This window comes from Bacteroidales bacterium, from assembly GCA_013314715.1.
In the GTDB taxonomy this organism is placed as follows: domain Bacteria; phylum Bacteroidota; class Bacteroidia; order Bacteroidales; family GWA2-32-17; genus Ch61.
In genome coordinates, this window is record JABUFC010000017.1 from 1 (window position 1) to 57,357 (window position 57,357).

Annotated in this window: 42 protein-coding genes and 1 tRNA gene; 18 read left to right on the forward strand and 25 right to left on the reverse strand. The window is 31.7% G+C overall.

All coding sequences use genetic code 11. The features are described from left to right. Window positions 1–185: 185 nt before the first annotated feature. The 8 genes from HPY79_05430 to HPY79_05465 form a co-directional block, all read right to left on the reverse strand. Entirely contained in the window at window positions 186–2,831 is a 2,646-nt protein-coding gene (locus HPY79_05430; protein ID NSW45236.1) for an AAA family ATPase, read from the reverse strand. Between the two features lie 144 nt (window positions 2,832–2,975). Further along, window positions 2,976–5,240: a DEAD/DEAH box helicase gene (locus HPY79_05435; protein ID NSW45237.1), complete on the reverse strand. Its 2,265-nt coding sequence runs from the start codon at window positions 5,238–5,240 to the stop codon at window positions 2,976–2,978. Beyond that, complete coding sequence (locus HPY79_05440; GenBank protein NSW45238.1) at window positions 5,231–6,292, reverse strand: ribonuclease H-like domain-containing protein; 1,062 nt, start codon at window positions 6,290–6,292, stop codon at window positions 5,231–5,233. Before HPY79_05440 ends, HPY79_05435 begins: the two co-directional genes overlap by 10 nt. A gap of 269 nt (window positions 6,293–6,561) precedes the next feature. Continuing rightward, on the reverse strand, window positions 6,562–7,062 hold the full coding sequence (locus HPY79_05445) for a hypothetical protein (GenBank protein NSW45239.1): 501 nt from the start codon (window positions 7,060–7,062) through the stop codon (window positions 6,562–6,564). A gap of 101 nt (window positions 7,063–7,163) precedes the next feature. After that, a complete protein-coding gene (locus HPY79_05450; protein ID NSW45240.1) occupies window positions 7,164–8,399 on the reverse strand; it encodes a CinA family nicotinamide mononucleotide deamidase-related protein in 1,236 nt (411 codons plus the stop codon). Continuing rightward, entirely contained in the window at window positions 8,396–9,625 is a 1,230-nt protein-coding gene (locus HPY79_05455) for a M48 family metallopeptidase (GenBank protein NSW45241.1), read from the reverse strand. Before HPY79_05455 ends, HPY79_05450 begins: the two co-directional genes overlap by 4 nt. 4 nt (window positions 9,626–9,629) lie before the next feature. Beyond that, a complete protein-coding gene (locus HPY79_05460) occupies window positions 9,630–11,720 on the reverse strand; it encodes a VWA domain-containing protein (protein NSW45242.1) in 2,091 nt (696 codons plus the stop codon). A 49-nt stretch (window positions 11,721–11,769) separates the two neighbouring features. Then, window positions 11,770–13,524, reverse strand: coding sequence for a hypothetical protein (locus HPY79_05465; GenBank protein NSW45243.1), 1,755 nt, complete (start codon window positions 13,522–13,524; stop codon window positions 11,770–11,772). A gap of 150 nt (window positions 13,525–13,674) precedes the next feature. Here HPY79_05465 and HPY79_05470 point away from each other — a divergent pair, with 150 nt between their 5' ends. Further along, complete coding sequence (locus HPY79_05470; protein ID NSW45244.1) at window positions 13,675–14,562, forward strand: PCMD domain-containing protein; 888 nt, start codon at window positions 13,675–13,677, stop codon at window positions 14,560–14,562. Between the two features lie 72 nt (window positions 14,563–14,634). Here HPY79_05470 and HPY79_05475 read toward each other — a convergent pair. The 8 genes from HPY79_05475 to HPY79_05510 form a co-directional block, all read right to left on the reverse strand. Further along, a tRNA-Leu gene (locus HPY79_05475) sits at window positions 14,635–14,718 on the reverse strand. A 58-nt stretch (window positions 14,719–14,776) separates the two neighbouring features. Next, a complete protein-coding gene (locus HPY79_05480) occupies window positions 14,777–15,112 on the reverse strand; it encodes a hypothetical protein (protein ID NSW45245.1) in 336 nt (111 codons plus the stop codon). A 68-nt stretch (window positions 15,113–15,180) separates the two neighbouring features. Continuing rightward, the gene (locus tag HPY79_05485) at window positions 15,181–15,513 is read right to left on the reverse strand and encodes a hypothetical protein (protein NSW45246.1); all 333 of its coding nucleotides are present in this window, start codon (window positions 15,511–15,513) and stop codon (window positions 15,181–15,183) included. A gap of 122 nt (window positions 15,514–15,635) precedes the next feature. Continuing rightward, complete coding sequence (locus HPY79_05490) at window positions 15,636–17,051, reverse strand: T9SS C-terminal target domain-containing protein (GenBank protein ID NSW45247.1); 1,416 nt, start codon at window positions 17,049–17,051, stop codon at window positions 15,636–15,638. A 253-nt stretch (window positions 17,052–17,304) separates the two neighbouring features. After that, complete coding sequence (locus tag HPY79_05495) at window positions 17,305–20,109, reverse strand: TonB-dependent receptor (GenBank protein NSW45248.1); 2,805 nt, start codon at window positions 20,107–20,109, stop codon at window positions 17,305–17,307. An 82-nt stretch (window positions 20,110–20,191) separates the two neighbouring features. After that, window positions 20,192–21,415 (reverse strand): beta-lactamase family protein, encoded by a 1,224-nt coding sequence (locus HPY79_05500; GenBank protein ID NSW45249.1) that lies wholly within the window; start codon window positions 21,413–21,415, stop codon window positions 20,192–20,194. 179 nt (window positions 21,416–21,594) lie between these two features. Next, window positions 21,595–22,023: a hypothetical protein gene (locus HPY79_05505; GenBank protein NSW45250.1), complete on the reverse strand. Its 429-nt coding sequence runs from the start codon at window positions 22,021–22,023 to the stop codon at window positions 21,595–21,597. A 2-nt stretch (window positions 22,024–22,025) separates the two neighbouring features. Further along, window positions 22,026–22,433: a hypothetical protein gene (locus HPY79_05510; GenBank protein NSW45251.1), complete on the reverse strand. Its 408-nt coding sequence runs from the start codon at window positions 22,431–22,433 to the stop codon at window positions 22,026–22,028. Window positions 22,434–22,606: 173 nt separating this feature from the next. On the opposite strand from HPY79_05510, the gene HPY79_05515 reads away from it, so the two are divergent. From HPY79_05515 to HPY79_05530, 4 genes are read left to right on the forward strand one after another with little or no spacing between them, the layout of a single operon-like run. Then, a complete protein-coding gene (locus HPY79_05515) occupies window positions 22,607–23,452 on the forward strand; it encodes a hypothetical protein (GenBank protein ID NSW45252.1) in 846 nt (281 codons plus the stop codon). Then, window positions 23,442–24,524, forward strand: a complete 1,083-nt coding sequence (gene mnmA, locus HPY79_05520) for a tRNA 2-thiouridine(34) synthase MnmA (GenBank protein NSW45253.1) — start codon at window positions 23,442–23,444, stop codon at window positions 24,522–24,524. The genes HPY79_05515 and mnmA overlap by 11 nt, the downstream gene beginning before the upstream one ends. Window position 24,525: 1 nt before the next feature. Next, window positions 24,526–26,856 carry a penicillin-binding protein 1C gene (pbpC, locus tag HPY79_05525; GenBank protein NSW45254.1) on the forward strand — a complete coding sequence of 777 codons (2,331 nt, stop codon included), beginning with the start codon at window positions 24,526–24,528 and terminating at the stop codon, window positions 26,854–26,856. Between the two features lie 45 nt (window positions 26,857–26,901). Further along, window positions 26,902–27,960 (forward strand): hypothetical protein, encoded by a 1,059-nt coding sequence (locus tag HPY79_05530; protein NSW45255.1) that lies wholly within the window; start codon window positions 26,902–26,904, stop codon window positions 27,958–27,960. Here the strand turns inward: HPY79_05530 and HPY79_05535 are convergent. The 5 genes from HPY79_05535 to HPY79_05555 form a co-directional block, all read right to left on the reverse strand. Beyond that, entirely contained in the window at window positions 27,950–30,877 is a 2,928-nt protein-coding gene (locus tag HPY79_05535; protein ID NSW45256.1) for an FAD-binding protein, read from the reverse strand. The genes HPY79_05530 and HPY79_05535 overlap by 11 nt on opposite strands. 331 nt (window positions 30,878–31,208) lie before the next feature. Continuing rightward, a complete protein-coding gene (gene gyrB / locus HPY79_05540; protein NSW45257.1) occupies window positions 31,209–33,173 on the reverse strand; it encodes a DNA topoisomerase (ATP-hydrolyzing) subunit B in 1,965 nt (654 codons plus the stop codon). Window positions 33,174–33,310: 137 nt separating this feature from the next. Continuing rightward, entirely contained in the window at window positions 33,311–34,414 is a 1,104-nt protein-coding gene (locus tag HPY79_05545) for a nitronate monooxygenase (protein NSW45258.1), read from the reverse strand. Between the two features lie 184 nt (window positions 34,415–34,598). After that, window positions 34,599–35,435 (reverse strand): LytTR family transcriptional regulator, encoded by an 837-nt coding sequence (locus tag HPY79_05550; GenBank protein NSW45259.1) that lies wholly within the window; start codon window positions 35,433–35,435, stop codon window positions 34,599–34,601. A gap of 50 nt (window positions 35,436–35,485) precedes the next feature. Next, complete coding sequence (locus tag HPY79_05555) at window positions 35,486–38,092, reverse strand: LPS-assembly protein LptD (GenBank protein NSW45260.1); 2,607 nt, start codon at window positions 38,090–38,092, stop codon at window positions 35,486–35,488. Window positions 38,093–38,099: 7 nt separating this feature from the next. On the opposite strand from HPY79_05555, the gene HPY79_05560 reads away from it, so the two are divergent. From HPY79_05560 to HPY79_05595, 8 genes are all read left to right on the forward strand, one after another. After that, window positions 38,100–39,353 (forward strand): N-acetylmuramoyl-L-alanine amidase, encoded by a 1,254-nt coding sequence (locus HPY79_05560; protein ID NSW45261.1) that lies wholly within the window; start codon window positions 38,100–38,102, stop codon window positions 39,351–39,353. Window positions 39,354–39,372: 19 nt separating this feature from the next. Then, entirely contained in the window at window positions 39,373–40,689 is a 1,317-nt protein-coding gene (locus HPY79_05565; protein NSW45262.1) for an MCE family protein, read from the forward strand. A gap of 265 nt (window positions 40,690–40,954) precedes the next feature. Continuing rightward, on the forward strand, window positions 40,955–42,382 hold the full coding sequence (gene dnaA, locus HPY79_05570; protein ID NSW45263.1) for a chromosomal replication initiator protein DnaA: 1,428 nt from the start codon (window positions 40,955–40,957) through the stop codon (window positions 42,380–42,382). Between the two features lie 51 nt (window positions 42,383–42,433). Next, entirely contained in the window at window positions 42,434–43,312 is an 879-nt protein-coding gene (locus HPY79_05575) for a DMT family transporter (protein ID NSW45264.1), read from the forward strand. After that, window positions 43,305–43,907, forward strand: coding sequence for a YigZ family protein (locus HPY79_05580; protein ID NSW45265.1), 603 nt, complete (start codon window positions 43,305–43,307; stop codon window positions 43,905–43,907). Before HPY79_05575 ends, HPY79_05580 begins: the two co-directional genes overlap by 8 nt. Further along, a complete protein-coding gene (locus HPY79_05585; protein NSW45266.1) occupies window positions 43,894–44,802 on the forward strand; it encodes a hypothetical protein in 909 nt (302 codons plus the stop codon). Before HPY79_05580 ends, HPY79_05585 begins: the two co-directional genes overlap by 14 nt. Window positions 44,803–44,810: 8 nt before the next feature. Then, window positions 44,811–45,728, forward strand: a complete 918-nt coding sequence (gene pyrB / locus HPY79_05590; protein NSW45267.1) for an aspartate carbamoyltransferase — start codon at window positions 44,811–44,813, stop codon at window positions 45,726–45,728. 7 nt (window positions 45,729–45,735) lie between these two features. Then, window positions 45,736–46,194 (forward strand): aspartate carbamoyltransferase regulatory subunit, encoded by a 459-nt coding sequence (locus HPY79_05595; protein NSW45268.1) that lies wholly within the window; start codon window positions 45,736–45,738, stop codon window positions 46,192–46,194. Between the two features lie 32 nt (window positions 46,195–46,226). On the opposite strand, the gene HPY79_05600 is transcribed toward HPY79_05595, so the two are convergent. Then, window positions 46,227–46,934, reverse strand: a complete 708-nt coding sequence (locus HPY79_05600; protein ID NSW45269.1) for a DNA alkylation repair protein — start codon at window positions 46,932–46,934, stop codon at window positions 46,227–46,229. An 82-nt stretch (window positions 46,935–47,016) separates the two neighbouring features. Between HPY79_05600 and HPY79_05605 the strand changes: the two genes are divergently transcribed. Both HPY79_05605 and HPY79_05610 read left to right on the forward strand, forming a co-directional pair. Further along, window positions 47,017–48,132: a glycosyltransferase gene (locus tag HPY79_05605; GenBank protein ID NSW45270.1), complete on the forward strand. Its 1,116-nt coding sequence runs from the start codon at window positions 47,017–47,019 to the stop codon at window positions 48,130–48,132. A 2-nt stretch (window positions 48,133–48,134) separates the two neighbouring features. Then, on the forward strand, window positions 48,135–49,622 hold the full coding sequence (locus HPY79_05610) for an oligosaccharide flippase family protein (protein NSW45271.1): 1,488 nt from the start codon (window positions 48,135–48,137) through the stop codon (window positions 49,620–49,622). Between the two features lie 6 nt (window positions 49,623–49,628). On the opposite strand, the gene HPY79_05615 is transcribed toward HPY79_05610, so the two are convergent. The 3 genes from HPY79_05615 to HPY79_05625 all read right to left on the reverse strand — a co-directional run bounded on the left by HPY79_05615 (window position 49,629) and on the right by HPY79_05625 (window position 53,605). Further along, the gene (locus HPY79_05615; GenBank protein NSW45272.1) at window positions 49,629–50,363 is read right to left on the reverse strand and encodes a recombination protein O N-terminal domain-containing protein; all 735 of its coding nucleotides are present in this window, start codon (window positions 50,361–50,363) and stop codon (window positions 49,629–49,631) included. 101 nt (window positions 50,364–50,464) lie between these two features. After that, window positions 50,465–51,058, reverse strand: a complete 594-nt coding sequence (locus HPY79_05620) for a hypothetical protein (protein ID NSW45273.1) — start codon at window positions 51,056–51,058, stop codon at window positions 50,465–50,467. Between the two features lie 105 nt (window positions 51,059–51,163). After that, window positions 51,164–53,605 carry a TonB-dependent receptor gene (locus tag HPY79_05625; GenBank protein NSW45274.1) on the reverse strand — a complete coding sequence of 814 codons (2,442 nt, stop codon included), beginning with the start codon at window positions 53,603–53,605 and terminating at the stop codon, window positions 51,164–51,166. A gap of 198 nt (window positions 53,606–53,803) precedes the next feature. Here HPY79_05625 and HPY79_05630 point away from each other — a divergent pair, with 198 nt between their 5' ends. The 3 genes from HPY79_05630 to HPY79_05640 are packed head-to-tail and all read left to right on the forward strand — an operon-like array spanning window position 53,804 to window position 57,121. Continuing rightward, entirely contained in the window at window positions 53,804–54,997 is a 1,194-nt protein-coding gene (locus HPY79_05630) for an aminotransferase class I/II-fold pyridoxal phosphate-dependent enzyme (protein NSW45275.1), read from the forward strand. Then, entirely contained in the window at window positions 54,994–55,611 is a 618-nt protein-coding gene (locus HPY79_05635) for a hypothetical protein (protein ID NSW45276.1), read from the forward strand. Before HPY79_05630 ends, HPY79_05635 begins: the two co-directional genes overlap by 4 nt. A 25-nt stretch (window positions 55,612–55,636) precedes the next feature. Then, the gene (locus HPY79_05640) at window positions 55,637–57,121 is read left to right on the forward strand and encodes a DUF4301 family protein (protein NSW45277.1); all 1,485 of its coding nucleotides are present in this window, start codon (window positions 55,637–55,639) and stop codon (window positions 57,119–57,121) included. The last annotated feature ends 236 nt before the right edge of the window (window positions 57,122–57,357 follow it).

Below are 57,357 nucleotides of genomic sequence, written 5' to 3' on the forward strand. Positions count from 1 at the left end.
GTAATTATTTTTTAATTTTTAAATTAAGGTCACATGGAATACGCCATTCGAATAAAGAGCAAGGCTTATTTGTGAGTGATAATTTCATTTTCGGTTGCTGTGAATTTATTCTCATGGCTATTTCATATTTATGATATTTAGTAAAAGCAAAAGTAAATATTTTTTCAACATAAACTAATGGTAAATTATTTTCTAAAACCGATTGAATTTTCTTGAGCTAAATTATACAGGTCGGCAACTTGTGGTATATCATCGGGTACAATGGTTGTAATAAGTTCGTATGAGCGTTGATTGCCAGGTATTTCAGCTACTCTAAGGTGTTGTTTTTTTATCATTAAATCGGTGATTTTTCTCATTTCACGGGCATTACCAAAACTGTTTTTTTCTCGTGGAATTTGCCTTATAAATGCTTCGAGTTTTTCTTGAGCAGGAGTGCTCATGGTCAAATTTTCCTCTTGCAACATGTTGATAGCTATTTGCATCAGTTCTTCGTTAGAATAATCTTCAAATAAAAGTGTTTTGTCGAAACGGCTTCGTAGTCCTGGGTTGGCATTGATAAAATCAATCATGGGTTTTGGGTAGCCAGCTACAATAACAGAGAGTTCATTGCGATGGTCTTCCATTTCCTTGAGTAAAACTTCTATAGCTTCTTTGCCAAAATCGTTACCGTCTTTATTAAATGCAAGCGAATAGGCTTCGTCAATGAACAAAATTCCTCCTAATGCCGATAAGATAACTTTTTCTGCTTTAATAGCCGTTTGTCCAACGTATCCGGCTACCATTTCGCTACGGTCAACTTCGACAACATGACCTTTTTCGAGTAAGCCTAATGCTCTGAAAATATCGCCTAAGATACGTGCTACAGTTGTTTTGCCTGTTCCTGGATTACCAGTAAATATGTAATGAAGCGAAAAAGCCTTATGGATGGGTTTGCCTATTTCATGATAATATCGAACCAGCTTTACCATTTCATTAATTTCTTTTTTTACTAAGGATAAGCCTATTAAATGGTTCAATTTTTCTAAACTTATTTGTAAAAGGCTTTCGTCGATCTTGAGATGAACTTCTTGCTTATGTTGATTGGGATATATTTCCAATACATCAATTTCTTTAATGGTTGATAGTGCTTCATTAGGTAACGATTCGGGTTGTGGATGAGACATTATGCGCCGTGCCATATTGATTTTAGCTTCGTTGAGTAAACCAACAGCAAAACGAGCATTTCCAAAAGATCTATCACGATTGCGATATTGATTGGTAATGATTTTTTCAAATTCAACTAACGCTTCGTTTGTAATGGTTAAATTAAGAGTTTGGGCTTTAGTTTGCAAAATTTGCATAAGTTCGTTAGGCGTATAATCGGGAAAACGGAAATAATAGCTAAAACGACTTTTTAAACCAGGGTTAGAGTTAAGAAAATTTTCCATTTCGACAGGGTATCCGGCAACCATGATAGCAATATCGCCTTTGCCATCAGACATTTCTTTGAGTAATACTTCGATAACCTCTTTGCCAAAATCTTTACTGTCGTCGTCGCGAAAGAGGCTGTATGCTTCGTCGATGAATAAAATACCTCCACGAGCTTTGTCAATGGCTTCTTTAACCTTGGGTGCTGTTTGCCCTATATATTCGGCTACAAGCTCTGAGCGACCTACTTCTATTACATGCCCTTTGCTTAGCATTCCGAGCGAATGATAGATTTCGCCCAAAAGCTTTACTACGGTTGTTTTGCCTGTTCCGGGATTCCCAGTGAAGACACAATGCAAATTTAATTTTTCATTTTCGTTAAATCCTTTTTCTTTTCTTAGGTTAATGTACTTAATGTATAGAATATGTTCCTGAATTTGTGCTTTTATATCGTTTAAGCCTATTAGTGAATTGAGTTCAACGAGTATCTCGTCAACAGTTTTTTTAGCTTTTTGTTGTGGAAGATTGATGTTTTTTTGTTCTGTGTTTGTATAATTAGGAGTTAGAAATGGATTCCCAATCCAAAATATGGCATCCCCTTCTTCTTCATGGTCAGAAATATCAATTTGTGCTCGGGCAATAATTTGTCCCATAAATAAAATATCGACAAAATATAAAGGCTGGGGGAATGAATTATTCGGTTCGTTTTTGCCCCATCCGGTATAAAAATGGAATGTTTTATCAATATCAATGTTAATATATTCAATAATGGATGCTTCTCCTTTTATAAAACCATTTATGTCTAAAAATCGAAAAACGACTTCTGCATAGTATGGAGTTTTCGATTTATTTTTAATGATAACATCGGCATATATGTAACGTATTTTGTTTTTGTCAAAAACTTTCAATGGGGTTATTTTTTCTATGTCCGGAACGGTATTACCTTCGTTGAATAACTTAACGTCAATAACTTCGAAAAAAGGATTTTCAGTTGGAGTAACGGTACCTACATCCTCAATATAAAAATCGCAGGTGCCTAATTTTTTATTATCCCAATATACTTCCCAGTAATAATTACCTAATGTCCAATATTTACCTTGATCTTTAGTGCCCCAACCCTCGCGAATATAAGCGATGTGTTCATCTTTGGTTATGGTATATTCTTCTTCAAAATTACAAAGCTCTTTGTCTTCTTTTGAGTTGGTTTTAAATAAGCAGCGGAATCGTAATTTTATTTTTTGGTCTTTTTGGTTGTAATATTTATTGAGAAGACCAACTTCGCAACTTATATATGTTGTTTCGCTGCGGTCGAAAACTTTTCTGTATTTTTTTTCGTTGTTAAACCATTCGCTGTCGCCATATACTTTCATTGAAACAAACTCAATGTTAGTACTTTCTTCTTTTGATGAACTCCCAAAAAACATAGATTATTATTTTTAGTACAAAAGTAAAGTTTTAATCTTAAAGCCCAAAAAATAAAAGTTTATTAATAACTTTGTTTGCTTATTTTTAACAAGGTCTTACTATATTTGTATTCATGGGTATTTAAAAAAATACTAAAGTTAGAGTTATAATAAGTTATGCGACTTTAATATTTCTGCCAATATAAATATTGAAGTTTCTTTATGTAAAATTTGATTATCATTACCGCACTTGGGCGAATATATACAAGCAGGGCAACCATTTTCACATTGACAATTATTTATTAATTCATAAGTCATTTGTAATAATTCTTCAGCAAATTCAAAAGCTTTTTTTGTTAGACCAATACCTCCCTCAATTCCTTCATAAATGAAAATTGTTGATTTTTCAGTTTGGGGATTTAAAGGATATGAGATACCTCCTAAGTCCCAACGGTCGCACATAATTTTTAAAGGCATAATTCCAATCATTGCATGCTCTATACCATGAATACCACCATCTAAAGAAAAATTTTTTTGATTATTTATTTTATCTTTTATTTCATTAGAAAGAGAAAACCAAAATGCCTGAGTTTTAAATACTCTTGGCTCATAGTTTAATTTTTCCATACCTATTACATTTTCATATTTTTTTATTTTGTAACCCAAGATGTGTTCTTTTACTTTAACATTACCAAATGAAATTTTTGTATCATGGTAATTTCTATTTTTAATTACATTAATAATTTCAAGATTAACATGAATAATTGGCTCAGTGTAATAGTCAACGTCCTTTTTAATTAATTCGATCATTGAATTTTCTTCATCAAGATTTTCTACAATATATGTTTCTCCTTTATGAAAATAAACAGCTCCTTTAAATGCTTTCTTGTATACTTCTTCATCAGATAACGTTTCTATTAAATTATCATCATAAATTAATTTATAAATTTTCCTTGGCATACTATCAATCCTAACAAAATCGGATGCTTTTGCTATAGTTACATAACCTGATTTTGTTTTTCTAACAATACCTTCATTTATAAAGTTCTTCAAAATTTCCTCGTTGTTTTCTCCAAAATATTTTATTTCATTATTGGGAATAAAAGGCAATTCAGAAATTGCACATAGTAATTGACCTGCTTTAATAATTTCATTCTCAGTATCAATAATAATATTTTCTGGACTTTTATCAAATAATACATTTGGATGTTTAAATATATATTGGTCCAATGAATTTTCAAATGCAATTAAAATAACAACAGAACTTTTATTTCTTCTACCAGCCCTACCAGCTTGTTGCATTGTTGAAATAATTGTTCCTGGATAGCCTGATATAAGAACACAGTCTAAAGAACCAATATCAATACCTAATTCTAAAGCATTAGTTGAAGCAATTCCTTTTAAAAAACCTTTTTTGAAGTTATTTTCAATATCTCTTCTTTCTTTGGGTAAATATCCAGCCCTGTAAACTGAAATTTTATCTTTTAAAATTGGCTGTTCTTCTTTCACCCAATGTATTATTAATTCGGCCATTTGCCGTGAAATTGTAAAACAAAGTGTTTGACATTGATGCGAAATGAAGTATTTAAAAAGTTCTTTTGTTTCACTATGTGTGCTTTTTTCTCCTGAACCAATTCCACCAAAAAACGGATTGTATAGAATAAAGTATTTTTCTCCTTTTGGCGATCCATCATTATCAATAATACTAATATTCTCTCCAATTAATTTTTCTCCAAATTCTTTGGGATTTGCAATAGTAGCGGTTGATAAAATGAACTGTGGATTTGCTCCATAAAAATTACAAATTCTTTTTATACGTCTAATAAGATATGCAATATTAGAACCAAATACACCACGATAATGATGTATTTCATCTAAAACAATAAAATTTAGATTCTGAAAAAAATGTTTCCAAAGTGTGTGAAATTGTAAGTTAAGATGAAGTTCGTAGGGATTTGTCAAAATTATTTTTGAATTGATTCTTATATCTTTTCTTAAATATTGAGATGTATCACCATCATATATATTTGCTTTAGTGTCAATATTCAAATATGTTTCTATTTCACGTATAGCCTTTAACTGGTCATTAGCAAGGGCTTTTGTCGGATAAATGTAAAGAGCAGAAATATTCTTTTTATTTATAAATTTTTCAAAAATAGGTAAATTAAAACAAAGTGTTTTTCCAGAAGCAGTTGTAGTAGTGATTAAAATATTTTCTCCTTTCCTGATTTTTTCAATAGAATCAACTTGATGTGAATAAAGTTTTATTTCTTTTTCTATAAGGTATTGCTCTAGTTTAAAAGGAAGTTTTTCTTTTAATTCTTTATGATTTGCTTCTCGTGAAATGTATTTATGAATATATTCTATCCTTTTCGAATAATATTTATCATTTTTCAATGATTGTATAATGTTTGAAATATTTACCCCCATATTTCGTTAATTTTACCAAAAATATTTACTGTAGAAATAATATCTTGCTTATTATGCTCAATAATTGGTATAAGAGAACCAATGTTTTTAGTTTCTAAGTATGCATTGTAGTATTCAGGAACTAGAAAGCTTGGAATATGGTCTTTCCTTTTAACATTAAAAATTATATTTTCAAGACTAATTAATTTGAAATCTGTTAATTTATCTTGAAATGCTTTTTTTGAAAAGTGATAAATATCAAAATGAGGATGGTTAAAATATCCTTCAATGCTATAATAACTCATTCTATTTTTAATTTCTGGTATGTCAAACGATTTACCATTAAATGAACATATTACTTTTTTCTTTTTTAACTTCTCGTTTAAATAAGCAAGAACTGAGGCCTCTTCATCCATGTCGCGAGCAAGTATTTGTTCAATAATTAACTTCTGTTTATCAAAATATGCTATTCCGATAAGAAATAATGGGTATCCATGTAAACCTAAAGTTTCGATGTCAATGAAAATAAAATCTGTTTCGGAATAAAAAGAAGAAACTAAAAACACTAATTGATGAGATTTTGGAAATCTTCTTTCTAACCATTTGAATAATTCCAAGCCATTTTTTTTATTCAATAAATCTTTGAATTTTTTTGTAATTGTACCATATCTGTGGTGCTTTAAAAGATCATTTAATGACTTATATCCTTCGTTAATAAGTTTTTTCTCATAGTATTCCCCGATACCATCTATTATTTTTAATTCTGTGAGGTATTTTTGTCTTACTTTCTCAGGACTCGTAACATTCATTCTTAATTCTTCTTCGTTAATAATTGAGTAACAATTACCAAATGAATTTTTAATAATTTTTCCTTTAAAATATTTTTCTAGTTTTTTACCTTTAAATTCTTTTTGGTATTTTTTCAATAATTCAGAATCATAACCATATAAGTCAAATTCGCATTTAAATTCATCTGATTTTATTGATTCAAGTTTTTCAGATTCATTTTGTTCTTTTAATTTTTCGATAAGTTTCGAAATAAAAGACTCATCATTTTTTTTTTTTGACATCATTTCCTCATTATTTTTTTTAGTACTAATATTTTTAATGTTTTATATGCCAAAATGCTTATTATGGATTTTTAGTTAAATTCTATAAAGATAATTAGGTGCATCAAAGCCTAAGTAATAATACAAAAATAATATGAATTTTTATCATTAAATTTTTTATTTTTCTGTTTTCTTTTTTTCTTTCCATTTTTTGTGTTTTTAACTACAGACTCTTACTTTTTCCTTTTGTAGGTGATGATAGTTGGTGATAATACTAATAACTAAGGCAAAGCTTATAATAAGTTATGCGACTTTAATATTTCTGCCAATTGATTATCCTTTTTTGCAAGTTCACGTAAGGCATTTAAAATTTTATTAGCTGTTTTTTCTTCTTGCAAGTCGTCTAAAATCTTTTTAATTTCATTAACCTTAGTCTCAAAAGGGCGTATCATAGTGCGTCTGTCCCATAAGGCAAAAGAAATGGTAGAAATTGTTATAGCCGTGAACAACGCAATTAACCAGCCGAAATGAGTGTTCATATCTGAACGTGATTCTTCAAAGCGTTTGTCAATGCTTTCAAAACGTTTGTCAATGCTTTCAAAACGTTTATCATGTTGTTCAAGAATGGTTTCTATGCGGATAAGCCGTTCTCTATCGCTTTGAGTAAAGCCCGTTGGAGTTTCATTTAAATTATTTAAAGGTTTAGCAGATGAGTTAATAGGTAAAAGTTGAAAGTTAAAAGTAAAAAGTGCTAATAAAAACACTTTGATTATAGAGTTAAATTTTTTATTCATAAAATATGAATTTTGACCTAAGTATTTATTGCAAATATAATATAATTTTTTAAAAACACCCAATTTTTTTCAAGTTTCTTTAACATTCCAAAGCATTACTCTTATTTTATCAATCTTCGTAGCATATTTAATGCAGAAATAGAAGCACGCTCAATGTTTCGTAAACGATCGCTGGTAAAGATGAATTTTTGTGAAAGAATTTCATTATTGGACGCAACAGCAATCCACGTAGTTCCTATAGGTTTTTCGGCACTTCCACCATCGGGACCGGCAATGCCCGAAACTGCAATGGCATAATCGGTATTGAAATTTTTTAAAATTTCTTTAGCCATTGTTTCTACAACTGCTTGGCTCACGGCTCCATATTGGCTGATGGTTTCGGTTGGTACTTTTAAAATGTTAATTTTAATATCGTTTGAATAAGCAATAATGGACCCTTTAAAATAAGCTGAGCTTCCGGGTATAGATGTTAAGAGATGAGCTATATATCCACCGGTGCAGCTTTCGGCAGTGGCAATCGTTGCTTGCTTTTCAATTAACAATTCTCCAATAAGCTTGGCAAATGGCATATCGCCGATGTAGGCTAAAAAATCATTTAGTTTTTCTTGCACGAAGCAAATAAAATCTTCTATTACGATGTTTTGTTCGGCTGTCAATACCGGTGTAAATAATTTTAGTTTAATAATACCGGGTTGGGGGAGGTAGGCAATTTGAATGTTGTGTTCTCGGAGTTTTTTATCCCATTTTTCAATTTTTTCGGCAAGCAAAGATTCTGAAATATCAGTAAACATTAGCGTTTGGGTGAAGGGTGGAATTAATTTATGTTGGTGAATCAAATAGGGCAAAACTTCTTCGTCTATAAGATGTTTCATTTCAAATGGGACACCTGGTAAGGCTATAAAAGTGAAATGTTCTTTTGTTAATACAAGTCCTGGTGCGGTTCCAATTTTATTGGTGAGTATAGTGGCTCCGTAAGGAATTTCTGCTTGTGAACGATTTTTATATGATATGTTGATATTTAGTTTTGCAAAAAGTTGCTGAACATGTTGCCAAATAAGCTCATCGAAAACCAATGATACATTGAAGTATTGACAAATAGCTTTTTTGGTAATATCGTCGGTGGTTGGTCCTAAACCACCCGTACATATAGCAAGATCTGCTATTGAATAAGCATTAGAAATGGCATTTACAATGGCTTGTTCGTTGTCGGCTATTACAATGGTTTCGATGACGCTTATGCCTATTTCCGAAAGTTTTTGAGCAATATAGGCGGCATTGGTATTAATGGTATGGCCGTTAAGAAGTTCATTGCCTATGTTAATGATAATGGCATTCATGATTGTAGTAGTTTTATCCGGTCTAATAATGGAGGATGCGAATAACTTAGTTTAACAATAATAGGATGGGGTGTAAGATGGCTGTAATTTTGTGCTGAGAGTTTTTTAAGAGCTGAAATAAGGGCTTGCGATTGTCCATGCTTTTTAGCAAAAAGGTCAGCTTGTTTTTCGTTTGAGCGTGAATAATAATTGAAGAATATAGAAATCATAGACGAAATGGGACTAAATAAAATTCCAAAGGCTACAATTCCAATATGAAACGAAGGTGTTTCTGCTCCAAGAGCTTGACTAAAAAGGGAAATGTTGATAAAAAGAGATAGCGTAAAAAGCATCAACCCTGTTTGAATAAAACCCATCAACATCGATTTAACGATATGCCTTTTTTTATAATGTCCTATTTCGTGAGCTAAAACAGCTACAATTTCTTCTTTGCTCATTTGCTCAATTAGTGTATCGTACAAAACGATGCGTTTATTTTTTCCAAAGCCTGTAAAATAAGCATTTGCTTTTTTAGAACGTTTCGAAGCGTCGAGTATGTAAACTTCTTTAAGTGGAAAATTAACTTTTTTACAAAAATCAAAAATGGCTTCTTTAAGCTCACCATCGGGCAAGGGAGTTTGTTTATTGAATAGAGGTACTATTATTTTAGAATAGAAAAAAGTGATAAAAAGCGAAAATAAAATGATGATAATCCAAGCATAGAGCCAAAACATGTCGCCTGTATTTTGATAAAAACTAAAAATAGCCCATAAAAGTGGAACTCCAAGTATAGTACTAATTAATAAAGATTTAAGTAAGTCGAGCCAAAAGGTTTTACGTGTAGAAGTATTAAAGCCATATTTTTGCTCAATTACAAAAGTCTCATAATATGAAAATGGTAAACCTAAAATCAAATAAGCCATTCCAAACGAAGCAAAAAAGAAAAGTGTTATTAAAAATTCGTTGTCGATGTATAACCGTAAGAACGCATCGTACCATCCCAATCCTTTAATAGCAATAACTGTAAAGGAAATGATAAAGAACAATACATTTTGTTTCCAGCTAAAATGAAAGTGTTCGAGATGATATTTTTTTTGTTTTTCGAGTGTTTCGGTGTCATAAACATCTTTTAATTCATCAGGGATAGGGAAGGAATAACTTTTAAACTCGAGTCTATCCATCCATAATTCGAATACAAACGATGCTAATAAAAGCAATAAAATAATTGTATATACAAGCATTTCCATATCGTTATAAGCTACCAAAATATCGTCTTAAAAACCATTCAATTCCAATGAGTAGAGTAATGACAATTAAAATCCATTTAAAGTCGATGAGTGTAGTGAAGTTTTCTTCAGATTGAGAGATGGGTATTATATTCGGATTATTTTTAATAATATTAGTAAATTGTTGCAACGAATCAATTGAAATAAGTTGCCCTCCAGTTCGTATGGCTAATTGTTGCATTAAAGATAGGTCTGCAATTGTATTAATGGTTTCAATATTTTCTGCATGAACTATAAAAATACCGCTTTGTTTAAATTTTTCGTTTGCGACTTCGGTAAATGCTGTCCATCGGTATTCGCCAGCAGGAAATTGACCGGCATTAAGTGCATAATAAGGATTATTTTTATCGAAAATAAAATTGTAAGTCTTATTCTGTGCTGAAGTTATGCTGATATTTATTTCGGCATTATTAATGGCTTCGTAGCTTTTATTATATAACTCAGCTTCAAAAGTAATCGGGTCAAATTCATTAAATATTTGTTGATTTCGAACTATAAATCGCTCTTTTTTCTGATTAGCAAGTAAATACAATGCTATTTTATTTATAAATTCATAGAATATTGTATTTTGTTGTTTTTTTGCAAACTCCGCCAAACGCCAACGGTATAAGCCCTCACCAAACAAGATTCCTATTTTTTGATTTTCTTGCCATATATCGAATGCAAGGAGTGGTTTTGATGTAACAATTTGTTTGATTTTTTGATATAAAACAATATCGGCATTGGGGTTAAGCTTATAATCTCCATAATTTACCAATAAGGGCGGGTATGATTCTATTGTTTCAATTGACTCATCAGAAAGGTTGAAAAAATTTTCTGCTTTATTTATACTTAAATATGCATCCTCGGTTTGATTTGATTTTGCAATTAAAATAGGTTTTGGAAAATATTCATTAAATTGCTGTAAATGGTTTTGTGTACCTATAACAAATAGGGTAGGTGTTTTTTTTGTAATTATATTTTTAAGTAATAATGAAGCACTGTTTTGTTTGGCTGGTAATTGATATAATATAATAGCGTGTGCATTTATTATTGAATCAGATGCTTGCTCAGGAGATAGGAGACTCACCTTGAACGATGGATTTGTTTCGAGGGCTGATTTAATAGCGCCAATGTCGGGATGTGGAGCATTTGTTGCTATAATTATGTTTCTTTTATCTGAACTTACTTGAATAATGGCAGTTGAAATATTATTTCGTATCGAATATTCTTTTTCTACATGGTCTATTTTTAGAGAATATTTATAAATACCTTCTTTTTCATTGCCAATAATAAAGTTAAATGTTTGATAATATTGATTTTTATTAACATATATGGGTTGTGATTGTATGATTTCTTTATCTTTTAATAAATGGATTTTTGTTTTTGTACCTATTAGCTTGTTGGCTTTAACAGTAACCTGAATTCGAATATTGTTGCCTGTAAAAACTTTTGAGTTGTAATTTAATTTATCTATCCATATATCTTTTTTTATAGATGTGTCGCCGAGGCAAATTGAATAAATGGGTGTTAAACCAATAGATGTTAAATATAACGGGTTTTGTCCGTGATTATATATACCATCGCTAAATAATAAAACAGCTCCAAGGTTTTCAAATTCATATTGATCTTGAATATATTCAAATAAATTAGAAAAATTAGTTATTTTATCGCTAAAATTTAAAGTATCTATGGGTCTTACTTTATTTCCAAAACCAATTATTTTAAAATCGTAGTCAGGGTTAGATTTTATGTGTTTAATAAACTGAAGTATTTTATTTTTTTGACTTGTATAAAATGGATTTAATTTTATAGATTCTGATTGGTCAATAGCAACAACTATAATAGGTTTTTTAATTTGTGTTTTATACCATTTAAATATGGGTGAGAGTAGTAATATAAATAAAAGAAAAATGGTAGAAAATCGTAATATTTGAGCCAAAATTTTTGTTTTATCATGCATTTCGTTAAGACTTGCATCATTTTTATAAAAGTACCAAGTTAATGCTATTGCAATGGGGATTGCAATGAGTAAAAACCACAACGATGTGTCAGATACTATTTGAAATGCAAGCATAGTTTTATATATATTGGCTCAAAGGTAGTAATTTCTTGTTATTAAAAGTTTATTCTCCTATGTCGTAGTCGTTACGATTTTTTATTTTGGGTTGTTCTTGTATTTTATTGCTAGATTTTGATTTTATTAATTGATTGTTTTTAAATATGGCTTCGAAAATTATTTTACCATTGGGTTCGTAATAGATAGTTCGACCATTTTTAAGTCCATCTTTATATTCAACAATGCTTTCGATGGGTCCCATGGGGTAATATGTTTTCCACGTTCCATCGGGGCGATTTTCTTTGTAATATTCTTCTCTGAGTAGAGCACCACGTTGGTCATAATAAAGCCATTTGCCAATTTTATTGCCTTTATTATAGTTTCCTTGTATATTAATTTTGCCGTTTTCGTAGTAAGTTTCAAAAGTACCATGATATTGATGATTAAGTCTGTTTTCAATACGTTGCAAATTACCATTTTCCCAATAATAAATGCTTTTGCCTTCGGGTACACTATCTTTGTAATGTATTTCATATTTTTTATTGCCATTTTCCCAATAGCCTTTCCATAAATCTTGCATTACACCATTTACAAAATTCCCTTCTAATTTTTTGTTGCCGTTTTCGTACCAGCTAACCCAATATCCCTCTTCTTTTCCTTCATTAAATTCTCCTTCGTGTTCTTTGTTTCCGTTTTCGTAATAAACTGTTATTTTTCCGTGTTTTAAGCCTTCTTTAAAGTTTACTATTTTCCATATACTATCGTTGCTATACCAATAAGTCCAAGTTCCGTCCATTTTGCCATTTTTGTAAAAGCCTTCATTCCCTTTATGGCCGTCAGTACGCCAATAGGTCCATTTGCCATTTTGTACATCATTTTCAAAGTAACCTTCAATATCTTTTTTCCCATTTTCAAGAAACCATATAGCAGTTCCATGTTTTTTATTATTGTTAAAATTTATTTGCGATTCTATTTGACCGTTTTGATAGTATTTAGTATGAAGGCCTTGACGCAAATCTTTATTAAAAATACCTTCCATTTTCTTTTGTCCGTTATCGTAATAAAATACCCATAAACCTTCTTTTAAGCTGTCTTTAAGTGTGCCTTCCATTTCTTTTTGGCCGTTTGGGTAGTACGAAATGTTATTGCCACTGATATAATTAAGTTCTGATTTAAGTTTGCCATCAGGATACCAGCTTTTCCAAGTCCCTACATGTTTTCCATTGTCGAAAAAGCCTATAGTCATAGTTTTTCCATTTTCATAAAATGCTTCCCATTTCCCATTTTCTAGTCCATTTTTAAATTCTCCTTTTTCTTTTATTTTGCCAGATGGATAGAATTCTTCGTAAGTTCCGTTGCCATTCAATATAGTTTGTTTTCCATCGCTTGTCCAGTATTGGTTTAATAGGCATTTGCCGTTTTTACATGTTAATTCTTTTTTCTTTTGTCCATTGCTATAATAATAAGTCCATAAACTATCTTTTTCGTTAAGTTTAAAAAAACCATTGATTTTTAGTTGTCCATTTTCGTACCATTCTTGATAATTACCACGTTGAAGTCCGTATTTAAATTCTCCCTCGTTTTGTTTTTGACCGTTTGGATAATAATAAATAACTTTACCGTGAACAATGCCGTTAATAAAATCAATTTCTTGTTTGATATTACCATTTGAGTCGTAAAATTTCCAACGACCATATTCGGCTCCATTTTTTATGATGCCTTCACTTGATTTTTTACCGTTTTTGTGATAGGTAACAACAGTGTCTTGTGCACTAATAACTAATGAAATGCTGATAAAAAATATAATCAAACTTAATCTCATAATTTTTTTTTGTAAAGTTAGCGAATAAAAAAAGGTTTGATAAATTTAGTCTATAAGATTTATTAACAAATTTGTTTACAATTATTATAAAAAGAAGTTTAACGTATCAAATTAATCATTATTTTTGAAGTGAATTAAATGATAACGATTATGAAACGATTTTTATTCTTATTATTTATGTTTATTGTTTTTTGTGGAATAGGACAAAATATTCCCAACGCTGATTTTGAAAATTGGACAGGAGGCAATCCCAATGGTTGGCAAACACCTAATGCTTTTACTCAACAGTATGGTGTTGTTACTGTTACTCAGGAAACGGTTAACCCTCATAGTGGAACTTATTCAGTTAAATTAGAAACAAAATCAATTTTTGGCTATGCTGTAACTGGTTTAATAACAAATGGACAGATATCGGTAAATTTAAGCAATCCAAATCCCATAACCATTTTAGGTGGTACTCCTTTTACTGAACGCCCCAATCATTTTAAAGGATATTTTCATTATACACCGGCATCGGGTGATTATTGTACGATAGTAGCTTTGTTGTTAAAGAAAAATGTGCAAACAAATCAGTTTGATACGGTTGGGGTTGCTCAATATATTAATAATACATCTGTTACTGGTTGGACGATGTTCGATGCTCCATTTGCTTATGCAATGGGCGATACTCCAGATACTATGCAAATAGTTGCGGTGTCGTCAAATCCCAATGCCGCTATTGTCGGTAGTACCTTATGGGTTGACCATTTATATTTCGAAGGTGGTACGTTGGGGAATAATATTTTAAAGTTAAATGAACAGATACAGGTTTTTCCAAACCCTGTAAACGATTTGTTAAATATTTATTTTGGTAAACCAACGACAGGTCAAACAAGTATAACCATTTTTAATGCAACTGGACAACGAGTTAAACAAAGCATTATACCAGCAGGTACACAAATTTCGTCATTGAATATTTATGATTTGCCTAAAGGTATTTATATTATACAGATTCAAAATAATAGCGACAGATTTGTTCAGAAAATTAGTGTGAAATAAAAAGTTTTCATTATAAACTTTTTATTTTTTCTATAAAATAGCTAAAGGTCATCTTTCGATGACCTTTTTTAGTGCCCAGGACAAGATTCGAACTTGCACACCCTTGCAGGCGCCAGCCCCTCAAGCTGGTGTGTCTACCAATTCCACCACCTGGGCATTGAGGTTGCAAAAATACAAAAAAAATAAATTCAACCAACTTATTGTTGAAAAAATATTAATACAGTAAATGTTTCTTATCATTTTTTATCCAACCAGCGTCGTATTTACTATCGGTAAAATAGATAATTAAATCGGCGTCGTATTTTGAATCAACAAAAAAGATTTTCTTTTTAGCATCGTATTTTGAGTCAGTAAAGTACCACAAGCCTTTGTTGTCTTCGGCATCGTATTTCGATTGGCATTTATAAACAACCAAATCGGCATCGTATTTTGAGCTTGCTACATACACTTTGATATCAGCATCGTATTTTGAGTCGGTGCTGAAAATGGTTTGTGAAAAAACTACCATTTTAGCAAAAACAAATAAAGAAGTAATAATTATTTTTCTCATTCTTAATTATTTTAAATTATTATTATGTAAAATGTTGAGCTAAATTAGTTTTCAATGACAAATTATATTTAATACATTAAATGTTGTTTTTCTTTTTTTATCCAGCCGGCATCGCTTTTGTAATCTGAAAAATATACTACAATATCAGCATCACTTTTGTAATCGACAAAAAAGATTTTCTTTTTAGCATCGCTTTTATATTGTGCAAAGTACCAAAGTCCTTGATTACCTGTAGCATCGCTTTTGTATTGACATTTATACACAACAAGATCAGCATCGCTTTTATACTTAGTTACATAAACTTTTACATCCGCATCGCTTTTGTATTGACAGCTATAAACAACTTGTGAGAAAATACTTGATGTAAAAAACATCATTAATAAAAATAAAAATACTTTCATCATATCAATATATTTTTTGTGGTTAAAGACGTAACAAATATAATACCATTTAATTAAAAAACAAAAAAAGGTTGTTGCAATAAACAACAACCTTTTTGGCGATAATTTATGTAGAATGGAGATTAGTAATTGGTATTTTGAGGATCAAAGTTTGCCCAACCTGCTGTCCAATCTGAATTTCCAAAAGCACCCTTAAAGTTTACAATTTCAAAGAATGGATTTTGTAATACTGAATGATTAAAGTTAGCTCCTGTTAATAGAGGTGAATTTGCTTGTGGAAGAACTGATGGGTTGGTTAAATTCCATGCATTTGCATTTAATAAAATATTGTCGAATGTTGCAATTTGGTTGTTGTATCCTTGTGTGTTGAACCATGTTTGAATATCGAAGCTACTTCCGCTTGCTACAGCTAAATTCGAAGTACAACCAACGATATAATTGTCTCTAAAAATTAAATCGCCATTTTGAGCATTGTTTTCGGCATAAGTACCGTCAATTAATAGACCAACAGGATAACCACAAATAACAGAGTTAAGTATTTTAATTTTTGTATTTCTACGTAAATGTGCACCGCGTTTGTATTGTTGGTTGTAAGTCGAATTATTGGGATTCATAGGACCAAGAATAGTAACATTTGAGAAAATGCCGCTTGTAAATGGTTCTGCAGTTGTGCCTTGTGCATCGTTATCGCTTTCGAATCCATTTGATCCTGATTGGTCAGCGATATTAGGATCGCGTAAAGCGAAGCAAAACTGTGCCATACCACTCCAACCGTTGTCGGTATCAAATTCATCGTCCCATCCTCTGAATGAAATAAGATGTTTAACATTTACAGTTCCACCAAAGAATTCGTATGAGTCGTCGCCGTTAAACGATACTTGTACATAATCTATTTCTGTTTGGTCGCCAACACCTGCTAGTGTTAAGCCATTTATTTCCTGATTAGGTTGGAATGCAATACCAGCAAATTCTATACGAACATATTTTAGTTTGCCGGAATTATCATGAGGATCGGTACCTCCGTAATAAGCATCTGGTCCGCCTTCAATTAAACCTTCGCCACCAGGAAGGTTTACGGGAGCTTTACCACATATTATAATTCCTCCCCAGTCGCCATAATCGCGTTGTCCAGCTGGTTTGTTTGATGTAAATACTATAGGTTTTTGAGCTGTACCTACTGCATTAATTTGTCCACCTCTTTTAATAATTAAAGAACCTTTAGTGTCTTTGTCGCCTTTAATTATGGTTCCGGGTTCAATGGTTAATGTAACACCAGATTCTACATAAACAAAACCTTTTAATAAATATTTATGATTTGCTTTTAAGGTTTGACTGGTAGTAATACTTCCTTGTAAAATAATAGTCGATGTATCGCAATCGGTACAATATTGACATGAACCATCATCTTTTTCGGCATCGGGGTCGTAATTTAACGCTGTTTTGTCTGTACAACCTTCTTTCTTTTTACACGATGTAAATGTACCTGAAATAAGTACAAAACTTGCTAAAATTAGTAATAATGTTACTTTTTGTTTCATAAATAAAAGTTTTTAAATTTATCTTTTCAAAGAAATTTATATACTATTAAGTAAATATAAAGCTAATGTTATTTTATTGTTAACCCTTAATTTGTTTAAGTTTCAAAATGTTTAAATTTATGTTTATTAACATAAATTTTTAAAGCTTTAAATGGATTAGTTTAATTGAAAATTAATAATAAAAGCTGTCATTTAATTATGACAGCTTTATCTTGAGACATTTTCTTATTAATTAGAGATAATTAAATATTGTTTAAAAATTTAATGATAGACCTACATTAACATTTCTATCAGTTTTGTATTTAGCAATGGTTTCGTCGTTTATGTTGATTTTACCATCTTCGTTAGAATCTTGCATAAAATGTGAGGCAGCATTTAATAAATTGTTAATATTTAATGTAACTTTAAAGTTACGTGAAAATTTATAACTTATGGTTAAATCTAAGTTATTTTTTGGAAGTTCGTAGATATTAGCAGTACCGTAAGTACCAACCACATATATGCGTTTTCCTATGATGTTGTAAACTAAATTTGCTTGTAATCCAGTATATGAATTTTGATAATAAAAACCTGCATTGATAATATAAGGTGATTGTCCCATTAATGGGCGTTGCGAATGTTGTCCTTTTGCTTCTTCACCTAAATTAACGATGCTATATATGTACGCTGCATTTACAAGAATACCGGTTTTCTCAAAAAATTTATTTTTGGGCAGCAATGTTGCAAGTGATTTTCTTATTTCAGTTTCAATACCATAATTAGAGGCCGATGGTGCATTTCTATAAGTAAAATTTCTTGTTCCACCGCTTCCTGAGCCTGGTATATAGTACATTTCAATAGCATTACTAAATTTTTTATAGAACAAACCAATATTAATAATTTCGGTAGGTTCAGGGTAATATTCCCAGCGTAAATCAAGATTATGTATATTGGCATCTTTTAATGATTCGTTACCAATTAAAACATTGTTTAAACTAAAATCATAATACGAAAATGGAGCTAGCTCTCTAAATTCTGGACGGTTAATCGATTTAAAATATGCCAAACGTAAAATATTTTTATCATTGAAAGCATATGTTGTATTTAAAGATGGTAAAATTGAAAATATTGGATTTTCAACAACAACGGCTTTATTGCTATAATTTCTACTATATAAAGATTGTATATTGTATTCATTCCTAATACCAGCAATAACCTGAATTTTTTTTATGAGCTTAAATGATATAGACGCATAGGCAAACAATTGATTGTTTTCTGCAGTATATTGATCGCTTGGATTTGTTCCTTCGGTAAGTAAAAATCCGTTGCTGTTCATATTTTGTTCGGTAAAAAGTTGGTCAATGCTTTCGTTTAAAAGGCTGTTATCGAAACTTGAACTATTGGCTTTTTTGTATGACATCCATCGAGCTTTGAAAGTTCTTTTTCTTGATTCCATTCCAACTCCACCTTTTATTTTAAATAATTCAGTTTGTTCATTATTTACAAAAGTTTGTTTATAATTGATATTACCTCCAAAAGTGTTTTCGTTGAGTTTAGCAAAAAATCTGCCTGCATCTAAAGTCGATGCAGAAGGAGCAATGATAACCTGATAATTTTGATTAGAATCATCACCAATACTTTTGGTTGTTCTTATTCTTCTATAATCAGGCTGATTATTTAATGTATATGAATAAAATGTATTCCAAGTTAAACTACTTAAATCGTTATTAAAGTTATGTTCTCCTTGTAATTGTGTATTGTATAATGTTCGTTCTTGATAATTGAAAGAATAATTTCTAACTAAAGAACCTTCTTCGAAATTAATACCTTCTCTATATACGGTTTGATTGCTATTACTTTGACTTAAAAGATTTTTAAATTCTACAATATTTTTTGAAGAAATATTAAAGACAAAATTTTGAAGTCCAATTAAATTGTTTTTTTCTTGATAAATGTGGTCGGTATAGTGATAAATGGTATCGCTGTGTTGTGTTTGCATATCATACGAGTTGTAGTTATACATATCAGCAATATACGATTGTTTGCTAGTAGAGTATCCTATTGATGTAAATGAAACGCCCGAAGTATTAAATAAATGTAGTTTTCTGCCAAGTGTAAAATTAAAACTTTGGTCAGGTAAAGCATTTTTTGATTTTAACGCCCAATTATTAGATAATTTTTTTGAAGCTTCAAAAACTTCATTATTACTTAATGTATTTAGGTTGGCTGGAAAATGATCGGGTAAGTTTCTATAACCATTATTAAATCCTAAAAATTCAGTTTTTCCGTGTTGATCGGTTTTAAATGTATTAAAAGTTGTATATTGGTTATATTTGGTTCCATAGGTTATATTTGTAAAATTGCTATCAACATATTTTTTTGTAAATACTTGAATAGCTCCACCACTAAAATCGCCAGGTAGCTCAGCCGATCCGGTTTTATATACCATGATTCTTTCAACAATGCTCGATGGAAGCATATCGAAAGCAAAGGCTTTTTTATCATTTTCAAAACTGGGTGCTGTACCTTCGTTTAGTAAGGTGGTATTATAACGATCGGATAATCCTCTAATTGTTACAAAGCGATTGTCGGTAATGGTAATGCCGGGAATACGCTTAACGACTTCGGCTGTATTTTTATCTTGATTTTTTGTAATTTGTTCGTTAGAAACTCCATTTACAACTTGTTCACTTTTTTTTATGTCTTGAATAACGGATGCTTCGGTGTGTACTACACGTTGAGCTAAAACACTAACTTCGTTTAAGTTAAGCGAACTTTCGTTTAGGTATAATTCTAAGTTAGGGGTATTGGTGCTAATATTAAATTTTTTTAGCGTATCGGGTTCGTAACCAACATAACTTACAACAATATCGTAAATACCTTTGGGCACATTGGTTATTTTAAATTGTCCATCTAGGTCGGTCGAAGCTCCCCACGATGTTCCAATAATAAAAACCGATGCACCTGGAAGTGTTTCTTTGGTTTTTTTGTCAAAAACTTTACCGCTTAAAATTGCATGTTGTTGAGCATTTAATCCAATGCAACTCAATAAAAATACAATGCTAAAAAATCTTCTCATACTACATAAAATTATCTATACAAATGAAGATTTTTTATGCAAAGTTATGGTTAAGTCAACTTTAAGAAATTGTTAAGACTTTCTATTCGTCTTCGTTTGGCTCAGGTTTCTGTGCTTTAGATTTTTGCCAAAAATGATTGTTAGGGTATAAAATGTCTATGATGGCTCTTTGATTAATGGGATGATCTGTTTTTTTATTTTTTAAAGCCACTATGGTAATAGTGTCGTGAGGGATATGCATAATTACCGACTGGTATCCTTGCCACCAACCCGAATGGAAATATATGGGCATGGTGTCGTTTAAAAAATACATTTTCCATCCAAAGCCATAAAAAACATTGCTTAAGCGAGTTCTAGTTTGTTTTGAAAAAGCACTGTCGATGAAATTTTTAGGTAAAATATAACCTTTGTATAATGAAGTGTCCCATTTATGTAAATCGTCGATAGTAGTAAAAATTCCTTTATCGCCTTTTACACCGTTTAAATAACAGAATTTAGCTTCTTGATAAGGAGATAGGTAACCGGTTGCTACTGAAATATTATCAGGTATTTTATTTTCATATACATCGTTGTAGAAAAAACTGTGTTTCATGTCTAAAGGTTCAAATATATTTTTTTTAACATATTCATCGAAAGTTAGCCCCGATATTTTTTCTATTATTGCAGCTAAAATTACATAGCCGGTATTGCTGTATTGGTATTGTTTATTGGGACGAGCATAACATTTTTCGTTAAGTTGAGTCATGTATTCTACAACTTGTTGATTGTTTATAAGCTCATTTTTGTTTAGAGGGGAATTTTCGAGTTGATATATATAATTTGGCAAACCAGAACGATGGGTGAGGAGCATACGTATAGTAATTCCGGCATAAGGAAAACTTGGATAAATAGTTCTAATGTCAGTATTGAGCGAAAGTTTTCCTTGAGCTATTAATTGCAAAATAGCAACAGCAGTAAATTGTTTCGAAACAGAACCAATTTGAAAAGCAGTTTGAGTAGTTATAGGATTTTTTAATTTACGATTGGCATACCCAAAAGCATCTTTATATATTATTTGTCCTTTGTAGCTTACTAATACAGCTCCAGCAAAATTTCCCCAAATGAATTGTTTTTTAAAAAAATCAGCTAATTTTTTTCTAATATAAAATGTTTGTTTTGAAATAAAGAATTTTTCAATTGGAGGACTTGGCTTTTTAATGATTGCAATTTGGGCTTGGTTTGTTTTTCGAACGGATGAAGATTGAGCAGCATAAAATACAATAAACACGATAATTATAATTAATAACGATACTACAACCTTACGCATGTTGACTTTTTAAGTGATTTTTTTCGCAAAATGGCAAATAAAATTGTAAAAAACAAGTATTTTTTTTAAAAGTTCAATAATTCTACAAAATAAGTTTTTACAGCTTTTTAATTAAAAAATATAATTAAATATAAATCAAAATATTATGATAGATTTGAGAATGCTTATATAATTAGGATTTAGGGGATTAAATGTACTTCAATCGTTTTATTACTATCAATATATTTTCCCCAGAGTTCTTTTTCCATGAGTTTTAATATACTCCAGTTGGTAGTGTTATTATTAGCATTATTATTAAAAATTACGCCTGTTTTATTTGAATTAAATGCCCAAGAACCGTTTTCGCTATAGTTAATTATTCCAAAGGCTTTATAGGTAAGCGTATATGTATAATCTTTTTTTATAGTAAGTACATAATTTTGAAAAACATTGTTAAAATCGTTGGTTTTATCTATTCCGTTTTCAAAATATTGTTTTACGCGCCAGGTGTTCGATAAGCGTTCTGTTTTAGATATAAAGCTAATGGTTGGTCCTTCGGGGTATTTTTTGCAGCTAATAATAAATAAGGTAAAAATAATTATGCTAAAACGTAAAATAAATATTTTCATTATTATTCATTTTTAGGTTTATCAATGCTTTTTTCCGATTTATTTTCTTGGTTTAGAGGAGTATTATTTTGAGTTGACTTGTTTTTATTTTTTTTATCTTTTTTGGGAGGTATATTATCAATAATTATTTCTGCTCCAGGAACGGGTTCGCTTTTTACATTAAATACTCCTTTTTGGGGTGAAGGGGCGTCTAAGGGTTGTTCTATTTCTTTTTTCGAATCAGATTCTTCTTCTGGTATGATGTTGTCTTTGTTGTTTCCTTCCATAAGTGTATCATTTGATGGGCTTTCTAAAATCTTATCAATTTCTTTTTTTGATTTTGCGTGTTCGTCTTTGTTAATTTCAGTGTTTTGACTATATATTGTCATAGTGAATAGGAAAAAAGCAAAAAGGCTTATTAAAGTTTTCATTTTGTTAATTTTTTGATTACTAGTGCAAATATACAAAATCTTTTGAAATTAAAAATGTTAGGAGCCTTTAAAGATTTTTATTTACAAACACTCTTCTTTGTTTATTTATATCGAAAAAAATATGTAGGTTTGTGTACTTTTTATGTAAAAGTTGAGTTAGTATCCAAAAAACGATGTATCGATATTTTATTATACTGATATTATTTTTGATTTATCAATTTGCTGTTGCTCAAAATGTTGGACAGCCCGGAAATGATAGCATTATAAATTACACTGATATTCAAGGCAACAAACAAGGTAAATGGATTCGAAAATATGATAAAGAAAAAATAGCTTATATTGGTTATTTTAAAAATAATAAATTGGTTGGTAATTATAAACGATGGTATTATTCTGGCGCCTTAAAAGCGGATATAAACTACAATGCCGATGGGTCCATTGGATATGCAAAATTGTATTGGGATAATGGAAAACTAATGGCTAAAGGAAAATACATAAATCAAAACATTAAAGATAGCATATGGGAGTATTATGGAACTGATGGAGCTTTGCTTTTAAAAGAATCGTATAAAAATGGAGTTTTAAATGGTAATACAGTAGCATATTTTAGAAATGGTAATCGTTCGAAATGTGCACCATATAACGATGGTAAATTAGATGGTATTTATAAGGAATACTGGGAAGATATTAGTGGATTGGTTCGTCTGGAAATTACTTACAAAAAAGGGGTTCGATATGGTCCAATAAATGTTTATTTCGACAATGGAAAAACTTATCTTAAAGGTGAATATTTTAGCGATTTACCTCATGGTAAATGGACCATATACAACAAAGATGGGAAAGTTGAAAAAGAGATGGAATATTATCACGGAAAACTCAAAAACGAAGAAAAATATAATGAAGAGTTTAAGCAGCAAATGAAAAAATGGGAACAAATGAAAGGAAAAATTCCCGAACCTACTGAAGAAGATTTTTATACGCCGAAACAAAAAAGTCAGCAACCACAAAATGAGTACTAAAGTTTTAGTTTGTGTAAGTGGAGGTATTGATAGCTCACTTTCTACACTTTTATTAAAAGAACAAGGTTTTGATATTATAGCAGCAACGTTTAGAGTTTACGATTCTATTCAGCAAAGTTGTCTCGATAAAATGAAGGGATGTTGTAGTATTGAAACCATAGCCGAAGCAAAATATTTTGCAGAACAACAAGGTGTTGAGCATTATATTCTCGATTATCGTGAGTATTTTGCCGATACAGTTATAAATAATTTTATTAATCAGTATATTGATGGAAAAACGCCTAATCCTTGCGTATTATGTAATGCAGAAATAAAATGGGGCAAAGTGCTCGATTTTGCTGTCGAAAAAGGATGTCATTATGTTGCAACGGGTCATTATGCAAGAGTATATAAAAAAAATAACCGATATGTTTTAGCTAAAGGTAAAGATGAGTTAAAAGATCAAAGTTATTTTTTATGGATGTTAACTCAGGAACAGTTAGCAAAAACCATATTCCCTCTGGGCGAGCTTACTAAGGAACAAGTAAGGTCAATAGCTAAAAAAAAAGGTTTTTTTAAATTAGCCGAAAAACGTGAAAGTCAAGAAATATGCTTTGTGCCTAATAATGATTATCGTTCTTTTTTAAAAGAACATATAATTGAAATTCAAAACAAAATAAAAAAAGGAAATTTTATTACTACAGATGGAAAAATTGTGGGGCAGCATCATGGAATAGCTTTCTATACAGTTGGACAGCGAAAGGGATTAGGTATTGCCTTAGGCGAACCTTATTATATTGTAGAGATTCGTAAAGATACAAACGAAATTGTATTAGGCAAATATGAGGAATTACAGAAAAAATCATTTAATGTAGCACAAATTAATATGGTTGCAATAGATGCATTTACTGATGAAATGGAGGTCGAAGTCAAGATTCGATATCGGACTAAACCCATAAAAGCAAAGGTATATAATAACCATAAAGGTCAAATTATAGTTAAACCTATTGATCCGATATATGCAGTTACACCCGGACAGTCAGCAGTATTTTATAAAAACGACGAAGTATTAGCTGGTGGTATTATTGTTTAATATGAAACTATTTAAACGCCTGTTATTTATACTTTTTTTATTATTGCTAATTTTTATTATTCCGCATATTTTACCTAAAATAGAATTTAATAGTCCGTATAGTTATGCTTTATATTCGAGTAACGGCAAGTTGTTAGATGCTATGGTAGCCCAAGATGGTCAGTGGCGCATTCCTATGATTCAAAATGAAATGCCACATAAAGTAATTATTGCATTGTTATTGTTAGAAGACAAACGTTATTATTATCATAAAGGTGTAGATTATGCTTCATTAATTCGTGCTTTATACCAAAATATAAAACATCATAAAGTGATTAGCGGTGGTAGTACTATTTCGATGCAAGTTGCACGCCTTTATTATAAAAATAATCATAGAACCTTAACTCAAAAAATTAAAGAAATATTATTGGCATGGTATATGGAATTTACTATGTCAAAAGAAGAAATACTGAAGCTATACCTCCAGAATGCTCCTTTTGGCGGAAATATAGTAGGAATTGAAACTGCTGCTTGGAAATATTTTGGTTGTTCGGCTTCTTCGTTATCGTGGGCAGAAAGTACTATGCTGGCAACAATTCCAAATAATCCAGCTAATATTCATCCTTCAAAAAATAAACAAAAATTAAAAATAAAGCGTAATCGTTTGTTAAAATTACTATATGATGTACATGTTATAGATAAGCAAACGTATGAGCTTAGCATTGAAGAAGATATTCCCGAAGTAAGTTTAGATTTTCCACATCAAACGCCACATTTGTTGCAATATCTTATAAAGAAATATCCCAATCAAACCTTATTTAAAACTAGTATTGAAGAAAATATACAGGTATCAATTTATGAGATTTTAGAACGTTACAAAGATGAATATAAAGCCAATAATATAAAAAATGTGGCATTAATGGTTTATCGGCTTAAAGATGGTAAAGTAATAGCATATGTAGGTAATTATAAAGAACAAAGCAATCAAAACAATGCACATTACGTTAATATTATAGAGTCAAAACGAAGTGGAGGAAGTATTTTAAAGCCATTTTTATATGCTACAATGCTCAACGAAGGAGAGTTGCTGCCCGATATGCTCATACCCGATGTACCCATACAAATAGGAAATTTTGCACCTAAAAATTTTAATCGAGGTTACGATGGGGCAGTGAGAGCTCATACAGCATTGGCACGCTCATTAAATGTGCCCTCTGTTAAAATGTTACAATGGTATGGCATACAACGTTTTATTGATAATTTAAAAGAATTAGGTTTTACTACCATCAACCGTTCACAAGATTATTATGGCTTATCGTTAATTTTGGGAGGTTGCGAAATTAAAATGAGCGAGTTAGTAATGGCATATGCAAAAATGGCTTGGAAGTTGACTCATAAATCTAATGATAATTTTCGATTTTCTTATTTGATAGATGAGATTGAGGATAATCAGGATAATACATTATTAAGTAAAGCTTCGTGTTGGTTAACTTTTAATGCAATGCTCGATGTAGAACGTCCCGAAAATGAACGTTATTGGTATTTTTTTGATACGAAACAAAAAATAGCTTGGAAAACAGGAACTAGTTTTGCATTTCGTGATGCTTGGGCTGTGGGAGTGACTCCTGAATATGTAGTAGCTGTTTGGGTTGGAAATGCAACAGGTGAGGGTAGTGCAGAGTTGACTGGTATTAAAAAAGCAGCACCTATATTATTCGAAGTGTTTTCTATTCTACCCTATACTAATAAATGGTTTGCTACCCCATATGATGATTTACAATTGATCGAAACATGCAGGCAAAGTGGATATCCTGCTTCGATATGGTGTACCGATAAAGTAAAAAGCCTTGCCCCTAAAACAAGTATTAAAGTTAAAGTTTGCCCTTACCATAGGGAGTTTTTTTTAGATAGTTCAGCTACATATCGTGTGCATAGCGATTGTGAATCGGTACATAATATGGTAAAAAAAGTATTCTTTGTTTTGCCCCCTACTATGGAATTTTATTATCGAAAACATAATGCTTGGTATAAAACGTTACCTGCCTATCGTAACGATTGCGAGCAATCACATATAGAATCAAAGCAAAATATTGATTTTGTTTATCCGCAACAATATACAAATGTGATTATACCTCGTAACCTTGATGGTACTTATAGTAGCACTTTGTTCGAAGTAAGTCATCGTTTTGTTTCGACTATTGTTTATTGGTATTTAGACGGTAAATTTATCGGACAAACGCAAAATAAACATCAGATGCCTATCGCCACAACTATGGGGAAACATACCATTACTGTTCAAGATGAGTATGGCGAAACAAAACAAATAGAATTTAATGTAGTAAATGAGCCTTAAAATGGCATAGAGTTTGAAATATAATTGCATCAAAAAAATATAACTATGAAGACGCTTGTAACTTTCTGTTTATTAATATATTCGGCTGTATTGTTGGCTCAAAAACAAATATATACAACCCATATCGTTAAGAATTTCCCTGTTACTACTACTACTACATTATATATAGAAAACTTTAATGGGGATATAGAATTTGAACTATGGAATCAAAATAATGTGGAAGCGCAGGTAACATTTGAAGTAATTACACCTAAGATCGAAAAGGCTAAACAATTTTTACAAGCTTTTACATTAAATACTTTTGCTGATTCTAGTTTAGTTAAATTCATTTCACTTGTTAATCGTGATATGTTAGATAAATCGTTTAATAATGGGCGGTCAACATTTAAAATACATTATCATTTAAAAATACCGGTGTATTTAAACCTAAATATTAAAAATAAATATGGAGATATTATTCTAACTGAGACTTCGGGAGCTATTGATATTAAGTTAAGGTATGGTAAATGTACGATCAATCAATTAACTGCAGATGAGTCGAAACCTATTCCACAATTAGATTTAGCTTATGCTTCGTGCAGTATTCAAAAGGCGAACTGGCTTAATATTGAAGCAGATTATAGTGTGTTAAAAGTTAATAAGGCGATTGGAATAATTTTACAATCGAAGTATTCGGATGTGATCATAGACGATATTTATTCGCTAAAAATTACTTCAAAATACGACCAAATAGAGCTTAAAAATATATCAAAATTTAATTCGGATATCAATTATTCGCATGTTAATATTGGTTTTTTAAAAACAGAATTTCAAGCTACAGCCAAATATTCACCTATATATATCAAAGATTTATATGAAGAGTTTACTTCGGTAACATGCGATTTGTATTATTCCGATTTTACAGCAAAAATAAATTCGCAATCTTGTTTTAAAATAAGTTCCACTGTTGAATATGGTAAAAATAATTTGCCTCGTCGAAGCAATGTTGATAATATTATTACTCCTACCTCGATGAAAACAAACGGAACAGTAGGCTGTATAAAAGGAGCTTCATCGCAGGTAAATATTGTTGCTAAATACGGGGATATCAATTTTATTGAGTAATTGTACTTTCTTTTTTTAATGCTTCGTATATAATTTGTACAGGGTGTTTGGCAATAATTCCTGTTCCATCTTTTATTTGTTGTCGACAACTAGTGCCATTGGCTGCAATAATAGTGTCCTTTGAAGCCTTTCGAATGGTTGGGAATAAAATTATATCTCCGATTTGCATCGAAAGATTGTAATGTTCTTTCTCAAAGCCAAAGCTGCCAGCCATACCACAACAACTACTAGGAATTTCCTTAACGTTAAAGTTTTTTGGAATACTCAAAAAGTCAATAATTATTTGTTTTTGAGCAATCGCTTTAAATTGACAATGTACATGAACCAATATCTTTTGTGGCTGATCTGTAAAATAATCGCGATTTATTTTCCCTTTATTAAATTCTTTTACAATAAATTCTTCGATGGTGTATGTTTGACGAGCTATTTGTTGTGAAATAGCAATTTGCTTTGGGTTTGAAAAATCAAGATACTCGTCTCTAAAGCTTAATATGGCAGAAGGTTCTATGCCTATAATGGCACTATAAGGTGATACAAGCGAAACAATTTTGTTAATATTGTTAGATGCAATACGTTGTGCTTTTTTTATTAAACCTTTAGAAATATAAGTTCTTCCACTTTCCATGGGTGGTAATATGTGTACCTTATAACCTAATCTTTCAAGCAATAAAACAGCATATATGCCTAAATCACTTTCTAAATAATTGGTGAATTCATCGTTAAAGAGGTAAACGTCGTATTGTTCTTTAATGGTTGAATGTTTTTTGCTCCATTGATAAAACGATTGTTTGGCTAATGTTGGAAAATTACGGTTAGGGGCAATTTTAAGTGTAGATTTTAAAATCGATTTAGTATGGTTATTTTTTAGAATAAAATTTGTTATAGGTCGAATTATTTTTCCTAATTGATATAGTTTAGTGATATGAGCTACCGTCCAATTTCTGATTGGAATACGGTGTTTTTCATAATAATGTTGAAGATATTCGGCTTTGAATTTAGCCATATCAATATTTGATGGACATTCGGTCTTACAAGCTTTGCATGATAGGCACAAATCGAGTATTTGATAGAGTTCTTTATTTTTGTAAGGATTTGAGTGTGTACTTAAAATTTCTCTTAACATATTGGCTCGTGCTCGTGTAGTATGGGTTTCGTTGCGAGTTGCCATATAGGTTGGGCACATTGTACCACCCATTTCTGCTGATTTTCGACAATCGGCACTCCCGTTACATTTTTCAATAGCAGCTAAATAACCACCATCGTTTTTAAAATCAAAAAATGTTGTTTTTGCAGTATCAGTATAATTATCGTGAAAGCGAAGATTGCTATCCATAGGAGGAGTATCGATAATTTTACCAGGGTTGAATATATTTTTTACGTCCCAAGTATATTTCAGTTTTTTAAGTATTTGATACACCTCGTCACCAAACATAAATGGTATAAATTCACCTCTTAGTCGTCCATCACCATGTTCGCCGCTGAGTGAACCTTTATATTTTTTTACTAATTGAGCTGTTTGTTCGGCTACTTGACGGAAAATTTTTTTATCATTGTTTGATTTTAAATTAAGTACAGGTCGAAGGTGTATTTCACCAGTGCCAATATGAGCATAGTAAACACACGATAAACCTAAACGATTTAACATTTGTTCCATATCGTGCATATAATCGGCAAGGAACTCAGGGTGTACGGCAGTATCTTCAATAACGGCTACAGGCTTTTTATGACCTTCCATATTGCTTAAAACTCCTAAGCCAGCTTTACGTAAGTTCCAAACTTTTTTTGTGTTATTTCCTTCTATTAAAGGGAATGCATAACCTAATCCTTTCGATTTTAAATCAATAATAAGGTTTTGAGCTTTATTACGTATGTCGTCGTAGTTTGATGATACAAATTCAACAATTAAAATGCTGGCAGGGTTGCCTTCAACGAAATAGCGATTACTGAGTTGTTCTTTATTTTTAGAAGCTAATTGTAAAATGGTGTTATCCATAAGTTCAACGCTTGTAGGTTGATAAGCTAAAGCAACGAGATTGGCTTTATACGACTCGTGCAGATGGTTTAAGTGAACACATAATAATCCAACGCAATTAGGGGGAGTTGCAACTAAATTTAATTTTGCTTCAGTTATAAAGAAAAGTGTTCCTTCGCTTCCAGCAATTAGCTTGCAGAGATTAATTTTTTCAGTTGAAGTGCTATTAAAAACAGAGCATTGTAATAATAAATCTAAGGCATACCCCATATTTCGTCTTGCCAAGCGACTGTCGGGATAAGCTTCTTTTATTTTGTTTTGTATCGATATATCAGATAACCAATATTTTAATTGCCTATAAATATTGCCTTCTAAGGTTTGTAGTTGGCATTTAGCTTCAAATTCATCGTTACTTAAGGCTTTAAAAGTGGTAAAAGTGCCGTCGGCAAGAAATCCGCTTACCTCAAGAAGATGGTCTCGAGTGCTTCCATATATTAATGAACGAGCACCACACGAATTATTTCCAATCATGCCGCCTATAGTGCAACGATTAGATGTAGATGTTTCAGGTCCAAAAAATAAACCGTAGGGAGCTAATTGCTTATTAAGTTCATCTAAAATTACACCTGGTTGAACAGTTACCCAATGTTCTTCGAGATTTATTTCGAGTATTTGATTCATATACTTCGATATATCAACCACTAACCCGCTACCAACTACCTGACCGGCAAGAGAAGTGCCCGCTCCTCTTGGAATTAAAGCAATATTATTCTCATTGGCTAATTGAATAAGTGTAGCAATATCGTCTTTATTTTTAGGGTAAGCAACGCCTATAGGCATTTCGCGATAAACCGAAGCATCGGTTGCATAGAGGGTTTTGTATGTGAACGAGGTATAAATTTCACCGCTAAACGATGTTTTTATTTTTTCTATTATATCGTTCATCTTTTTTTTTAGGCAAAGTAAATGATAATTTTTTAATTCTTCTTTTACTAAATTTCAATACTGATTTAGTATTTTTTTAATTGTCTATTTAAAAAAGCAAAAATGGAGATCTTTGCAAAAATCTTTTTTATTCTCATTTAGTTGAGAAGAATAAGTAATCTTTCTTTTATAAATTGATTGATGGCAATGGTTAAACCTGCTATTTGTTAAAACTAAAAAAAATTACAATCCTCAACTATCATTATTTTCTGGGTACTTAAAATTAAAACTTACATCATTGATTATCAATATCAAAAATTTTATTTTTAAATTATTTTGGACAGCACTGGATTTAAATATCAATTTTAGCATGTTTAGCATGTTTTTCAATAAACTCTCTGCGTAGTGGGACGTCGTCGCCCATAAGCATGGAGAAAATTCGGTCTGCTTCGGCTGCACTTTCTATGGTAACTTGTTTTAATGTTCGTTTAGCAGGATTCATGGTTGTTTCCCATAATTGCTCAGCATTCATTTCACCAAGACCTTTGTATCGTTGAATATGAACAGAACCATCTTTGCCTTTACCTAATTCAAAAACAAGTCGTTCGCGTTCTTCTTCGGTCCAACAATAATGTTCTTCTTTGCCTTTCTTTACTAGGTAAAGTGGAGGAGTAGCCAAATATAAATATCCTTTTTCAATTAATTCTTTCATATAACGAAAGAATAAGGTCATAATGAGTGTGGCAATATGGCTACCGTCAACATCAGCATCGGTCATAATGATGATTTTATGATAGCGTAGTTTATCGAGGTTGAGTGCTCGGTTGTCTTCTTCAGTTCCAATTTGAACACCGAGTGCCGTGATAATGTTTTTAATTTCTTCGCTTTCGTATATTTTGTGAAGCATTGCTTTTTCAACATTCAAAATTTTACCTCTTAATGGAAGGATGGCTTGAAAATTTCTATCGCGTCCTTGTTTGGCAGTACCGCCTGCCGAATCTCCTTCGACTAAAAAAAGTTCGCATTTGGCAGGGTCTTTTTCGCTGCAATCGGCTAATTTGCCAGGTAAGCCACTACCACTAAGCGCTCCTTTGCGTTGAACCAATTCACGTGCTTTGCGTGCAGCATGTCGGGCTGTAGCTGCTAATATTACTTTATTGACTATTGATTTGGCATCTTTAGGATTTTCCTCTAAGTAAATACTAAGCATTTCGCTAACTGCTTGGTCAACCGCTCCCATTACTTCAGAATTGCCAAGTTTAGTTTTGGTTTGTCCTTCGAATTGAGGTTCTGCTACTTTTACAGAGATGACAGCAGTAAGTCCTTCGCGAAAGTCATCGCCACTTATTTCGAATTTAAGTTTTTCGAGCATTCCATTTTTTTCAGCATACGATTTGAGGGTACGGGTTAAACCTCTTCTAAAGCCTGCTAAATGTGTTCCTCCTTCGTGTGTGTTAATGTTATTAACATAGCTATGTACATTTTCATTGAATGATGAGTTATATTGTAAGGCAATTTCGACAGGAATTCCTTGTTTCTCAGTTTCGAGATATATTACATTGTCAATAATGGGTTGTCGGTTTTCGTCTAATAAGTGTACAAATTCTTTAAGTCCTTCTTCGCTGTAAAAAGTATCGGTATTAGGATTGCCATTTTCATCTTTATCACGATAATCGATAATGGTTAGTCGAATGCCTTTATTTAGAAATGCTAATTCGCGAAGACGTGATGCTAATGTGTCGTAGTTAAATGTAGTTGTTTGCGTAAAAATTGTTTCGTCTGGAAGAAATGAAATAATGGTACCCGTTTTATTGGATTCACCAACAACGGTTAATCCTTTAATGGTTTTACCATATGCAAATTCCATTTCGTATATTTTGCCATCGCGATGAATGGTAGCTTTTAAGTGTTTTGACAAAGCATTTACACAGCTAACCCCCACACCATGCAAACCACCCGAAACTTTATATGATTCTTTATTAAATTTACCACCGGCATGTAAAATGGTAAGAACTACTTCAAGGGCAGATTTTTTTTCTTTTTCGTGAATATCTACCGGAATTCCACGACCATCGTCAGTTATTGTAATATAACCGTTTTCGTGTATTTCTACCAGTATGTTTTTGCAATATCCAGCGAGAGCCTCGTCAATAGAGTTGTCAACTACTTCGTATACTAAATGATGTAAACCTCGAACCCCAATGTCGCCTATGTACATGGCAGGGCGTTTTCTAACTGCTTCAAGACCTTCTAAAACCTGAATGCTATCAGCCGAATAGTCGTTAGTTTTTGTGTTGATGTTGTTAATTTCTTCCATTTTTATCGTTTTTTTTAAGGAGTGCAAATTTACAAAATAAAGTGATTGGGTGTTTTAGTTACCAACATCAAAACCATTAATTGTTCATATCTTTTTTAAGAATGAAAAATGGTTTGATAAATTTTATTTTTTTTAAGCTAAATAGCTTTTTTATAGTTTATTACAGCTTTTTTGTATTGCAATAAAAGCTCATCAAAAACTTCTTTTACAGATTCAATTTTATTTGTTTTATAGGCATTGGCTCCGCAAAAGGCAAATCCATTTTCCATATTGCCTTGGGCAGAGTTAAATAATGCTTTGGCAATACAGTAGGGAGCTTCTTTGTAGTTGCAAGTTTTTAAACACTTCCAAGGGCAGTTAATGGGCATTTTTTCGCCATGTTCGACTTTTTCTAAGAAATCGTTTTTAAACGCTCTACCAGGCAAACCTACAGGGCTTTGTATAATGGAAATATCATCTTTTTCAGAAAACAAATATTGTTTTTTAAAGTTCAAATCGGCATCGCATTCATAGGTAGGCACAAAACGTGAGCCCAATTTAACAGCATCGGCGCCAACGCTCATAATAGCTGCAATGTCTTCTCCTGTGTATATTCCTCCGGCTGCTATTATGGGTATGCTGGTTTTGTATTCTTCTCTAAAAGGTTTAATTACTTGGTATGTTTCCTTAATTATATCGCTCAATAAGAAGGTGTTGTTTTCAATGTCAGTTTTTTTAAATCCTAAATGCCCCCCTGCTAATGGACCTTCTACGGCAATGGCATCGGGAACTCTATGATAATGTTTAGACCAGTAGTCGAAAATAAGATGAGCGGCTCTTGCCGAAGATACTTTAGGTATAATTTTAGTACCGGCGTTGTCAATCATTTCAAAACTAAGGTTTTCGGGCAATTTTAAAAATAAACCGGCACCTATAAATACTAAATCAATTTTTTCTTGTATGGCAACTTTAAGCAAATCGTCAAAATCGCTAACAGCCATCATAATATTGACACCAAGAAGGCCGCGTATGGCTGTTTTTTTAGCTTTGCGAATTTCTTTTCTAAGACCTATAAGGTTCGATTCACGAAAGTTTTTTTCGTATCCGGGTTCGGTCATGCCAATACCAACAGCAGAAATAACGCCTGCACCACCTTGATTGGCAACTGCAGCAGCTAAACCTGATAATGAAACGCAAACACCCATGCCACCTTGTATAATGGGAGTTTCTAAAATTTTGTTGCCGATGGATATGGGCTTCATAACGTTTTGACTATAAAACATAAAATGTAAATAAATGGTTAACATTGCAAAGGTACTGCATTTTGTGAGCGTTATTTTTCTTTGAATACTATTAGCGACTAAATAGTCGTTTTAATATGGATTAGGGATGAAATGTGATAAAAATAGTGATTAAAAGATTTTATCTTAGGGACGAAAAAAAAGTTTATTTCCATTCTTCAAATAATTTTTCAAAGCTTTTTGATAATGGAAGCTCGATATCTTTGATAGTTAGAATAATATTTTTTTCGTTGTAACTGCTTTTTATTTTTTTTATATATTGAATATTTACCAAATAAGAGCGATGGCATTGTTTAATGCCTGAATTTTCATCGAAAATTGATTTTACTTTTGATAAGGTTGTTCGAACTAATTGATGGTTTAGTTCGTTGTTGTTCATCCAATAAACGTTAATATAATTTCCCGAAGCTTGAATATACACTAAACTATGAAGTGCAATAGTTAGCGAATCTTTTTTATAATTGGATTCGATAGTAATTACTTTTTCAATTTTTCCTTTTTTATAGGCAGATATTCTTTTGGCACTTTCAACATGTTTACGCAAAAGCCTGTTGCGGTTATACACAATCAAAATAGATATGGGAATAGTAGCAATGAGTAATAAATTAACAAAAAAGTAGAAATTAAACTCAACAATATTCAATATTTTGTAGTAAACAATAAAATCGCCAAAATAAATATTTACCAACAACCACAAATTCCATAGAATTTCCTTTTTAATTCTCCATTTATGCGGTATAAATAAACGAGGGAATAGATTAGGTATAATTAATAGGTTAGTGCTTAATGTAAATAGATTGATAATGAAAAATCCAGCAATGATATATAATTTTTGAGTGAACGACAATGAATTGATGTTAATAGGTTGAAATAACATGAGAAAAGCAATGATACCCAAGCTAAGAAAAAAAATAATCTTAGCGTTTTGCTTTAAATTATTATTAAATGGATAAGGTTTATTTAAAAATTTGAAATACTTCATGGATAAAAAATATCTGCGAAGATACGAATATTTTGATTGGAATTTATGTTCTAAAAATTATCTAAGAATGGACGTTTACGAGCCAATTTCAAATCTTGCAATACCGACGATTTTACATTTATTTGAAAACTATAGCTTCGGTATGTTCCAAATGGAATCCACGAAAGACGCATTTCCCAGCAATGTAAGTCGCGATAAATATTCAAATTGGTATAAGTGAATTTTTTACTGATGAAATCATATCCTGACGAGAACGAAATTTTCCATTTTTGCGTAAGACTTACGTCGCCCGAAAAGCTTAACGTTTGAATGGTACGTGGTTCTAACTTCTGACTTTGAACATTAAACGAATTAGATTGATTTAAGCTATATGATACTTGTAAGGTCCATGGAATTTTAAAGTCAACGTAGTAATTCATATAATCGTCGGGTAGTCCTGCAGCAACTGCTGCTTGTCGTGCAATTTCAGTTGTTTGGGCTACTTTGTTATTTGTAAAGCCATCGGAATTGATAGAAACACTCGACGAAATACTTGCTTGGATAAGATTAGCCAGTTTTTTGCTTCGGTTGTATTCAAACGTATTGATATATCTGCCTAAACTATCGAAAGTATAAACATTGTAAGTTGCATTAGCATAAATATTTAACATTTTAAATAGCATAGTTCTTGCCTGAATTTGTATGGGCTGCCAATTAAGTGAATCGAGTGCTAAGTTGTAACTCGAATTGATGGATAGCTGGTCTAATAATGTGATTTTGTTAATTTTATTGGCAGTATCGTTTTTCGATTTCATCTTCATCTCAAATTGATTGTTGAGCGAAAAGTTTAGCATTCCATATTTTCCTGATGGAGGTGAACCAAAGATTCCATTCTGAAAAATAGAATAGGTTTCTGTATTTCCACTAATATCTTTTTGGGTAGTTTTGTAATAAAGACGGGTGTAATCCGGACGATATGAAAAACTTACTGTAGGGGTCATTAAATGACGTAGCCCTTTAAATCGGATGTTTTGGTTTTTGGGTAAATAAAATCCATAGATTTGTGTAGAAAGTGGCAATGAAAAAGACCAGTCGCCCGAACGGGCAGGTTTTTGGATGGTATCTATAGCTAAGTGAGCAAAAATAGTATCGTTTCCACTAATTTGAGTAGGTACCCATTCTTTGTTTATGGTTGATAAATACCAGCGTTCGGTATAGGTGAGCGATGGGTTTAAATTAAAATATTTTAAAAGCTTAAAATTAGCAGAAACAGGGACACTGTGTTTTATGCCATTTCGCATTTGATGTAAGGTTTGTTCGGTTAAAATATTTTTTTCTTTTGCCTGTATGCTATTTTGGAAATTCGAGCTGTATGAAATACCTATTTTTTTTAATAATGTTTTTCGCGACATACTAAAATATATATCGGGCAATTGTAATGTTATGGTACTATCGGTAAAATTTTGGCTATGACGTAGGTTTGCCGAAAGGTTGAACGGAGAGTTTGGCCATTGCTGACGATACGATACACTCGATTGCATTTCGCTGCGTAAGCGGTTTTGATAGCTATACATATTGTAGCGATTATATGTTTGTGAGCCTATATTTACATTAGCCGAAAAGCTGTGAAAGGGATGGGCTTTATAATCCTGTGAATGATTCCAACGAATGTAGTAAGCTTTATTGTTTTGATAATTAGGTAATCCCTTTTCGCTGACAATGATGTTGCTATAAGAAAAATTAAAATTACCGGTATATTTATACCTTTTTTTATAGTTCGACAAAAGGCTTGCTCCCCAAGAACCTTTGGTATAAGCTTCGCCAATTACAGACAAATCCATATAATCGCTAATAGCAAAATAGTATCCACCATTACGCAGAAAAAAACCTCGCTGTTCTTCTTCGCCGTATTCGGGAATTAATACACCCGACTTATTCCCTTTTTTGTTTGGGAAAAAGCCAAATGGAATTCCCAGTGGTATGGGGACGTCTTCAATTACCAGATAAGCTGGTCCTGAAACAATTTTATCGTTGGGAATGACTTTAGCTTTTGAAAGAGTGATATAAAAATGAGGATGTTCTAAGTTGCAAGTTGTATAATGAGCGTTGGTAAGACAAACGTGGTTATCTTCGAATTTTTTGGTTTTAGACCCGTATAAGTAGCCGCCCGATTGCTCGGTAGTAACATCGGTAATGATACCTTTTTTGGTATTGAAGTTATATCGGAGTGTCTTGGCTTCAAAATTTTCAGAGCCATCTTTAAAATTGGGCTTATCAATTTCTTTGCCGGTAGAATCTATTTGTCCTTTGGCAAATGCCTCATTTTGGCTCATATCGATTTCGATATAATGCGATTTTAATTCGGTTTCTTGATATTGAATAGTAGATTTATTATATAGGTATGCTTTTTTTTGCGTTAAATCCATTACTAATGAGTCTTCTGATGAATAATTAACGGGAGCCTCAAGTTTGAATTTTTTTTTATTAACTCCAACCTTTAAACTATCTTTTTTAGTTGTATCAACGGATATTTTAAGACTGTCATTATAATTTTGAGCGTTTGAAATATGCATGAAAGCCAGCGATATAATGCCAACGAAAAAAAATTTATACTTTCGTATGAATATACTATCTTTGTGCAATGATGGTTTAATTTTTGAAGCCTCAAAACTAATCATTTTTTTAATGAGATGGTATAAACATATTGTTTTTGTTAGCTTGTTAATAGTTTATAGTTTTAATAATGAGTTAGTTGCTCAGGTTAATACCGTAGCACTTAAAACGATTGTAATTGATGCTGGACATGGAGGTAAAGACCCTGGTGCTGTTGGTAATAATTTGAAAGAAAAAGATATAACACTGTCTATAGCACTTAAATTAGGTGAACTAATAAAAAAACACTTTCCTGACGTAAAAGTTGTTTATACCCGTAGTACCGATGAGTTTATTGAACTTTTTAAACGTGCTAAGATTGCCAATAATGCAAAAGCCGATCTTTTTATTTCTATTCACGTTAATAGCAATAAAAAGCCCGACCCCAGTGGTGCCGAGACGTATGTAATGGGCTTGTCAAAATCGAATGGCAATTTAGATGTTGCTATGACCGAAAACGCTGTTATTTTAAAAGAAGACGACTACAAAAATCAATACGAAGGTTTTGATCCTCATTCGCCCGAAGCGTATATTATTTTTTCGTTGTACCAGAATGCAAACCTCGATTTAGGTTTGACTTTTTCGAGTTTGATTCAAGAAGAATATCGAAAAATCAATCGCGAAGATAGAGGAGTGAAACAAGCTGGTTTTTTGGTTTTATGGAAAACTGCCATGCCCAGTGTGTTGACCGAAGTAGGCTTTATTAGTAATCCAGAAGATGCCAAATATTTAGCAAAAGAAAAAAATCATTGGCTTATAGCTAAATCATTATTTAACTCGTTTAGTAAATATAAAGGTCAGTTAGAAGGTAAAAAATATACATTATTAACCACGGACGATTTGCCCAAAGTTATTGAAAAAGAAGATACAATAATAGAACACATTAAAATAATTCCAAAAGATACTATACAAAAGCAAAACTATACACCTACTGTTAACAAACCTAAACATGAAGTTAAAGACTCAGTTATTAATGAAGTTAATAACGATTTCCAAAAAATTGCTGAAAAACTTGTAAACAATGCAGTTCGTGATACCATTCTATTTTGGGTACAACTTGCTTCATCGGACAAAAAAATACCTATTCAAAAGTTTGCCATAGAACCTGTAACTGAGATGAAATGGGATAATTTGTATAAGTATTTGTATGGTCCCCTCAAAACCTATGCAGAAATTATTGATAAACAGAAAGAAGTGAAAAAGCAATATCCCGATGCTTTTATCGTTGCTACTAAAAATGGTAAAAAAATTCAGCTTAGCGATGCAATCAAACAAACAAAAAACTAACTTTACATCTTGATTTGATATGGGACTTAAAGTAGCAAAAGAGGTTAAGGTTGGTGTGGTTGTAGTAGCAGCCATCGCTTTTTTTATTTGGGGATACACGTTCCTAAAAGGGAAAGATTTATTCGAAAAAACATATACTTATTATGCTGTTTACAGTCGTGTAGATGGATTAGCTATTTCGGCACCCGTATTAGTAAATGGAATTAAAGTTGGAACTGTAAGTGATATTCATTTCTTAAATGATACTAATAATAATATTGTAGTAGAATTAAAGATTGATAAAAGCTTTTTAATTCATGATTCAACTATAGCCGAAATTTTTAGTGCCGATTTAATGGGTTCAAGGGCTATTCATTTAATACAAGGTCGTTCAAAGAAATATTATCGTCCCAATGATACTTTACTATCTTCTATTGAAGCCGATTTAAAAACACAGGTAAGTGCTCAGGTTTTACCTTTAAAGAAAAAAGCTGAAGACTTAATTAAATCAATCGATTCGGTAATGACAGTCGTACAAAGCATATTTGATAAACAAACACGTTATAATTTGTCGCGTTCGTTCGAAAGTATTAGAGCAACTGTTGAGAGTCTCGAACGTACTTCAATATCATTAGACACATTGGTTCAGAGTGAAAAATATGCTTTAACTCGTATCATAGCCAATATAGAATCGATTACCGAAAATTTTAGAAACAATAACGAGTTAATTACAAATGTAATGAAAAACTTATCGGCCTTCTCTGATTCTTTACAGCAAGCCAATGTTAAACAAACTATTATTAATGCCAATAAAGCTTTACAAGATGCTACTGTTATACTCGAAAAAATTAATAGAGGCGAAGGATCGCTTGGTATGTTAATTCATAATGAACAATTATATACAAATTTAGAGAACTCATCTAAAAATCTTGATCTGTTATTACGCGATTTACGCGAAAATCCAAAGCGATATGTGCATTTTAGTCTCTTCGATTTTGGCAGAACCGTTATTTTAGAAGATAACGATAAAAATCGTAAAAAATTAAAAAAAGAATCAAATGAAAATAAAGGAGATACTACTTTTTCTTACCGAATTCAAATAAAAAGTTCCAAAGTACCTATACCTTTAAATTCAAAAGAATTCAAAGGAATGGATAATGTAAATGAAACATATGCCGAAGGTTGGTATAAATATACTATTGGAAGCTTTAATTCAAAACAAGAAGCTGAGCAAACTCGTTTAGCTATCATCGAAAAGTTCCCAGGTGCTTTTATTGTTGGATTTAAAGGCAATAAGATTTTTCTAAACCGATTAAATAGTAATATGGTAAATGATTCAAGCCAATTAGAAAAATAAATAAAAATTCGTCAAAAAAGGCTTGAATTCCTTTGTACATTGAAAAACAAACTTTATATTTGTCAACAAATATTTGTTGATAAATATAAAAATATGTTAAACTTTAAAAATGTTTTTTTGACGAATGAACTATAAAACTTGCCTGCTCATATATGAAAAAAAAAATTATATACAATACCTAAAAAATTTTTTTCTAAACTTTTTTTTTCACAATATTGTATTTTGAAAAATCGAGAAAATTAAAATAGCTAAATAATTGGAACAGATGAACAAAAGTCATATTGAAGTTTGGAATAATTGCTTGAAGGTGATTCGTGACAATGTAAAACCTATCAGTTTTAAAACCTGGTTTGAACCTATTGTTCCTTTAAAGCTCGAAAATAATATTCTTACCATTCAAGTACCTAGTTCTTTTTTCTATGAATACATAGAAGAAAAGTATATCGATTTACTAAGCAAAATTTTACGAAAAGAGATTGGCGAAGATGCAAAGTTAGAATATAATATTGTGATGGATAATAACTTAGCATCGTCTAAGCCATTTACTGTAAAACTCCCAACTAAAAACAAAGCTGAAATAGCCAATCAAAATGTACCTATACCCATTAATGTAGAAGAAAAGAATATTAAGAACCCTTTTATACTACCAGGAATAAAAAAACTGAACATTGATCCTCAATTAAACCCAGAATATTCTTTTGATAATTTTATTGAAGGCGATTGCAATCGTTTGGCTCGTTCTGCTGGTTATGCAGTAGCATGCAATCCAGGTGGAACTGCTTTTAATCCATTATTTATATATAGTGCTAATGGACTTGGTAAATCGCATTTGTCGCAAGCTATTGGTATTGAAGTTAAAAAACGGTTCCCCGATAAAATAGTTCTCTATGTTCAAGCACATAAATTTGTTACTCAGTTTATGGAGGCTATTCGGAGCAATAACAGTAACGACTTTATACATTTTTACCAAATGATGGATGTGCTCATCATAGATGATATTCACGATTTTGCAGGAAAAGAAAAAACACAAGATATTTTCTTCCATATTTTTAATCACTTACACCAATCGAATAAACAACTAATTTTTACAGCCGATAAACCTCCTGTTGAATTACAAGGTTTTGAACAACGATTGTTGTCGCGTTTTAAATGGGGATTAGCTGCCGATTTACAAGTTCCAGATTTTGAAACACGTTTGGCAATTCTGAAACGTAAAACATACAACGATGGTATAGAAATTCCAGAAGAAGTGTTAGAATATATTGCATCGCACATTAGTACTAATATTAGAGAAATGGAAGGCGCATTAATTTCTATTCTTGCTCAATCTACATTAAACAAAAAAGAAATAACCATCGATCTCGCTAAACAAATAATTGATAAAATTGTTAAGAGTACTAAACGCGAAGTATCAATTGATTATATTCAAAAAGTTGTATGCGATTATTTTAGTATTCCTGTAGAATCATTAAAATCTAAAACACGTAAGCGTGAAATAGTTCAAGCACGACAAGTAGCCATGTTTTTTGCAAAAAACTTTACTAAAAATTCATTGGCCGTTATCGGGTCTATTATTGGTGGTAAAGATCATGCAACTGTACTACATGCATGTCGTACAGTACAGAATTTGATGGAAACCGATAAGAAATTTAAACAGTATGTTGAAGAAATTGAAAAGAAACTTAAAATGTAATAATCAAAAAAAAGCAGGGAATTCCTGCTTTTTTTTTAATCTTAGAGCGAAATGATTTTTTTATTTTTGGCGATTTTTTCATCTGCATTTATTTTTATCCTTTTTAAACTATTCCCTTCATTTTCAGTTAATACTTATCATGCTATCGTTATAAATTATTTAACTGCTGGTACTTGTGGTTTTATATTTAATGCTAATTATACCAAAATACCCGAAGTTTTGTATAGCTCATGGTTGGTGTTTGCAATTTTTATTGGTATATTACTTCTGGTTACCTTTTTATTAATTAAATATTCAACGCAAAATATAGGGGTTAGTATCACTACGATCGCTTCCAAAATGTCAGTTGTAATACCAGTGGTTTTCTCTATTATATATGATAATGAGTTCTTGAGTATTTTTAAGTTATTAGGTATAATGCTTGCAATTCTTGCCATATTTTTGTTGGTTAAAACGGAACCTAATAATGATAAAATTATGAAAAAATGGTGGATAACATTTATGCCGTTGTTGCTTTTTCTTGGACTTGGTATAAGCGATTCATTGGTTAAATTTATTCAAAATGCTTATATCGATGTAAAAGATGCCTCATTGTTTACTTCTTCATTGTTTTTTTGTTCGTTTGTAGCCTCATTTTTTTATGGATTAACACAAAAAAATTTTATACCTTATTTCAAAAATATAAAAAACTATATTGGTGGTGTAATATTAGGATTATGCAATTTTGGCTCCTTATATTTTTTAATTAAAGCACTTTATTTTAGCGGTTTAGATAGTTCGTTGGTTTTTGGGGTAGTAAACCTTGGTATCGTTGTATTGTCTGTATTAATAGGTTTTACATTATTTAAAGAAAAGTTATTAAAAATAAATTGGCTTGGTTTTGTTTTTGCTATTGTGGCTATTATTTTAATGACTTCACAGCATGCATAAATATTTAACCATATTATCTGAATCGACAGGGATTTTTAAAGATCGAAAAAGCAAATTTATAGCTATTACGAAATTTATTAAAAACGAAAAAGATGCAAAGCAAGAATTAATGTCTATTAAAACGGCATATGCGGATGCCAATCATCATTGTTACGCATATCGATATTTAAACGAACAACTGCAAATTGTAGAACATTGGAGCGACGATGGCGAGCCATCCAATTCTGCCGGAATACAGATTTACTATGTATTAAAAAAATACGATTTATTAAATGTTATGATTGTGGTAGTTCGCTACTTTGGAGGGGTTAAATTAGGTGTACCAGGATTGATAAATGCATACAAATTGGCCTCGATTGAAGCTGTTCAAAATGCCCATATGGTCGAAAAAACTATTACTAAAGTGGTGAATATAGCTTTTTCATACGAAAGTTTAAGTAAAATTATGAATATATTAAAAAAATATCATTGTAATATACTAAAACAAGTACTCGATATAGATTGTGCAATTGATTTTGAAGTTGAATTAAGTTATTATAAACAAATTGAAACTGAATTAAAAAATATATGTAAAGTTTGGAATGAATCTTTATAAAATTATAGAAGAACTTTGTGCTATTCATGCTCCATCGGGTTATGAAAAAAACATTATTACTTTTTTATATCAGTGGTTTTTAAAAACAAAGTCAGATGCTCAATTAGATACAAGTGTTAGTAATACTTTAGTTGTATATAAAGGCAAACCTAATATTGCTTTTATCGCCCATGCCGACAGTGTTGGTTTTATATTACAATATAATAAACGTTTGTTAGCATTGGGTAGCCCAGAAATAAGCGACAATACTTTAATAAGAAGTTCAGATGGAAGGATCGTAGAAGTTTATTTTGACGAAACCAATCATGTTTATTTGATAAAAAACGATTTTGAATTTGAAAGAGGTACTACTTTTACTTTTTTACCACATTTTGAAATAAAAGAAAATTTTTTGTATTCAAATTCGTTAGACAATAGAATAGGAATTGCTTTGTTAATGCAATTGTATTCAGAAACCGATGATATCTGCATTGTTATTAGCTCTAATGAAGAATCGAGTGGAGGTAGTGTCGAAAAAGCTTCGCGTATTTTATATGAAAAATATAAAATTGAAAAAACAGTTATTGTTGATACAACATTTGAAACCGAAGGAATACGATTAGGTAATGGAGTGGTATTATCGCTTAAAGATCGTTATTTACCTCCACAACGTTGGGTAGAACAGATAAAAGAAATTATCAATGAACATAATATTCCACATCAAATTGAAGTAGAGGATTATGGAATAAGCGATGGCGCTTATATTCATCGAAGTCCATACCCTATTGATTGGATTTTTTTGGGTATTGCTTGTGCTAATAATCATCAGCAAGTTGAAAAAATTGATATGAATGATTTGAAATGTTTGTACGAGGCTATAAAAACAATAAATAATAAATATTTAAAATCAAAATAATTTAAGCAATGAAAAACAAAAGTTTAATTTCAATTCATGATTACACCAAAGAGGATTATTTTAAAGTACTCGAATGGGCTGAAATATTTCAGAAAAATCCCAAAGAGTACCAAAATTTACTAAATGGTAAGGTCGTTGCAACGCTATTTTTTGAACCTTCGACCCGTACTCGCTTGAGTTTTGAAAGTGCTGTTCAGCGAATGGGTGGACGAATTATAGGTTTTTCAGACCCTGGTTCATCGAGTGTTCAAAAAGGGGAATCGCTCAAAGATACCATTCTTACAGTGGCTCAATATTCCGATTTGATTGTAATGCGTCATCCTATTGAGGGAAGTGCTCGCTGGGCAAGCGAAGTGTCGCCTGTGCCTATCGTAAACGCTGGCGATGGAGCCAATCAACACCCAACACAATGCTTGTTAGACTTATTTACCATTAAAGAAACACAACACCGTTTAGACAATTTGACACTTACTTTTGTGGGAGACTTAAAATATGGCCGTACCGTACACTCGCTGATACAAGCAATGGCTAATTTTAATCCTACCATCAATTTAGTTTCGCCCGAATCATTGAAATTGCCTAATGAATATAAACTGATGCTCAAGAAGCATAATATTAAATATCATGAATATAATGACTTATCGGGTGTTTTAAAAGATTCTGATATCGTTTACGTTACACGAGTTCAACGTGAGCGTTTTTCAGACCCAATTGAATACGAAAAAGTTAAAAATGCTTATGTGTTAGATGCTTCGATGCTTGTCGATACCAAGCCCAACCTAAAAGTATTGCACCCACTGCCACGTGTAAACGAAATCAGTGTTGATGTGGACGATACCGATAAGGCTTATTATTTTCAACAGGCTTTGAATGGGGTTTATACCCGTATGGCTATTATTTCATTGATTCTTGGACTTAAAAATTAATTTTACTATGGAACCTAAAAAAGAACTTGTAGTTAGTGCTATTAAAGACGGTACGGTTATCGATCATATTCCCGCCAAAAGCTTATTCAAAGTAATTTCTATTCTCGATTTAAACAAAATTGAAACACCTATAACCATTGGGTCAAATTTGGAAAGTAAAAAGTTGGGTAAAAAGGGAATTATTAAAATATCAGACAAATTTCCGAGCGATAACGATTTAAATAAAATTGCTCTTTTTGCACCTGAAGCCAAAATTAATATTATTCGCAATTACAATGTTGTTGAAAAAAAGGTAGTTCAGGTACCCGATTACATCGAAGGGATTGTTAAATGCATGAATCCTAAATGTATCACCAATTTTGAGCAAGTAAAAACTAAATTTGAGGTGATTGATAAGAAAAATGTTGCTTTAAAATGTAAATACTGCGAAAAAATTACCGACCAAGATCATTTTGAAATGAAATAACAATGAAATGGGAGCTTTGAGTTCCCATTTTTTTATTTCGACATAGCTTTCTTTTTAAGTTCTTCCGGCATTTTTTCAATTGCATATCGTAATGCGGTTCGAGGCATAATATGTTTTCTTTGTATAATAAATTCAAAAATATCTTGTTGATGAGCTAATGAAGCGACTTTTAACATCCAACCATACCCCTTTTGTACCATATCATCTTTGTCTAATAAAAGCATATTGGCAATTTCGAATATATCGTTGAGAAACATGCCTTTTTTAGCCGGTATAATAAGGCTTACTGCCGAGGCTCTTTTTACCCAACGGTTTTCGGATTGGGTAAACGTTTTAAGCCGACTAATAAATTCGGGATACATTTCTAAAAAAGTGCCAACGGTATGATTGCATAAGGTATCGCAGGTAGCCCAATTATGGACATATTTTTTTATCCATTGTTCAAATATTTCAAAATCGGCAGGCATATACTTTTTGTGAACATTATACGACCACTGGCATGCAATAAAGGAGGCTTCGAGATAACCCGATTTAAATAGTTCTTCACAAAGTTGAAAAATTTCAATTTTCTCTAAATGCTTAATTTCTTTATAAAGCTCTTTGCTTATTTTTATGGTGTCTGTGGCTTTTACCCCATAGGGTTTAATGGATTCTTTAAAATACCTAAAAGTTCCTTGTTTAACATTGGGGCTGCTATGCCTTATTAATTCCTGATGAACTTTTTGAATGATATTTTCCATCGTTATATTTTCTTCAAAAATAATAAAAAAACTAAAATTGCATAGAATAGAATAAAAATGTAGTTTTGTCGTTATTTTGCCAGTGAAGCAAATTCAAATCATAGCGTTCAATGTTCCTTATCCTGCCGATTATGGCGGTGTTATCGATGTTTTTTATAAAATTAAAGCGTTAAAAGAAGCCAGAATTGCGGTAATACTTCATTGTTTTGACTATGGCAGAGGCACATCGCCCGAATTAGAAGCATTGTGCGAGCATGTTTATTATTATCCTCGCTCCAAATCGTTCATATATCAGTTTTCGAAGTTACCTTTTATAGTAAAAACAAGGAGTAATCGCTTATTGATTGATAATTTGAATCAATATACTGATATCCCAATTTTGGCAGAAGGTTTGCATTGCACTTTTCCGCTTTTTGCTGATCAATGCAGAAACAACGATTTTTATGTCAGAACTCACAATATAGAGCATGCATATTACGAAGGTTTAAAAGCAACTGAAACTAATATTGTAAAAAAAAATTATTTTTCGCTGGAAGCTAAAAAATTGAAATCATACGAACAGGTTTTAAAGAAAGCAAAAGGTATTCTTGCCATTTCGCAACGTGATAACGATTATTTTTCAGCATTGAATACAAATACCCAATTGGTTACTCCGTTTCATCCTTTTCAAAAAGTTGAAATTAAAGAAGGAAAAGCTGATTATGTGCTTGTACACGGCGATTTATCTGTTTCAGAAAATATTCATTCTTTGCAATGGCTAATCAATAATGTTTTGTCAAAAATTAAGCATAAGGTTATTATTGCAGGTAAAAATCCTTCTCAAAAATTGATTTTGCATATTCAAAAGCATAAAAATATACAGTTAATAGCGAATCCGTCTTTCGAGAAAATGCAGGATTTGATTGCCAATGCTCAAGTTCATGTGGTACATTCGTTTTTACCGCAAGGAATGAAGCTAAAGCTACTGAATGTTTTATTTCATGGACGTCATTGTATTTGCAACGAAGCTGTGGTTTTAAATTCGGGCTTAGAGTCGTTATGCCATATAGCCAATGATGCTGAAACTATAATACAGTATATAGATGGTTTGATGCTAGAACCTTTTACCGAAAATAATATGCGTAACCGTAAAGATATGTTATCTTTGTTCTCAAATGAATTGCAGGTTGAAAAAATAATAAAATTCTTAAACTTATAATTGTGGGAGTTATTCGCAAACAAACTATACAGGGCACTATTTACACCTATTTGGGTGCAGGTTTAGGAGTGTTTACCAATCTTATTTTGTTGGCTTGGTTTTTTACACCAGAACAAATTGGTTTGTTAAACATTTTAGTGGCTTATTCGTTACTTTTTGCTCAGCTTGCTAATTTGGGGTTTGATAATATAACTATACGTCTATTTCCATATTTTAGAGATAAAGCAAGTGGTCATCATGGCTTTTTCTCAATAATGACAAAAGTTTTAATTATTGGTTTATTTTTGTCCATATTAATTTTTATCGTAATATTTCCATTGCTTTCTAATAATGACGAAGGTAATCGATTATTTAGGCATTTAGGTATGTATGTTATTCCTTTAATTGTATCAACGTTATTTTTTAATTCACTTGATACTTATTCGCGTGTTTTATATAAAAGTGTTAGAGGTACTTTTTTGAAAGAAGTGTTGCAGCGAATTTTTATTATTATTGCTATTGGGTTATATATATGGCTACAGTTTTCATTTGATTTATTTGTATTGTTATATGTTTTGGCATTGTCGATTCCTACATTAATTTTATTTTATTTACTTTATAAAGAAAAAGAGTTGAGTTTCAAAATGGAACCCAATTTTATATCTCCTAAACTTAAAAAAGAAATGTGGTCGGTAAGTTTATTTGGTATAATAACTGTATTTTCAAGTACAATAGTTGCCAATATCGATAAAATAATGATTCAGCAATATCTCGATTTAAGTCAAACGGGTCTTTATTCCATAGCATTTTTCTTTGGTGTTATTATTACTATGCCATCAAGAGCACTTACAAAGATTTCTTCAACGGTTGTTGCAGAATCATGGAAAAATAACGACACAGTAACTATTTATCAAATTTATTACAAAAGTTGTATTAACCAATTGTTATTTTCGCTCATCTTATTTTTGGGTATTTGGGTTAATATTGATGCATTGTTGATGTTTTTGCCCTCTAAATATGCTCATATTCAATGGGTAGTGTTTTGGATTTGTTTAGGTAGTTTTATCGATATGGCTACGGGTATTAATAATACCATTATTGGAACATCGCCTTACTATAAAGCTCAAAGCTTATTTATGTTAATATTTGTTTTAATTATAATTGCTACCAATGCTATTTTTATTCCTTTACATGGTATTACGGGAGCTGCTTTTGCCAGTGCCTTATCGCTTTTATTATTTAATCTTATTCGTTGGCTTTTTTTACTATTTAAATATAAGATGCAGCCTTTCGATTATAAGTTTTTGTTGACTATTTTAATTGGGTTAATAGCTTATTTTGCGGCATATGCAATTCCTGAAATAAAACCATTTTATTTCGATATTTTAGTTCGAAGCATTGTTTTGGCTATAATATATGCTCCATTAGTCTTTTTATTTAATATTTCTGCTGATGTTAATCAACGCATAAATATTTATTGGAGCTGGTTACGAAATAAGATACTAAAATAAAAGTGTTTAAAAAGGTAGGTTTTCATATATAGCGTTTAGTGTTTCTAATGAATTTAAATTGAATTTTGTATCTAAATGGTAATGATAATAACTAAATATGCTATTTAAAAATGATTGTTTAAGTTTTCTGCTGATTTTAAGTTTTGCTAATTCATCATTTTTATGGGATAAAAATATATGCCATAATTCAGAAATCTGAAGTTCATTGTTATGAGTATAAATGTTGTGAGTAGTAAAATTGGCATGGGGTATGTCAAATAATCGATTGTTGGTTGAAAAATTATTTTCTGGTTCAATTCCTAAATAATTTAATAATTTAATTAATGCAATGAAGTGATAATTATTACATTGTTCGCTGGGTATATGTTCTAATTCAATAATCCACTCTTTGATAAAAGAGTAGAGTGAATATTCAGAATGAGGGTATTTTAATAATTGATATAAAACCTCACTCATAAATTGTACAATGCTTATTTTATGAAAGTCATCGCGAATAGATAGTAAAAGAAAGTCGCTATGGAGGTTTGAAATAAATTGAATTTCACTCTGAGGTTTTAATTTAATGTTGGCATTGATGATATTGAGCGGAAAAATAAAAGCAGCATGATTATTTTTAGGATTAGTTTTTTTCTTAATCATTGCAGGCATGAAGCCATAGTCTAATGTATATAAGTAAAGTATATTGAATGTGTCGTTGTAAGGAAGTCGTTTTAATATGATACCTTCAATGGTCTGTTGCATAACAGATGTAAAAGTAAGTAATAACTACTCATAAAATATTCATTTGTAAAAATAAAAATGAACAATAAAATGTTTATTGCTTTTTATATATTTTTATGTTGTTATTTCTTAAACATGCTTTGAAACAGATAGGGGAGTATGCCAATAAAAAGAAATACTGCTATAGGCCAAAGACCGAGAAAATTAGGAATATGTTGTTGCTTAAAAGCAAAGTAAAGATAAAAAGTAAAAATAAAGCTGACAAAGATTATGCCTACTATTATGGTTAAAAAAGCAAGGAGTTTACTTGCCGAGGGGTAATAGGTTAATTGTCCTTCGGGATTTATGCGTTTTGATGCTAAGGCTTCGCGTAGGCTAAATCCCCCTCGCTTTAAAAAGATACAAAGTAAGAGCATGATGAAAAAAATGGTAAACAAAGGGCTCAACACAAGAATTTTGTGTGATAGCGGTAATTGTCTGACGATGTTATTCCGGATTTCTTTGTTTTTAATTACCTTAATTTTTTTGGTATGATTTCCTTGCAGGTTTTGAATCAATACATCTTCGTCCAATGAGTTGGGAACTGTTTTTAAGACTTTTAATTCCATTTCGACCACGTTTAGACGTTTTTCTAAACTGTCAATAGGTATAGAAGGTTTTGACCAAGAATTAAAAACAAAAAATAACAAGCTAAAGGTAAGTAACAATGTTTTCATAAGTTAAATTTTTAATTGAACGAAAGTTACAATAAATTTTTGAATTGACAAAAATATTTTTTATCAATCATTAAATTTAAGGATTAGAGTATAGAACATGGGGCATTATTCGCCCATGTCCATTTCCATATTCATTTCTTGTTGGCGTTGACGTTCTTTTTGCTTTATACCTTCGTTGATTTTATAGGTAAAGGTTATATACAGAATACGAGTTTCGCGTTTAAATTCCATTATTGCTTTTAGGCTTGGGTCATCGGTTTTAACTTGGAACTTCATCGTATTGAAAATATCGCTTAAACGTATGGATAACGAAGCTTTTCTGTCCCATAATTCTTTTCTAAGTCCGGCATCAACAGTGTAAAAACCGGTTCTTGTGGCTTGAGCCATCACCGAAGGACCGTTAAACATGCCGTTGAGTTGCATGGAGAAATTTTTGGGCAAAAAGAATGAAGCATTAAATTTGGCATCGTACGAAAGCATGGAGTTTGTTAGGTCGTTGTCGCCATCGCTACCAATAACTTTGGTATTGTAATACGAAAAGGTTCCCATGAGTCGCATAAATTTGACAGGTTGGGTACTTATAATAAACTCTAAGCCATAAGATTCGGCTTGGCTCATGTTGATTGGATAAACGGTTACAATGCCTGTTGTATCGGTTTTGCGATATCTGCTAACTACATTATCGGTAGTTTTATAGAAAATTTGCGAGGTTAGCGAAAGCTTTTTCCAATCTTTAATATGCCCGAATTCGTAGGAATTAATATACTCGGGCTTTAGATCAGGGTTGCCCATATGCCAAGTGAGTGGGTCTGATTTGTCAATAAAAGGATTGATTGAATGAGGGTCGGGGCGATTGATCCTTCGGCTATAGCTTATTTGGAGTTTATTGTCGTGTGGAAGGCTATAGCTGATGTGTGTACTTGGGAATAGGCAAAAATAATCGCGTTTGAAAGTATATCCTGTAGTTTTTTGGTTTCCGTCTTGAACTGTTTCTTCGGCTCTTAATCCTATTTGAATGCTGAATTTTTTCCATTCTTGCGATAGTGTTGCATAACTAGCATAAACATAGTCGCTATAAATAAAATGATTGGAAAGATTGGTGTCTTTTTTAAAGTCAGTAACAAGGGTATCGAAATTATAAAAGAAATAATTTCCGTCGCTTGTTCGCATCATGACCTTAATTCCTGCATCTAAGCGTGCTTTTTCTGAAATGGGGTGTACATAATCGCTTTGAAAGGTTAAATTTGTGAAAGTATTATTGCTAGTTGATTTTTGAGCAGGGGTAGTATAAATGGGTACAAAATTGTATTGACTATAATTTTCATTATTGTTGAATATTCCTCTTGAAAAGTATAAATCGCTGGTAAACTCGCGCATGGGTTCTTCGAATTTCTTTTTGTAGCTTAACGATAAGTCAATGTTGTTGGATGGGTTGGTTGATTTTTCATCGCGTTGATAATATTGGGTTGTACTGTTGGTTGATGAAAGTACTTTGTTAATAGAATAATCATTGCCATTTCTTTCGCCAACTCTATAGGTCGCTGTAAAGTTAATGCTGTTAAAGGGATTGAAATTATAATCGAAACCTCCTTTTATGTTATGCGAATAATTTTGATTGTTTCGAGTTGAAGTAATAATCGTATGCGAAAGCAGGGAGTCATTAAAATAAAAATATCGGTCGTGGTTGCGGTATCCATTGCGGTCGTCGTTTCGATAGTCGTAACTAAAAAACAGATTGGTTTTATTCACTCTTCGGTTTATGCTGAGTGTGCCTCCATATTTTTTCATGGTGCCGTAGTTTAAGGTTACAAGTCCGTTGATGCCTTGTCGTTTTTCTTGTTTAGTTACAATATTTAATATCCCTGCCATACCTTCGGGATCGTATTTAGCTGATGGGTTAGTGATGATTTCGATGCGTTCGATGGTACTTGCAGGAATTTGTTCTAATATGGCAGCTTTGTCGCCGGCGCTAAGTGTTGAGGGCTTACCATCGACAAGAATGTTGACGTTGGTGCTTCCACGTAAGCTTACATTACCATCCATATCGACCTGAACAGAGGGTGTGTTTCGCAAAATGTCGGTAGCATTGCCACCGCTTGTAACAATGTTTTTATCAACATTGATAACTTTTTTATCCAGTTTAAATTCAACCATGGGTTTGTCGCTTTTTACCTCCACTTCGCCTAATTGCGTAACAGCAGGTTTGAGCATGATGGTACCAATATTAACCGATGGGGTTTGAGGATTTACTTTAGCTGTTGTTATATAACGATCGTAACCAATAAAGTCAATCTTAATTTTGTAAAAACCTGGTTTAAGTTTTTCAATTTTAAAAAAACCTTTTTCGTCGGTAATACTTCCTCCTGCAAGGGTAGAGTCTTTCATTCTAAATACGCTGATATTAGCATAAGGCATGGGCTTTTTACTTTGTTCATCTAAAACTTTACCCGAAATATCGCCTTCAAAATTTTGAAAATTAGGACGTTCTTGTGCTATTGCTAATTGAGCATGCATTAAAATCAAGACAAAAATAACAGAAACCTTCATATTGTTTTATATTTTAACAAGCCTTTAGACGTAAAGAACGTCCCAAGGTTTAATAGAATGTTGAAAAAAAATATAATCTTTTAAATATCAAAATGATAAAAATCAAGTTTTCAACTTTAAATCTTTTTAGAAATGGTATGTTAAGAAAATGTTATATCTTTGGCACTTATTTTTAAAATAATCGAAATATATAAGTTCATGAAAGATAGTTTGTTGCAAAAAAAGATGGCTGCTTATACTGCACCTCAAGAGGTTATGAATGCTGGCATTTATCCTTATTTCAAGACTATTGAATCGGGACAAGACCCAGAAGTTATATATAAGGGTAAACGTATGTTAATGTTTGGTTCAAACAGTTACTTAGGTTTAACCAGTCATCCCCGAATAAAACAAGCAGCTATTAAAGCAATAGAAAAATATGGTACTGGTTGTGCCGGGTCGCGTTTTTTAAATGGAACGATCGATTTACATCTTGAATTAGAACGTCGTCTGGCCGAATTTGTTCATATGGAAGATGCCCTTGTTTTTGCTACTGGTTTTCTTACCAATCAAGGCGTTATTTCATGCTTAACCGGACGACACGATTATATTATTATTGACGATTCCGACCATGCCTCCATCATTGAAGGAACTCGTTTGAGTTTTTCTAAAGTTTTAAAATACAAACATAATAATACCGAATCGTTAGAAGATGTATTGTCAGATTTGCCGGCTGATAAAATAAAAATAATTATTACCGATGGAGTTTTTAGCATGGAAGGAGATATTGCTCCTTTGCCCAAAATTGTAGAAATTGCCAAAAAATATGGTGCATCGGTAATGGTGGACGATGCGCATGGATTAGGTGTGTTAGGTAAAAATGGATCTGGTACCGTTAATCATTTTGGCTTAGAAGGCGAAGTTGAACTAATTATGGGGACTTTCAGTAAATCGTTGGCAACGGTAGGAGGGTTTATTGCAGGCTCAAAAGAATTGATTAACTATGTAAAGCATAATTCACGTGCATTAATATTTACAGCTAGCCTTACACCAGCATCGGTAGCGAGTGTGATTGAAGCATTGAATATTATTCGTGATGAACCTCAACGTATTGATAAGCTTTGGGAAAATACCAATTATGCTAAAAAGGTATTGTCTAAAGCAGGATTTGATACTGGACATAGTCAAACACCAGTTATTCCTTTATATATACGCGACGATCAAAAAACCTTTATTTTTACTCAAATGTTAGCTGATATGGGAGTATTTGTTAATCCCGTTATTAGCCCTGCTGTTAAGCCCGAAGATAGCTTGATTCGATTCTCACTCATGGCAACGCACGAAAAACATCATATTGACGAAGCTGTTGAAAAGTGTGTAAAAGTAGCTAACAAATTAGGAATTCTTAAATGACTTGGAAAGAATATTTTAAATATTATAAATTTAATATATTCGTTGTTTTTATATTATTTATTACTACTTTAATTTTTATTTATAATTTTTTACAATTTATTGAGAGTCGGCAAGGAGTTATATTAAACGACCCTTTTTTAAGTCTATTGCCTTCGTCAAATGTTTCGGTTCCTCTCTTTATGTTGACCTATTCGGGGACTTTGTTAGGTGTGGGTTATGTATTACGTAAGCCCGATTTAACTATCATTACAGCATTGACCTATATGTTTATTTTATGGTTACGCATGACGTGCATGTATTTTACTCCGCTCGAACCTCCGCTTAATATTGTTCCTTTGAGGGATTTTGTACTCGAAAGTACATTTTACTCGGGTAATGTGAATCTTAAAGATTTGTTTTTTTCGGGGCACACCGCTTCGATGTTTTTGTTTTTTATGGTAATACCAAACAAAAAAGTAAAATGGATATATTTGATTATTACTTTTTTAGTAGCAAGCTTGGTATTGATTCAACATGCTCATTATACGATTGATGTATTAGTTGCTCCCGTTATGGTTTGGTTCGCTTATTATATGGCGAATATTGTTTATCGTTTTTGCTTTGTAAGAAAATAAATGTAAATTTGCCTAAAAAAAAACTATGTTTAGGCAAGACGATCTAGAACAAATTAATAAACAAGGAATAAGTATTAACGAAATTGAAAAACAACTCCATTATTTTCGTCAAGGTTTTCCATTTATATGTTTAGCAAAACCAGCTACTTTAGGTGATGGCATTTTTGTTTTAAATGCAGAAAATGAAATAAATTTTATTAACCTCTATAACGAATACACTCATCAGCATAAAATTTTAAAGTTTGTTCCGGCTTCTGGAGCTGCAAGTCGAATGTTCAAAGATTTGTATGCCTATATCGAAAACGAAAAAACATTAGGTCAATTGCCTTCGGTTCAGCAAGTTATAGAGCATATCGAAAAATTTGCCTTTTACAATGTATTGAAAAAACTTTTGTCAGAAGCAGGATTTGAAATTAAAAAAGTGGATGCCAAAAAACTAGTTGAATTTATACTTACCCATAAGGGTTTGAATTATGGTATGTTGCCAAAGGCGCTTATCTTATTTCATCGTTACAGCGATGGTGATCGTACTTCGCTAGAAGAACATTTAGTCGAAGGAGCATTATACGCTTATTCAAACAAAAAAGTCTATTTGCATTTTACGGTATCGCCTGAACACCGAACGGCTTTTGAAGCACGTATTAGTCAAACTATCGAAAAATACGAAAAAGAATATCAAACTACATTTGAAATTGCTTATTCTATTCAATCTCCGGCAACCGATACCATTGCCGTTGATATGGAAAATAATCCGTTTAGGGATAAAAATGGGAAATTGGTTTTTCGTCCGGGTGGGCATGGAGCATTGATTCATAATTTGAACAAGTTAGATGCCGATTTGATTTTTATTAAAAATATTGACAATGTAGTGCCCGATCGTTTAAAAGATGAAACTATTCGTTATAAAAAACTTTTAGCGGGGTTTCTTATTTTTCTTCAAGATAAATTATATACTTATCAGCAGTGGTTCGATGAGAATAAAATTACACCCGAAAGGATTGCAGCCATAAAGGATTTTTATAAAACTTATTTCCACGTTGATATTAATGCTTTTACACTAGAACAAATTAAAGCTATGCTGTTTAGACCCTTGCGAGTTTGTGGAATGGTAAAAAACGAAGGCGAACCCGGTGGCGGACCTTTTTGGGTAAAAGACAAAACGGGTGCTATTTCGTTGCAAATTGTAGAATCTTCGCAAGTTGATTTTAATAATGCAGAACAAACTCAAATTTTTAAACAAGCAACGCATTTTAATCCTGTTGATTTAGTTTGTTCAATTAAAAATTATAAGGGCGAAAAATACAATTTGCTCAATTTTATTGATCACGAAACTGGTTTTATTTCGCAAAAATCTAAAGATGGCAAACCGCTTAAAGCATTAGAGTTACCAGGACTATGGAATGGTGCTATGGCTTTTTGGAATACCATTTTTGTTGAAGTACCCATGATAACTTTCAATCCTGTGAAAACCATCAATGATTTATTGCGTCCACAACATTTAAACGGTTAAGCTTAATATTCAACTATTCGAATTTGACCAATTTGCATTAATTTTTGATTAAAAATTGGTTAATATAATTTTTTTGCTATAATTTTATAACTTTCAAAAAGTATAAATTGAGTCCTTTGCAAGGCTATTAACATGCAAATATGTGATTGTTAATAACTTATTGATGTTTTTATTTAAAATTCCAGAAATAATGGTTATTTTAGCGTTATGAAATTAGAAAAATCAGGAAATATGAC

Bases quoted from the DNA above. Each gene is read 5' to 3' on its own strand.
- HPY79_05580 (NSW45265.1), top strand. From the start codon at position 43,305: ATGCATAAATATTTAACCATATTATCTGAATCGACAGGGATTTTTAAA.
- HPY79_05635 (NSW45276.1), top strand. From the start codon at position 54,994: ATGACTTGGAAAGAATATTTTAAATATTATAAATTTAATATATTCGTT.
- mnmA (NSW45253.1), top strand. From the start codon at position 23,442: ATGAGTACTAAAGTTTTAGTTTGTGTAAGTGGAGGTATTGATAGCTCA.
- HPY79_05535 (NSW45256.1), bottom strand. From the start codon at position 30,877: ATGAACGATATAATAGAAAAAATAAAAACATCGTTTAGCGGTGAAATT.
- HPY79_05500 (NSW45249.1), bottom strand. From the start codon at position 21,415: ATGCGTAAGGTTGTAGTATCGTTATTAATTATAATTATCGTGTTTATT.
- HPY79_05585 (NSW45266.1), top strand. From the start codon at position 43,894: ATGAATCTTTATAAAATTATAGAAGAACTTTGTGCTATTCATGCTCCA.
- pbpC (NSW45254.1), top strand. From the start codon at position 24,526: ATGAAACTATTTAAACGCCTGTTATTTATACTTTTTTTATTATTGCTA.
- HPY79_05565 (NSW45262.1), top strand. From the start codon at position 39,373: ATGGGACTTAAAGTAGCAAAAGAGGTTAAGGTTGGTGTGGTTGTAGTA.
- gyrB (NSW45257.1), bottom strand. From the start codon at position 33,173: ATGGAAGAAATTAACAACATCAACACAAAAACTAACGACTATTCGGCT.
- dnaA (NSW45263.1), top strand. From the start codon at position 40,955: ATGAACAAAAGTCATATTGAAGTTTGGAATAATTGCTTGAAGGTGATT.
- HPY79_05465 (NSW45243.1), bottom strand. From the start codon at position 13,524: ATGAGATTAAGTTTGATTATATTTTTTATCAGCATTTCATTAGTTATT.
- HPY79_05510 (NSW45251.1), bottom strand. From the start codon at position 22,433: ATGAAAACTTTAATAAGCCTTTTTGCTTTTTTCCTATTCACTATGACA.
- HPY79_05615 (NSW45272.1), bottom strand. From the start codon at position 50,363: ATGCAACAGACCATTGAAGGTATCATATTAAAACGACTTCCTTACAAC.
- HPY79_05625 (NSW45274.1), bottom strand. From the start codon at position 53,605: ATGAAGGTTTCTGTTATTTTTGTCTTGATTTTAATGCATGCTCAATTA.
- HPY79_05515 (NSW45252.1), top strand. From the start codon at position 22,607: ATGTATCGATATTTTATTATACTGATATTATTTTTGATTTATCAATTT.
- HPY79_05470 (NSW45244.1), top strand. From the start codon at position 13,675: ATGAAACGATTTTTATTCTTATTATTTATGTTTATTGTTTTTTGTGGA.
- HPY79_05430 (NSW45236.1), bottom strand. From the start codon at position 2,831: ATGTTTTTTGGGAGTTCATCAAAAGAAGAAAGTACTAACATTGAGTTT.
- HPY79_05435 (NSW45237.1), bottom strand. From the start codon at position 5,240: ATGGGGGTAAATATTTCAAACATTATACAATCATTGAAAAATGATAAA.
- HPY79_05595 (NSW45268.1), top strand. From the start codon at position 45,736: ATGGAACCTAAAAAAGAACTTGTAGTTAGTGCTATTAAAGACGGTACG.
- HPY79_05485 (NSW45246.1), bottom strand. From the start codon at position 15,513: ATGAAAGTATTTTTATTTTTATTAATGATGTTTTTTACATCAAGTATT.
- pyrB (NSW45267.1), top strand. From the start codon at position 44,811: ATGAAAAACAAAAGTTTAATTTCAATTCATGATTACACCAAAGAGGAT.
- HPY79_05460 (NSW45242.1), bottom strand. From the start codon at position 11,720: ATGCTTGCATTTCAAATAGTATCTGACACATCGTTGTGGTTTTTACTC.
- HPY79_05505 (NSW45250.1), bottom strand. From the start codon at position 22,023: ATGAAAATATTTATTTTACGTTTTAGCATAATTATTTTTACCTTATTT.
- HPY79_05560 (NSW45261.1), top strand. From the start codon at position 38,100: ATGAGATGGTATAAACATATTGTTTTTGTTAGCTTGTTAATAGTTTAT.
- HPY79_05480 (NSW45245.1), bottom strand. From the start codon at position 15,112: ATGAGAAAAATAATTATTACTTCTTTATTTGTTTTTGCTAAAATGGTA.
- HPY79_05450 (NSW45240.1), bottom strand. From the start codon at position 8,399: ATGAATGCCATTATCATTAACATAGGCAATGAACTTCTTAACGGCCAT.
- HPY79_05550 (NSW45259.1), bottom strand. From the start codon at position 35,435: ATGAAGTATTTCAAATTTTTAAATAAACCTTATCCATTTAATAATAAT.
- HPY79_05490 (NSW45247.1), bottom strand. From the start codon at position 17,051: ATGAAACAAAAAGTAACATTATTACTAATTTTAGCAAGTTTTGTACTT.
- HPY79_05445 (NSW45239.1), bottom strand. From the start codon at position 7,062: ATGAATAAAAAATTTAACTCTATAATCAAAGTGTTTTTATTAGCACTT.
- HPY79_05555 (NSW45260.1), bottom strand. From the start codon at position 38,092: ATGATTAGTTTTGAGGCTTCAAAAATTAAACCATCATTGCACAAAGAT.
- HPY79_05530 (NSW45255.1), top strand. From the start codon at position 26,902: ATGAAGACGCTTGTAACTTTCTGTTTATTAATATATTCGGCTGTATTG.
- HPY79_05495 (NSW45248.1), bottom strand. From the start codon at position 20,109: ATGAGAAGATTTTTTAGCATTGTATTTTTATTGAGTTGCATTGGATTA.
- HPY79_05440 (NSW45238.1), bottom strand. From the start codon at position 6,292: ATGATGTCAAAAAAAAAAAATGATGAGTCTTTTATTTCGAAACTTATC.
- HPY79_05640 (NSW45277.1), top strand. From the start codon at position 55,637: ATGTTTAGGCAAGACGATCTAGAACAAATTAATAAACAAGGAATAAGT.
- HPY79_05455 (NSW45241.1), bottom strand. From the start codon at position 9,625: ATGGAAATGCTTGTATATACAATTATTTTATTGCTTTTATTAGCATCG.
- HPY79_05620 (NSW45273.1), bottom strand. From the start codon at position 51,058: ATGAAAACATTGTTACTTACCTTTAGCTTGTTATTTTTTGTTTTTAAT.
- HPY79_05575 (NSW45264.1), top strand. From the start codon at position 42,434: ATGATTTTTTTATTTTTGGCGATTTTTTCATCTGCATTTATTTTTATC.
- HPY79_05600 (NSW45269.1), bottom strand. From the start codon at position 46,934: ATGGAAAATATCATTCAAAAAGTTCATCAGGAATTAATAAGGCATAGC.
- HPY79_05545 (NSW45258.1), bottom strand. From the start codon at position 34,414: ATGAAGCCCATATCCATCGGCAACAAAATTTTAGAAACTCCCATTATA.
- HPY79_05630 (NSW45275.1), top strand. From the start codon at position 53,804: ATGAAAGATAGTTTGTTGCAAAAAAAGATGGCTGCTTATACTGCACCT.